General features: G+C 70.0%; 53 protein-coding genes and 1 pseudogene (1 of these 54 cut by a window edge). 4 read left to right on the top strand and 50 right to left on the bottom strand.

Annotated elements, in window-relative coordinates; genetic code table 11:
• The 20 genes from tsf to ASD84_RS20090 all read right to left on the bottom strand — a co-directional run.
• Window positions 1-141, bottom strand: the beginning of a protein-coding gene (tsf, locus tag ASD84_RS20180; protein ID WP_056714381.1) for a translation elongation factor Ts. Its footprint begins 669 nt before the window's first position; only the first 141 of its 810 coding nucleotides appear in the window; the start codon lies at window positions 139-141; the stop codon falls past the left edge of the window.
• Between the two features lie 97 nt (window positions 142-238).
• Window positions 239-1,159, bottom strand: coding sequence for a 30S ribosomal protein S2 (gene rpsB / locus ASD84_RS20175; RefSeq protein WP_056714379.1), 921 nt, complete (start codon window positions 1,157-1,159; stop codon window positions 239-241).
• A gap of 241 nt (window positions 1,160-1,400) precedes the next feature.
• Entirely contained in the window at window positions 1,401-2,702 is a 1,302-nt protein-coding gene (locus ASD84_RS20170) for a zinc ribbon domain-containing protein (RefSeq protein ID WP_156392230.1), read from the bottom strand.
• On the bottom strand, window positions 2,699-3,277 hold the full coding sequence (locus ASD84_RS20165) for a phage tail protein I (protein WP_200954678.1): 579 nt from the start codon (window positions 3,275-3,277) through the stop codon (window positions 2,699-2,701). The genes ASD84_RS20170 and ASD84_RS20165 overlap by 4 nt, the downstream gene beginning before the upstream one ends.
• Window positions 3,270-5,222, bottom strand: a complete 1,953-nt coding sequence (locus ASD84_RS20160; RefSeq protein ID WP_056714370.1) for a putative baseplate assembly protein — start codon at window positions 5,220-5,222, stop codon at window positions 3,270-3,272. Before ASD84_RS20160 ends, ASD84_RS20165 begins: the two co-directional genes overlap by 8 nt.
• Entirely contained in the window at window positions 5,219-5,626 is a 408-nt protein-coding gene (locus ASD84_RS20155) for a GPW/gp25 family protein (RefSeq protein WP_056714367.1), read from the bottom strand. The genes ASD84_RS20160 and ASD84_RS20155 overlap by 4 nt, the downstream gene beginning before the upstream one ends.
• A gap of 2 nt (window positions 5,627-5,628) precedes the next feature.
• Entirely contained in the window at window positions 5,629-5,916 is a 288-nt protein-coding gene (locus tag ASD84_RS20150; RefSeq protein ID WP_056714364.1) for a PAAR domain-containing protein, read from the bottom strand.
• Window positions 5,916-7,706 carry a VgrG-related protein gene (locus tag ASD84_RS20145; protein ID WP_056714361.1) on the bottom strand — a complete coding sequence of 597 codons (1,791 nt, stop codon included), beginning with the start codon at window positions 7,704-7,706 and terminating at the stop codon, window positions 5,916-5,918. The genes ASD84_RS20150 and ASD84_RS20145 overlap by 1 nt, the downstream gene beginning before the upstream one ends.
• Window positions 7,693-8,478 carry a LysM peptidoglycan-binding domain-containing protein gene (locus ASD84_RS20140; RefSeq protein ID WP_056714358.1) on the bottom strand — a complete coding sequence of 262 codons (786 nt, stop codon included), beginning with the start codon at window positions 8,476-8,478 and terminating at the stop codon, window positions 7,693-7,695. The genes ASD84_RS20145 and ASD84_RS20140 overlap by 14 nt, the downstream gene beginning before the upstream one ends.
• Before the next feature lie 10 nt (window positions 8,479-8,488).
• Window positions 8,489-8,926, bottom strand: coding sequence for a phage tail protein (locus tag ASD84_RS20135; RefSeq protein WP_082574053.1), 438 nt, complete (start codon window positions 8,924-8,926; stop codon window positions 8,489-8,491).
• Between the two features lie 69 nt (window positions 8,927-8,995).
• Complete coding sequence (locus tag ASD84_RS20130; protein WP_156392232.1) at window positions 8,996-11,431, bottom strand: hypothetical protein; 2,436 nt, start codon at window positions 11,429-11,431, stop codon at window positions 8,996-8,998.
• Window positions 11,432-11,434: 3 nt separating this feature from the next.
• Window positions 11,435-11,593, bottom strand: a complete 159-nt coding sequence (locus ASD84_RS25590; RefSeq protein ID WP_182377104.1) for a DUF6760 family protein — start codon at window positions 11,591-11,593, stop codon at window positions 11,435-11,437.
• Window positions 11,590-12,036 (bottom strand): hypothetical protein, encoded by a 447-nt coding sequence (locus ASD84_RS20125; RefSeq protein WP_056714352.1) that lies wholly within the window; start codon window positions 12,034-12,036, stop codon window positions 11,590-11,592. Before ASD84_RS20125 ends, ASD84_RS25590 begins: the two co-directional genes overlap by 4 nt.
• On the bottom strand, window positions 12,036-12,482 hold the full coding sequence (locus ASD84_RS20120) for a phage tail protein (RefSeq protein WP_056714350.1): 447 nt from the start codon (window positions 12,480-12,482) through the stop codon (window positions 12,036-12,038). Before ASD84_RS20120 ends, ASD84_RS20125 begins: the two co-directional genes overlap by 1 nt.
• A 13-nt stretch (window positions 12,483-12,495) precedes the next feature.
• On the bottom strand, window positions 12,496-14,052 hold the full coding sequence (locus ASD84_RS20115) for a phage tail sheath family protein (protein WP_056714348.1): 1,557 nt from the start codon (window positions 14,050-14,052) through the stop codon (window positions 12,496-12,498).
• A gap of 125 nt (window positions 14,053-14,177) precedes the next feature.
• A complete protein-coding gene (locus ASD84_RS20110; RefSeq protein ID WP_056714344.1) occupies window positions 14,178-14,927 on the bottom strand; it encodes a DUF4157 domain-containing protein in 750 nt (249 codons plus the stop codon).
• A gap of 110 nt (window positions 14,928-15,037) precedes the next feature.
• The gene (locus ASD84_RS20105) at window positions 15,038-17,086 is read right to left on the bottom strand and encodes an ATP-binding protein (protein WP_056714342.1); all 2,049 of its coding nucleotides are present in this window, start codon (window positions 17,084-17,086) and stop codon (window positions 15,038-15,040) included.
• Window positions 17,086-18,003, bottom strand: coding sequence for a DUF4255 domain-containing protein (locus tag ASD84_RS25585; protein WP_200954679.1), 918 nt, complete (start codon window positions 18,001-18,003; stop codon window positions 17,086-17,088). The genes ASD84_RS20105 and ASD84_RS25585 overlap by 1 nt, the downstream gene beginning before the upstream one ends.
• A 3-nt stretch (window positions 18,004-18,006) precedes the next feature.
• Complete coding sequence (locus ASD84_RS20095; RefSeq protein WP_056714339.1) at window positions 18,007-21,378, bottom strand: DUF11 domain-containing protein; 3,372 nt, start codon at window positions 21,376-21,378, stop codon at window positions 18,007-18,009.
• Between the two features lie 105 nt (window positions 21,379-21,483).
• Window positions 21,484-22,113, bottom strand: coding sequence for a helix-turn-helix transcriptional regulator (locus ASD84_RS20090; RefSeq protein WP_056714336.1), 630 nt, complete (start codon window positions 22,111-22,113; stop codon window positions 21,484-21,486).
• 174 nt (window positions 22,114-22,287) lie between these two features.
• Between ASD84_RS20090 and ASD84_RS20085 the strand changes: the two genes are divergently transcribed.
• Window positions 22,288-23,550 (top strand): hypothetical protein, encoded by a 1,263-nt coding sequence (locus ASD84_RS20085; protein WP_082574075.1) that lies wholly within the window; start codon window positions 22,288-22,290, stop codon window positions 23,548-23,550.
• A 42-nt stretch (window positions 23,551-23,592) separates the two neighbouring features.
• On the opposite strand, the gene ASD84_RS20080 is transcribed toward ASD84_RS20085, so the two are convergent.
• Window positions 23,593-26,517: a BTAD domain-containing putative transcriptional regulator gene (locus ASD84_RS20080; protein ID WP_156392234.1), complete on the bottom strand. Its 2,925-nt coding sequence runs from the start codon at window positions 26,515-26,517 to the stop codon at window positions 23,593-23,595.
• Between the two features lie 247 nt (window positions 26,518-26,764).
• Between ASD84_RS20080 and ASD84_RS24870 the strand changes: the two genes are divergently transcribed.
• Window positions 26,765-27,340, top strand: a complete 576-nt coding sequence (locus ASD84_RS24870) for a M23 family metallopeptidase (RefSeq protein ID WP_082574077.1) — start codon at window positions 26,765-26,767, stop codon at window positions 27,338-27,340.
• On the opposite strand, the gene ASD84_RS20070 is transcribed toward ASD84_RS24870, so the two are convergent.
• The 11 genes from ASD84_RS20070 to rplS form a co-directional block, all read right to left on the bottom strand.
• Complete coding sequence (locus tag ASD84_RS20070) at window positions 27,288-28,229, bottom strand: tyrosine recombinase XerC (protein WP_235531216.1); 942 nt, start codon at window positions 28,227-28,229, stop codon at window positions 27,288-27,290. The two genes, ASD84_RS24870 and ASD84_RS20070, sit on opposite strands and share 53 nt — an antisense overlap.
• A gap of 48 nt (window positions 28,230-28,277) precedes the next feature.
• Complete coding sequence (gene dprA, locus ASD84_RS20065; RefSeq protein ID WP_056714324.1) at window positions 28,278-29,411, bottom strand: DNA-processing protein DprA; 1,134 nt, start codon at window positions 29,409-29,411, stop codon at window positions 28,278-28,280.
• A complete protein-coding gene (locus ASD84_RS20060) occupies window positions 29,408-31,036 on the bottom strand; it encodes a YifB family Mg chelatase-like AAA ATPase (protein WP_056714321.1) in 1,629 nt (542 codons plus the stop codon). The genes dprA and ASD84_RS20060 overlap by 4 nt, the downstream gene beginning before the upstream one ends.
• Window positions 31,036-31,404: a YraN family protein gene (locus tag ASD84_RS20055; protein ID WP_056714318.1), complete on the bottom strand. Its 369-nt coding sequence runs from the start codon at window positions 31,402-31,404 to the stop codon at window positions 31,036-31,038. The genes ASD84_RS20060 and ASD84_RS20055 overlap by 1 nt, the downstream gene beginning before the upstream one ends.
• Window positions 31,405-31,532: 128 nt before the next feature.
• Entirely contained in the window at window positions 31,533-33,311 is a 1,779-nt protein-coding gene (locus ASD84_RS20050) for a hypothetical protein (protein WP_056714315.1), read from the bottom strand.
• Between the two features lies 1 nt (window position 33,312).
• The gene (locus ASD84_RS20045) at window positions 33,313-33,735 is read right to left on the bottom strand and encodes a TadE/TadG family type IV pilus assembly protein (RefSeq protein ID WP_162251565.1); all 423 of its coding nucleotides are present in this window, start codon (window positions 33,733-33,735) and stop codon (window positions 33,313-33,315) included.
• 167 nt (window positions 33,736-33,902) lie between these two features.
• Complete coding sequence (locus ASD84_RS20040) at window positions 33,903-35,663, bottom strand: pilus assembly protein TadG-related protein (RefSeq protein ID WP_056714310.1); 1,761 nt, start codon at window positions 35,661-35,663, stop codon at window positions 33,903-33,905.
• A gap of 115 nt (window positions 35,664-35,778) precedes the next feature.
• Entirely contained in the window at window positions 35,779-36,096 is a 318-nt protein-coding gene (locus tag ASD84_RS20035; protein ID WP_056714307.1) for a DUF2469 domain-containing protein, read from the bottom strand.
• 10 nt (window positions 36,097-36,106) lie between these two features.
• Window positions 36,107-36,805, bottom strand: a complete 699-nt coding sequence (locus tag ASD84_RS20030) for a ribonuclease HII (RefSeq protein WP_056714304.1) — start codon at window positions 36,803-36,805, stop codon at window positions 36,107-36,109.
• Between the two features lie 12 nt (window positions 36,806-36,817).
• Complete coding sequence (gene lepB, locus ASD84_RS20025) at window positions 36,818-37,702, bottom strand: signal peptidase I (protein ID WP_082574081.1); 885 nt, start codon at window positions 37,700-37,702, stop codon at window positions 36,818-36,820.
• Between the two features lie 97 nt (window positions 37,703-37,799).
• The gene (rplS, locus tag ASD84_RS20020) at window positions 37,800-38,162 is read right to left on the bottom strand and encodes a 50S ribosomal protein L19 (RefSeq protein ID WP_056714301.1); all 363 of its coding nucleotides are present in this window, start codon (window positions 38,160-38,162) and stop codon (window positions 37,800-37,802) included.
• 171 nt (window positions 38,163-38,333) lie between these two features.
• On the opposite strand from rplS, the gene ASD84_RS20015 reads away from it, so the two are divergent.
• Window positions 38,334-39,563: a Fic family protein gene (locus ASD84_RS20015; protein WP_056714298.1), complete on the top strand. Its 1,230-nt coding sequence runs from the start codon at window positions 38,334-38,336 to the stop codon at window positions 39,561-39,563.
• 75 nt (window positions 39,564-39,638) lie between these two features.
• Here the strand turns inward: ASD84_RS20015 and ASD84_RS20010 are convergent, their stop codons facing one another.
• The 13 genes and pseudogenes from ASD84_RS20010 to ffh form a co-directional block, all read right to left on the bottom strand.
• Complete coding sequence (locus tag ASD84_RS20010) at window positions 39,639-40,910, bottom strand: ammonium transporter (protein WP_056714293.1); 1,272 nt, start codon at window positions 40,908-40,910, stop codon at window positions 39,639-39,641.
• A gap of 174 nt (window positions 40,911-41,084) precedes the next feature.
• Complete coding sequence (locus ASD84_RS25870; RefSeq protein ID WP_414858606.1) at window positions 41,085-41,447, bottom strand: GNAT family N-acetyltransferase; 363 nt, start codon at window positions 41,445-41,447, stop codon at window positions 41,085-41,087.
• 135 nt (window positions 41,448-41,582) lie between these two features.
• Window positions 41,583-42,257 (bottom strand): annotated as a pseudogene (gene trmD, locus ASD84_RS25865) (tRNA (guanosine(37)-N1)-methyltransferase TrmD); the annotation flags it as partial.
• Window positions 42,254-42,829, bottom strand: a complete 576-nt coding sequence (gene rimM, locus ASD84_RS20000) for a ribosome maturation factor RimM (protein ID WP_200954680.1) — start codon at window positions 42,827-42,829, stop codon at window positions 42,254-42,256. The gene rimM and the pseudogene trmD, both read right to left, overlap by 4 nt.
• 182 nt (window positions 42,830-43,011) lie before the next feature.
• The gene (locus ASD84_RS19995) at window positions 43,012-43,251 is read right to left on the bottom strand and encodes an RNA-binding protein (protein WP_056714287.1); all 240 of its coding nucleotides are present in this window, start codon (window positions 43,249-43,251) and stop codon (window positions 43,012-43,014) included.
• Between the two features lie 4 nt (window positions 43,252-43,255).
• Window positions 43,256-43,777, bottom strand: coding sequence for a 30S ribosomal protein S16 (gene rpsP, locus ASD84_RS19990; protein ID WP_056714284.1), 522 nt, complete (start codon window positions 43,775-43,777; stop codon window positions 43,256-43,258).
• Between the two features lie 156 nt (window positions 43,778-43,933).
• Complete coding sequence (locus tag ASD84_RS19985) at window positions 43,934-44,806, bottom strand: ATP-grasp domain-containing protein (protein WP_056714280.1); 873 nt, start codon at window positions 44,804-44,806, stop codon at window positions 43,934-43,936.
• Window positions 44,803-45,522: a hypothetical protein gene (locus ASD84_RS19980; protein ID WP_056714279.1), complete on the bottom strand. Its 720-nt coding sequence runs from the start codon at window positions 45,520-45,522 to the stop codon at window positions 44,803-44,805. The genes ASD84_RS19985 and ASD84_RS19980 overlap by 4 nt, the downstream gene beginning before the upstream one ends.
• The gene (locus ASD84_RS19975; RefSeq protein WP_056714273.1) at window positions 45,519-47,417 is read right to left on the bottom strand and encodes a S8 family serine peptidase; all 1,899 of its coding nucleotides are present in this window, start codon (window positions 47,415-47,417) and stop codon (window positions 45,519-45,521) included. Before ASD84_RS19975 ends, ASD84_RS19980 begins: the two co-directional genes overlap by 4 nt.
• 100 nt (window positions 47,418-47,517) lie before the next feature.
• Window positions 47,518-48,591 (bottom strand): amidohydrolase family protein, encoded by a 1,074-nt coding sequence (locus ASD84_RS19970; protein WP_056714270.1) that lies wholly within the window; start codon window positions 48,589-48,591, stop codon window positions 47,518-47,520.
• 25 nt (window positions 48,592-48,616) lie between these two features.
• Entirely contained in the window at window positions 48,617-48,997 is a 381-nt protein-coding gene (locus ASD84_RS19965; RefSeq protein WP_056714266.1) for an NYN domain-containing protein, read from the bottom strand.
• Window positions 48,994-49,728 carry a hypothetical protein gene (locus ASD84_RS19960; protein ID WP_056714263.1) on the bottom strand — a complete coding sequence of 245 codons (735 nt, stop codon included), beginning with the start codon at window positions 49,726-49,728 and terminating at the stop codon, window positions 48,994-48,996. The genes ASD84_RS19965 and ASD84_RS19960 overlap by 4 nt, the downstream gene beginning before the upstream one ends.
• 13 nt (window positions 49,729-49,741) lie before the next feature.
• Window positions 49,742-51,304 (bottom strand): signal recognition particle protein, encoded by a 1,563-nt coding sequence (gene ffh / locus ASD84_RS19955; RefSeq protein WP_056714260.1) that lies wholly within the window; start codon window positions 51,302-51,304, stop codon window positions 49,742-49,744.
• Between the two features lie 100 nt (window positions 51,305-51,404).
• Between ffh and ASD84_RS19950 the strand changes: the two genes are divergently transcribed.
• A complete protein-coding gene (locus ASD84_RS19950) occupies window positions 51,405-51,680 on the top strand; it encodes a hypothetical protein (RefSeq protein WP_056714256.1) in 276 nt (91 codons plus the stop codon).
• Here the strand turns inward: ASD84_RS19950 and ASD84_RS19945 are convergent.
• From ASD84_RS19945 to ASD84_RS19925, 5 genes are all read right to left on the bottom strand, one after another.
• The gene (locus tag ASD84_RS19945; protein ID WP_056714254.1) at window positions 51,667-53,895 is read right to left on the bottom strand and encodes a [protein-PII] uridylyltransferase; all 2,229 of its coding nucleotides are present in this window, start codon (window positions 53,893-53,895) and stop codon (window positions 51,667-51,669) included. The genes ASD84_RS19950 and ASD84_RS19945 overlap by 14 nt on opposite strands.
• A gap of 19 nt (window positions 53,896-53,914) precedes the next feature.
• Window positions 53,915-54,253 (bottom strand): P-II family nitrogen regulator, encoded by a 339-nt coding sequence (locus tag ASD84_RS19940; RefSeq protein ID WP_056714252.1) that lies wholly within the window; start codon window positions 54,251-54,253, stop codon window positions 53,915-53,917.
• Entirely contained in the window at window positions 54,250-55,599 is a 1,350-nt protein-coding gene (locus ASD84_RS19935) for an ammonium transporter (protein WP_082574083.1), read from the bottom strand. The genes ASD84_RS19940 and ASD84_RS19935 overlap by 4 nt, the downstream gene beginning before the upstream one ends.
• A gap of 117 nt (window positions 55,600-55,716) precedes the next feature.
• On the bottom strand, window positions 55,717-56,055 hold the full coding sequence (locus tag ASD84_RS19930) for a P-II family nitrogen regulator (protein ID WP_056714250.1): 339 nt from the start codon (window positions 56,053-56,055) through the stop codon (window positions 55,717-55,719).
• Window positions 56,052-57,389, bottom strand: a complete 1,338-nt coding sequence (locus ASD84_RS19925; RefSeq protein ID WP_056714248.1) for an ammonium transporter — start codon at window positions 57,387-57,389, stop codon at window positions 56,052-56,054. Before ASD84_RS19925 ends, ASD84_RS19930 begins: the two co-directional genes overlap by 4 nt.
• Between the last annotated feature and the right edge of the window lie 43 nt (window positions 57,390-57,432).

The following is a 57,432-nucleotide window of genomic DNA, read 5'->3' as shown; positions in this document are numbered from 1 at the left end:
CTTGGCGGCACCCTTCACGCGGAGCAGCTCGACGGCCTTGTCGAAGTCGCCGTCGGTCTCGTCGAGCGCCTTCTTGCAGTCCATCATCCCGGCGCTGGTGAGCTCACGGAGCTTCTTGACGTCAGCAGCAGTGAAAGCCATGGGGATCCTCCCTCGGATCAGATCGTGGGTGAGGGGAAGCGCGACGCCAGATCATTGCGCAGCGTCACGCTTCCCCTCGATGTCGAGTTGGTGAGGCTCAGGCCTCGGCCGGGGCGTCGGCAGCAGGAGCTTCGGCGGCCTCGGCGGCGGGCGCCTCGACAACCTCGGCCTCGGCGGCGGGCGCCTCGACAACCTCGGCCTCGGCGGCGGGCGCCTCGGCAGCCGGCGCGTCAGCGGCCGGGGTCTCGGCAGCGTCACCCTCGAGGAGCTCGCGCTCCCACTCGGCCAGGGGCTCCTGGGCGGTCGGGGCCGCAGCAGAACCGGCACCCGAGCGGGAGATGAGGCCCTCGGCGACGGCGTCGGCGATCACGCGGGTCAGCAGGCCGACCGCGCGGATGGCGTCGTCGTTGCCCGGGATCGGGAAGTCGACCAGGTCGGGGTCGCAGTTGGAGTCGAGGATCGCGATGATCGGGATCCGCAGCTTGCGGGCTTCCTCGACCGCGAGGTGCTCCTTGTTGGTGTCGACGATCCAGACCGCGGACGGGGTCCGGGTCATCTCGCGGATGCCACCCAGGGTGCGCTCGAGCTTGACGTGCTCGCGGCGCATCTGAAGGAGCTCCTTCTTGGTGCGACCCGAACCGGCGACGGTGTCGAAGTCGACGTCGTCGAGCTCCTTGAGCCGGTTGATCCGCTGGCTCATGGTCTGGAAGTTGGTGAGCATGCCACCGAGCCAGCGCTGGTTGACGTACGGCATGCCGACGCGGGTCGCCTGCTCGGCGATCGACTCCTGCGCCTGCTTCTTGGTGCCGATGAACATGATCGTCCCGCCCTTGGCCACGGTCTCCTTGATGAAGGCGTAGCTGCGGTCGATGTAGGCCAGCGACTGCTGCAGGTCGATGATGTAGATGCCGTTGCGGTCCGTGAGGATGAATCGCTTCATCTTCGGGTTCCAACGACGGGTCTGGTGTCCGAAGTGGACGCCGCTCTCAAGGAGCTGGCGCATGGTCACGACAGCCATAATTGATCTCCTGTGTGGTTTTCAGTTGGTCCTGACGCCTGCGCGCTCACCTGACCTGGTTTCCCAGGACTGAAGGCAAGTCACCCACGGGCGGTCGGGGCCATGAGTTGCGATGGCCCCGTCGTGGTCTGCGGACGTGCGAATTCCGGTCCAGGACGGACCGGTAGAGGTCAGCCTACGACCTCCGCCGCCCCGCGAGCCAATCGCGAGACGGCCCCCAGCTGCGGCACCACCCGCACCCTCACTTGCGGGCCTGGAACTCCACTTCCGCGATCGCGGTGTGACTGCCCGCCGCAGTGCCCTGGTAGGCGGAGCGAATCTCGAAGGTGATGTCGACGACGTCGCTCACGCCCACGCTGAACTTGGCCGGACCGAGCTTGTCCTCGAACCTGAATTCCTTGATCTCGGTCGTGCCGTCGCTGCGCTTCACGACCGCGTTGATCTCCTTCGGGCGGCCCTGGGTGAGGAACAGCTCCTCGTCCACGGCGGTGATCCCCGGCGTGATGATGACGTAGACCAGCCGGATCGGGTCCTCGAACTCGAGGTTGAGCTTCTCGCCCCGGCCGTCACCGGCCTTGGCAGGCGCCCAGTACTCGTTGGACACCCCGTCGCGGGCTTCTTCGGGGCCGTGGCCTCGCTGGCTGCTCGACGCCTCGATCGCCGTGGGGTTGACCTCCTCGGTCCCGGCGATCCGGTCGCGAGCCGTGCCGTAGATGCCGCCGAGGACGTCGCGGAAGGCGTAGCCACCAATGCTCAACGCACCCAGGATCAACAGCATCGTGAGCAGCCTCGTCGGGAAGCGCAGCTGGAAGCGACCCGTGCGCGCGGCGCGCGGACGGGCGCCCGCGTGCTTGACCTTGCGGAGGCGCCGCTTGTTGCGCCAACGCCGCCACCACGACAGCTTGGCGACCACGGCCTCGGCGAGCGTGGTGCCGCAGCGGCGGCAGAACTTCCGGGTCGGTTTGTTGCCGATCCCGCAGTTGCCGCAGACCAGGTCGCCCTGCTGGATCGGGTCGTCGACCGGCGGCCGCGGCCGCTTGGGCTTGGCGAGCGGCGTGCCGGGCTTCTGGGGCGCGGGCTGTTGTGCGCCGGGCTGGCGTCCGGCCTGTTTCTCCGTGACGGGGACGACCATCGCCTGGAGGGCGTCGCGCGGCGGCGGGGGCTTCCACTCCGCGCCGGGCTTGGAGGGCGGCGGCGGAGGCGGTACGACGGCAGCGGCTGCCGGTGCTTCGTCGGGCCGCTCGGCCGTCGACACCTTCGGCACCACGACCGGAGCCACGGGACGCGACGGCGGCCCGGACGTCGGGGGCGGTCCCGACGGCGGCGGGCCGGTCGGCAGACCAGTCGGCGGGCCGGACGGGGGCGGAGTCGACGGCACCCGACCGCGGTCCGGGACCGGGGCCGGCACGGGATCGGGCTCGACGGCAACAGGGGCGTGCTCCTCGTGGGCGTTGTCGGACCAGTCGACGTACGCGCCACATTCACCGCAGAACCGCTCGCCCTCGTCGAGACCAGCGGTGCACACCGGACATGCCTGGCTCATTTCTTCGCTCCTCCTGCAGCAACGACCTTGTACTGCCGGGTCACGTGTGCGGGACACACGTCCTCGAGCAGCGCCTCGACCCGTCGTACGTCGACGGCGGCCGGATCGGGGACGGTCACCGTGACCGTGACTGCGGGGGGACCGGAGCCGCCGGGATCGGCGCCGGGCTTCTGCGACCAGTCGCACGCACCGGTGTCGCTGACGCTCACGTCGGCACCGAGGGCCTGCTCGAGCGCGGCCTGGATGCCGGCGACGGTCCCCCGCTGCCGGTGCAGCCGCGCCGCGTCGGTGATGATCCGGCGCCGGTCGGCCGTCGACCACGCGTCGTCGAGCTCGACACCGACCCACATGGCCAGCCAGCCGAGGAAGTCCGCCGGTGACAGCTGCGGGTCGAAGTACGCGGCCAACGAGTCGAGCGTCGCGTGGATCGGTGCGTACGCGTCGTCGAAGGCACCCACGAAACGCACCAGGAAGTCGTCGTCCTGGAGCACCCCGGGCAGCCGCTGGGCCAGCGGCGCCGGGGAGATCAGACCGGGCACCATGCCCCGGTGACTCGTCGCGGTCGGCTCAGCCACCCCGGATCACCCGGACCCGGTGGTCGTAGGAGAAGACCAGCGCAAAGCGGTCGAGGTCGATGCGCTGCACCGGCTCGCCGCGCTTGCCCGTGATCGGGTCCGCGGCGAACAGCAGCACCTCTTCGACCAGCTCGGTGCCGGAGACCTGCTGGAGCACGGCGTAGACCTCGCCCGCCTGGACCGGCCGACCGAACGGCCATCCCTTCCCGTCGATGCCTCCGGTCAGCGGGTCGAAGTACCGGTTGAGCGCGATCCGCGACGACTTCTCCAGCTCCGCAGAGGCAGTCCGGGCCCGCGCGACGAGCGTCGCGACGACGGTGACGCCCTGGTAGAACGGCGGCTCGACCACGACGCGGGCGCCCACGGTGCGACGCGGGTCGATGAACGACGTGACGGTCTGGAGGGTCGCCGCCGTCGGCACGAGGTCTTCGAAGCGCAGGCTCCCCTCGGCGTCGGCCGAGGCGGCCGGCACCAGCAGCACCCGGACACCGCTCTCCTCGCCGCCCGGCCCCGCAGGCACCGCCTTCACGCGGGCGACCTGCGGTGCGGCCGCCTTCGCGAGCTGCTCGTAGTCCTCGCAGGTGACAGCGCGATCGCGGGTGCGCAGGGCGAGCGGGCCGCGGAGCTTCGCCTCGTCGACGGTCTCGGCCGCGACACCACCGACCGCAGCGCGACGGTTCTCGACACGGTCGATGCCGGGCACCGTGGACCGCAGGATCTTGATTGCGCCGGCCGCAAGGTTGCCGGACGGACCACCCCCGATCCGGTACGACGGCACGCGCATCGGCGCGCCCTTCGGGGGAACGCCGCCGTACTGACGCATGGTTCCGGCCGCTTCGCGAACGGCGGGACCGAACTGCACCTCTCCGGTCGCGCGGTCCACCCTCACCACGGCGTCGTCGGGACCCGAGTCGGCGAAGGAGGCGACCTCCTCCCACTGGTCCCAGCCCGCCCCGGACGCGACCTCGACCACGAACGGGTCGCCGTCGGCGACGAGCGGTCCGCGCACCAGCTTGAACACCTGCCCCGGCACCCCCTCGGACAGTCCGAGGATCTCGTCGGTGAACGTCTCGGAGTGAGTGGCCGCGACGGTCCCGCCGATGGTGTACGCCGACATCTCCGTGATCGTGGGCGAGGCGCTGTAGAACGGGTAGCCCTCCCCCGGCGCCACGACGCGGCACCGCAACCAGCCGGCGCGCACCTGCGACACCACCGACGCGACGTGGGAGTCGGGGACGTGCAGGATCACGTCGCCCGGCCGGTTCAGACCACCCGTCGTGTCGCGGTCGACGTCGCAGGCCGTCCAGGCCTTGCCGTCCCAGGCCTCCCACACCAGCGGCGGCCGCGTGGGATCGACGCCCACGCCCTGGAGGTGGCAGGTCATCCGGACGCCGATGGCACAGGACGGTGCCGCGTCGTCGAGGCCGACGTAGAGGACGTCCTCGTACGCAGGTTGCTCGGTGAAGCAGCGGAACTCGGTCCCCAGGCTGAGCTCGTCGTCACGGCGTTCGGGTTCGCCGCCGGCGTTGTGGGTCATCACGTGCGCGAGCGAGCGCGGCGGCATCGTGAGCGTCTGCGACGTCGCGAAGACGACCGCTTCCTGCTGGGGCGTGCGGAGCGTCGCGACCTCCGAGCCGGTCGGGAGCACCGTGGTCTCCTCCGCGGCTGCCGCGAGCCAGGCCGTGACCTCGACCCGGGCCGGGGTCGGCGGGTGCAGGGTGACGCCGAGGAGGTCGAGGAAGGTGATGTAGAGCCTGTCCGGGACGCGGTTGAGCCGGTAGAGCAGCTCGTCGGTCATGAACGCGAAGGTCTCGATCAGCGTCACTCCGGGGTCCGACACGTTGTGGTCGGTCCATTCCGGGCAGCGCTGCTGGACCATGCGCTTGGCGTCGTCGACGAGGTCCTGGAACCGGCGGTCGTCGAGATTCGGGACCGGAAGGGTCATGCGTCCTCCTCGTGGGGCGGAATGACGTAGAAGGGGAAGACCAGGTTGCGCGGATCGTTCTCGCCGCGCAGCGAGTAGGAGATGTCGATGTACAGGACGCCCTGGTCGACGGCGTCGAAGCGCACGGCGACGTCCTCGACGTCCACCCGCGGCTCCCAGCGGTTGAGCGAGACCCGCACGGCGTAGGCGATGTCGCCGGCCGTCGCGGCGTCGGCCGGGGCGAACACGTAGTCGTGGACGGCGCACCCGAACTCGGGTCGCATCGGGCGCTCGCCCGGAGCGGTCATCAGGATGAGCCGGATGCTCTCCTCGATCTCCCGGCGCCCGCTGACGAGGGCGACCCGGCCAGTGGGATCGGTCCGCAACGGGAAGGACCAGCCGGAACCGACGAACTCCGAACCCATCGTCAGCCCCCGATCAGCACGGTCGGACAACCCGGCGGCAGGATCGGCGCTCCGCACCCGGTGAGGTCGCCCACCCGAGCCGCTGGCTTGCCACCGATCAGGACCGTCGCGGACCCCTTGACGATGGGCGACGGCGGATGCGGTCCCGCCGGAGGCGGAAAGGAACAGGTGTGCAGGTCGCCCACCGTGGCTGCCGGCAGGTTTCCGATCAGCACCGTGGCAACGCCCGGCCCCGTGATCACACCCGGGTGGGGAGTCAGGTCGCCCACGCGTGCGGCCGGCGTCGGCATCAGTTGATCTTCACGATCGCACCGGCGAGCGTCAACGGGCCCGAGGCGTCGACGCTCGCCATGGCACCCTTGACCTTGACCGGCCCGTCGGCCTCGATGTCGACCGTCGCGCCCTTGATCTTCACGCCGGCCTTGCCGGTGATCTCGATCTTCATGCCCTCGACCTTGACGTCTGCATTCGACTTCACGGTGACGGCGCCCTTGGCCGTGAGGTCGGTGGGGCCGTCCGTGATGATCTTGATGCCCTGTGTGGTCTGCTCGAGAAGCACTTTCTGCTTGCCGTTGTTCGTGCTGATCTCCAGGCTCTCCGCGCCGGCCTTCTCGAGGAAGAGGATCTGCATGCCGGTCCGCGAGACCCACGCTCGGTTGACGATCGCACCGTTGCCGGCATCGACGTGGTCGGACCAGGGCTGCTTCGGCAGGTCCTTGCCGTTGAAGACCCCGCCGAGGACGTACGGATGCCCCAGGTCCCCGTGGGCGAACGAGATCAGCACCTCGTCGTTGACCTCGGGCAGCACGACAAGTCCGCGCTTGGGACCGGCGCCCGCGTGGACCGTCCGGCACCAACCTGACTCGTAGTCGTCGGAGAGCCAGGGAATCTTCACCTTGACCCGACCCTGCTTGTCCGGGTCCTGAGCGTTCGTCACGATGGCGGGTACGACGCCCACGATGCGCGGATCGCTCGCCGGTGAGTCCTGCACGCTGCCGTAGAGGGAACGCTCCGACGTGTTGCTCGCGGTGAAGTGCGTCCGGTACCCGGTCGCGGGGCGGAAGTCGTGGCGCGTCGAGGTCAGCACGTAGCGGCCGACGAAGGGGTCGCCGACGCCAGCCAGCTTGACCGCCGATCCCGCTCGGAGCGCGGGGTTTCCCTTCGCGATCCCCTCGACCTCGGCGAAGCCGCCGGCGACGTGGTCGGCGAGGGAGGTGGCCGACGACGCGGCCACCAGGTTGTCGGAAACGCGTACGTCGCCGACGACGTACGACGGGCTGGCGAAGGTCGACGCGATCTTGACCGGGGTCATGCCGCCTTCGGGCTGGGCGCTCTGCGTCACGCACGGCTTGTTGGAGATCACGGCCACCTTGGCCTTCGGGTCCCAGCCCCGCACCTGCACCTCCTTGACCTGGCCCGACGCCGTGATGGTGGCGCGCAGCTCGACGAGGTTGACGCCCTGCTGCAGCACGAGCGCCTCGGAGCGGGCGTCGGTCCCGGACGGGGCCTCTCCTGCCACCGGACGCTTGATGAAGAGGAGCTTCCCGGCGCTCACCGTGAGCAGCCGGTCGTGCTCGGTGGCGAGGCGGGCCAGGAAGTCCCAGTCGCACTCACCAGCCTGCGTGACGTGATCGAGCGCCGCGCTCGTGGCCTCGACCTTCACCTGCACGCCCGCACGCCCAGCCACCTTCTTCACGATGTCGGAGGCCGTCATGTTGACGTACGCCGCCACGCGGGTCCCTCGGTAGAGCCGATGGGCGACATCGAGGCCCCGCACCACCGTGTGCAGGCCGCCCTCGCCGATCTCCACCTCGAGTGCGGTGACCTCACCCACGTGCAACGGCTCCGGGCCGCCGGGCGCGGTGTTCTGCAGGGTCAGCTCGACCTTCGCGCCGATGGCGAACTTTCCCTTGGCCAGCACCGTGCCGTCCGGGTCGCGGAAGCGCAGCACGAACAGGTCGGGGACCCGGGTGCTCTCGTCGATGAATCCCGCGACCATCGCGACTGCGATGTCGGCAGGCAGTGGGGTGCCGTCCACCTTCACCAGCAGGGTGTTGCTGAACTCTTCACCGTGCGCCATGCCCCAAGGCCTTCCTGCGAGGTCGGGACTCGCTCTCGATCTCCTCCAGGGCAGGGAGCAACAGCTCGGTGCCCGGACGGATCCGGGCCGGGTCGTCGATCCGGTTGAGCTCGGCGATCGGCCGCCACAACGACGGCTTGCCGTACTCGGCATACGCGATCGCCGGCAGCGAGTCACCCTCGACCACCTGGTGCACCCGGTGCGGCACGAGCCCGCCCGACGTGGGGTTCTGTTTCGGCGGCCCGCCGGAGAGCTCCTCCAGGGTGACCGTGCAGGTCGCCCGGATCGGCACGCCGCCGCTGGTGAACAGTGTGTACTTCGCCTGGACCTGGCTGACGTAGCCGAGGAAGCCGGTCAGCGAACCCCAGCGGAAGACCACCCACGGCGGTGAGGGCTTCTTGGAGGTGAGGGTCTTCTCGAGCGGCACCGTGAGCATGAAGAGCTTCTCCACGGTCTGCACCACGGTCGTGTCGTGCTCCCCCTTGCAGTCCAGGAACAGCTCGAGGGTCAGCTTCGAGGGCTGGGCCCCCTTGAACTCGGGCGGCGAGGCGGACTTGTTGCCCTTGGCCTCCTCCCGCTTCCAGTTGGCCGTCTTCTGCAACGACAGCTCCTTCGGGTTGAACTGGAACTTGATCGGTTCCAGCTTCGGCCCGGGGGCAGCGAGCGACCCGTCCTTCGAGGGCTCGTAGACCTGGAGGTAGGCCTGCTCCAGCTTGGCTCCGCCGCCGCCTCCGGCACCGGCAGCCTGGAATCCGACCGGACTACTGCTCATCGTGCGCTCCTCAGCCGCTCGGAAGGAAGCCGTGGTGGGCGATCTCGAGGGTCTCGGTCAACACCTTGGGCTGGTCGGGCGTCATCTGCGGCCCGGTCCAGCGGACCGGGATCACTTCATTGAGCGACCACTTCGCCACGACCGTGCCGTTCGCCGTCTGCGCCTCGATCGTTGCGGTGTAGCGCTTGTAGCCGGACACCAGCTCCCCGATCCAGTTCGTGATCTGCTCGGTCTGCTTGCCAAGCGGGCGCGAGAGCTTCACGTTCGAGTACTTCAACCGGGACGGGAACTGCCAGACGAAACCGTTGTTGCCACCCTCTTCGCGGCTCTCCAGGACGACCTCGACGCCCAGGCCCTCGCAGCTGGTGAAGTCGCCGAGCTCCCGGCCGTCGATCTTCACCTTGTAGCTGACGCTGACAGCGGTGTCGACGTCCTGCAGCTGGCTCATCGCTCCCCGCTCCCTTCGTCCGGTCGACCGCGCTCAAGGACACGGTCCGTCTGTTCACTCAGCAGGCACTCACCACCGGTCGGTACGGACCCCCCGCCGTTCCCTGTCGACGATCAGCTCGCCGCGCAGCATCCGCAACAGCGACGGGAACAGCTGACGGGCCATGGCCTCGGCCTGCTCGGGCGACTGCTGCCCCCCGGCAGCCGGCGGGGCAGCAGCGGGCGGAGCTGCGGCCGGCGACCCGGCATCCGCCGCCTCGGCGGGAGGCGGTGCGGGCTCGGGCTCCGGCACCTCCGGGGCCTCTGCTCGCTGGATCGTCGCGGACTCCACCGCCTCGACCTCCGCCGCGCTCGCTCGTTGCGGGAGGACCAGGGGCGGAGCGCTCGGAACGCCTGTCGCCCGGAGCGCCGGAGCGCTGGCCACGCCGGCTGACGATCGCTGGACGAACGAGGCCGGACCGGCCCCGTTCGACCCGCCGTACCCGGTGGTACCGGAACCCAGGTCGTTCGACACGGCGACGCCGGAGCCGAGGTCACTCGAGACGGGAGTACTGGAGCCGAGCTCGATGAAACCGGCCGGGCTCGAACCGGCGGTGCTGGGCCCGGTCCAACCTGATCCGGCCCGGCTCATTCCTGACCCGGACTCGAGCGGGACGGCGGAGTACTCGACGGCCACCGCAGCGGCGCCTGCGTCGAGCAGACCCTCGTGGCCGACCGGCTCCACGACGGGCAAGGACGAGGCCGGCGCACCGGGCGTCGTACTCCGCTGGAGGGCGGGGATCGACGTCGTGACTCCCATCGGCGTCGGTGTCGACGTCGGCGTCGGGGACGTGGCGGCGTGGGTGGCGCCCATCGGGGTGGGCGGCGGAGTCGCGGTTCCGACAGCAGCCGACGGCCCCGGGGACTGAGCGGAGAAGGGCGTCGAGGTCGGCGAGGTGGAGGGCCCGGCGGAGGACGCCTGGGACGACATCGAGGACGGTACGCGCTGCACCCGGACCACGCGGGAGGAAGGTGCGGCCGGGAGTCCTGCCGGGCGCACCGACAGCTTCTGCACCGGCAGGCCCAGGCCCGGCAGCACGCTCGAGCGCTGGATGGACGTGCTGAGGCCACCGACGTTCAGGGGCGCGACCTCGCCGCGCATCATGGGCGAGACCGGAGGTTCAGGCACCACCGTTTGCAGCGTCGGTACGACGTCCGGTGGCCCTGCGATCGCGGCTGCTGGCAGCGCGGCGGCCGGATGGCCGTGGCCGGGGTCGGCGCAGTCGTCCGGATGGACGGCCTCGTCCGCTGCTGCAGGGGACGACTCGTCCTGAACCGCCGGCGCCGCCATTGGCGACGCGTCCGGGCTGCTCGCCCGTTGGAGCGGCATGCCCGGTGCCGGTGGCTGCTTCGGCGCCGCGACGGCGACGCCCGGCAACGTGACCTCGGTGAATCCGTCCGCGGCCGCGCGCTGTGCCTGCAGCGCGGGCCCCGGCACGTCGGGTGGGGGCGAACTCTGGGCGGTCGAGGGAACCTGCTCCAGCGGCGGACCGAACCCGAGCCTCGGGCGCTCCCCCGCAACGGCACGACCGGCGGCAGGCGCAGCAGCGGAGGAGGACATCCGCTGCACCGGCAACCCGGCCGGCGCACCCGGCACGGGCGAGGGCGCGACGGCGGCCCCCAGCGGCTCAGGGGCCGGCGATCCCGGCGCGAGGGCAGCGGTGTCCGGAAGGATCGGACCCGTCTCGGTCACTTCAGGCGGCCGTGCGGACACCGGGGAGTCCGCAGCGGGGCGGTCCGGGGCCACCGGGGTCAACGACGCGGGAGGCGTGGCGGATGACCCGCTGGCCGACTCACTGGATGACCCGCTGGATGGCCCGGGAGTCGACGCGGGCACCGCGACGGCGGACCTCTGCACGAAGGGCAGACCGGCCGGGCTGGCGCGCACGAGGGACCGGGGCGGCTCGGGAACCGCCACGGGGAGTCGGCTCTCGGCTGCGCGGGAGATCGTCAGCGGCGTCTCGGTACCACCGTCACCGCCGGCTCCCCCCTCGTCCGGTCCGTCGCCCGTCGCGGATTCGCCGGTCGACCGGGCCTCCGGCTCGCGCGTCTCGGAGCTCGCGTCGTCGTGCTCCGCGAGCTCCTCGTCGGTGGCCCGCTGGATCGAGCGCTGGACCCGCGGGCGGGGCGGTGGGAGCAGCGTGAGCTCGGGTCCTGCGGCAGTGCGCTGGACGGGGAGTCCCAGTCCTCGGCCGTCACCGTCGATCAGTCCGTGCGGAGCGCCATCCGCCACCGCGTGGGTCATGGAGCCCGTGAACATCGGCGAGGCCCAGGCACCCGGCTCGAACCCGCGGCTCAGCGGCCGGATCGGCTCGGCGAGCTGGCGCTGGATGGGCGGCAGGAAGGCCCATCCCATCGGGGAGGGGGCGGGCGCGGCCGCGGGGGCAGGGGTCGCTGGCGGCTGCGCCACCGAGGCGGCCGACTCCGGAGGAGCCTTGTCCCGGCTCCAGGGCCATGACCAGGCCATCGCTCAGCGTTCCTCGTTGAGCCGGTTGTTGATCGCGGCGATCTCCTGCACGTACCGCAACCGCTGGGCGTGCTCCATGTCGAGGATCGCGTCCGGCGGCCAGTGGAAGTGGTAGGCGACGTACGAGACTTCCGCGTAGATACGGTCGGCCCCGTACGTCACGATTCCCCCAGGCGCCCGCCCGACAGGTCGATCGCGAACCGGTGGCTGCACTCGGGGCAGGTGACCGCAGCGCGGGTGTGGCCCTCGGCGTTGATCCGCCGGTAGAAGTCCTGGAGGAACGCCACGTCGCTGGCGAACATGTTCTCGACGACGTTGGCGTCGACGACGGGAAGGCCACCGAGCCGGGTGATCACGCGGCCGAGCAGGACCACCGTGGTGAACGCGGCGTTCTCCTGGACCCGCTCGTCGTAGAGCGGCAGCAGCTCGTCGCGTGCCGTGGCGAGCCGCATCGTCCCCTGACGATGGGTGACCCCGTTGCCGTCGACGAAACCACGGGGCAGCTCGAAGTCGAACGACGTGCGCAACGGTGCCTCCTGGGCCGCGGGGCGCACGTCCGTCGACATCTCCGGGGAGGCGTCGGCGAGCGCGGGACCCCGCTGCATCAGGTCACCGTCACTTCGTCGAAGCAGACCGTGAACTTCTCCGTCGCCTGCTCGGCGGCACCTGCCTTGAGCTCGTTCACCTCGACGGTGCGCACCCAGCAGTTCGTGAAGCTGTACGTCTTGATCGGCGCACCCATGTAGTCGAGCAGCACCACCGATGCGGTCTTCCGGGATCCGGCGACGTCACCCTGGCTGACCGACTTGAGCCAGTCCGTGACCGTCTTCGAGTCGGTGAGACCACGAGTGACCGTGAACTCGCCGGGCTTGGGCCGACCGATCAGCTGACGGACGACGTACTTGCCGTCGCTCGTCTGCTGCTTGAGCTCGATCTTGTCGACCTCCTGCTTGAGCCCGCTGACCTGGTTGACCTTCGGGACCTGGATCCCGTCGATCGTGACCTTGAACGAGTGTGCTGGCGCGGAGTCAAGGGCATCTGCAAGTGCCATTACTGGTTCCTACCTACTCTGCTACGAGGCTGGTGCCGCCGGAGAACTGCGACAGCTGGAAGATGACGAACTCGGCCGGCTTCACAGGAGCGATGCCGATCTGGCAGACGACCTGACCGGCGTCGATGCCCTCGGACGGATTGGTCTCGTCGTCGCACTTGACGAAGAACGCCTCGTCAGGGGTGGTGCCGAACAAGGCACCCTTGCGCCACTCGTTGACCAGGAACGAGGAGATGGTCCGTCGGATCCGTGCCCACAGGTCGGGGTCGTTCGGTTCGAAGACGACCCACTGGGTGCCGATCAGGATCGACTCCTCCAGGTAGTTGAAGAGCCGGCGGACGTTCAGGTACCGCCATTCCGCCTCGCTGGACAGTGTCCGCGCTCCCCACACCCGGACACCGCGGCCCGGGAACGTGCGGACGCAGTTGATGCCGACCGGGTTGAGCAGGTCGTGCTCGGCCTTGGTGATCGCGGTCTGGAGCCGAAGGGCTCCGCGGACGACCTCGTTGGCCGGCGCCTTGTGCACGCCCCGGGTGTTGTCGCTGCGCGCCCAGATGCCGGCCATGTGACCCGACGGCGGTACGAACGTGTTGGCCCCGGCAGCAGGGTCGAAGACCTCGACCCACGGCCAGTACATGGTCGCGAACTTCGAGTCGTAGCCTGCGTCGTGCATGCGCCACTGGTGCACCTGCTGGGCGTTGAGCCCGGGCGGGGTGTCGAGGATCGCGATCCGGTCACCCATCAGCTCGCAGTGGGCGATCATGCCCAGCTGCACGGCCTTGAAGGTGTCGAGGTCGATGGCACCCTGTTCGAGGGCAGCGGACAGGTCCGGCGCCGCGATCATGGTGACCTCGTCGATGGCCTCGAGACCACCGAACCCGGTGCGCTGGGCCACGTCGCCGACGTAGTCGCCGGCGCCGAGGTTCTCGGTCGTCGGTGGCACCGGTGCGGTCTGGGGCTCGACCAGCTCGACACTCCCCTGGTTGATCGGGCGCAACCCGCTGCCCTGGGAAGCCTCCTCGAAGTTGATGACCTTCGACGACAGGTTGACCTTCGTGGCCACGTTGTTGTCCGACGCCATGTGGGTCACGTTGTCGTAGGTCTCGGTGGGCTTTCCGTCCACCTTCACGACGAGCTTGAACTCACCCTCGGCAGTCTTGTCGCCACTCGCCGGCTCGACCGACAGCTCGATCGACTTGTCGGCCTGCCCGCCCTTGGCGATGGAGGTGACGTTGTAGCCGCCGAGGGCGGCCTGCTTGGGGGCCGCAATGGCCTTCGGTGTGCTGGGTCCGCCCTTGCGACCGCTGTTCGGCGCGATCCGTACGACGAAGCAGTTGCCTCCGCCGTTGAGGAACCAGCCGTACACGGAATGGGCGAGGTAGGAGTTCTCGACGAAATCTCCGAAGTTCTCCGAGAACTGCGACCAATTGGACACCAGGGTCGGTTCATTGACCGGTCCCTTGGCAGCCAGACCGACGAATGCGGCGACCGAGGTCCCCACACCTTCGATCGGCCGTGTCCCCGCCGGCATCTCCTCGACGTAGACGCCGGGCGAGAGGTAGTTCGGCATGGTGCCTCCTGAGCTATCGACTGCCCTCAGCGTGGCCCTGATTGACCAGCACCGGCAGGTCCCCTAGGTCGCCCTGTCAGGAAGCGTCTCGTGCCCGATGAGGCAGGTGCGGGGGTAGGCGCGGCTCAAGAGGTCATTTCCTCTTCTTCGCCCTCTTCTTCGCGCTGCACGACCGACCCGAGGCTGGAATCGTGGGAGCCCTGGACGGACTCCTCCTCCTCGCCCTCCTCTTCGCGCTGCACCACGGGGCCGAGGCTTGAATCGTGGGCGGTCTGCACGTCCTCGTCCTCGGCATGGCGCTGGACGGGCTGGGCCATCACCGCTTCTGCGTTGGAGGACGCTTCCCGCTCGAACCTGTCCGACGGGTCGCTGACCGAGACACCGCCGCCGACGGGGGTTCCGTCGACCGGTCCGTTGCGCTGCTGCACCACGTGCGTGAGCTCGTGGGCAAGCATGGTCTTTCCGGCGGAGGACTCCGGGTCGTAGGCCCCGCGCTGGAAGACGATGTTCGAGCCGACGGTGTAGGCATGCGCACTCACCGACTTCGCGGACGCGTCGGCGCTGTCGCCCGTGTGGACGCGGACATCACTGAAGTCGTGCCCCATCCGGGACTCCATGTCCTTGCGGACGCCGGTGTCGAGCTCGTTGCCACTGCCGGACACGACGTCGTGCACGGAGGGGCCCTCGTCCTCCATCAGCTGCGCGGTCGCGGCGTTGCCGGCGGCACGCTGCAGACCGATCACGCCGCTGCGGCCCATGACGTCCTGGCGACCGGCCATGGCGGCCTTCATGGTCAGGGTGTCGGGACCCTCGACCTTGGCGCGTGCGGCCTCGGCCGCCTGATCCTCAGCGTGTTCGTGGTCGTGCAGGTGCATGGCTGCCTCCAGGTCGGACTGGTACCCACGTTGCTCCCGCTGAGACCCTCTCGCCAAGTACCTGACCGCGATCCCCCGGGGCAGACGCTGCTGCCCGTTCGGGCACCACGTCAGGCGTTGTCGCGGAGGACCTGCCAGTAGACGCCGAATTCCGACTCGAGACAGAGCCGGCCGAGCTTGCGGTACTCGCGGTGGACGGCCGTCACCAGGTGCTTCATCCCGATCACGCCGGTGTCTGCAGCAGCGAGGTAGGCCGCGGTGACGGCAGAGGAACGGATCGACCCGCCGGCGAGCTCGAAGGACTTGGCCAGGAAGCCGATGTCGACGTCCGGCTCCCGACGGATGGTGCGGCCCAGGCAGCTGTCCCACAGGGATCGCCGGCCGCCCTCGTCGGGCACCGGGAACTCGACGACCACGTCCAGACGTCGGGTGAACGCGTCATCGATGTTCGCGCGCAGGTTGGTCGCCAGGATGATCAGGCCGTCGAAGGACTCCATCCGCTGCAGCAGGTAGGCGCTCTCCACGTTGGCGTAGCGGTCGTGGGACGACTGGACCTCGGACCGCTTGCCGAAGACGGCGTCGGCCTCGTCGAAGAGGAGCACGGCGTTCACGCCGGCCGCGGCCGTGAAGATGCGTTCGAGGTTCTTCTCGGTCTCACCGATGTACTTGTCCACGACGGTGGCCAGGTCGACGACATAGAGCTCGAGGCCCAGGTCGTGTGCGATCACCTCGGCGGACATCGTCTTGCCGGTGCCGGAGTCGCCCGCGAACAGGGCAGCGACACCGATGCCACGCCCTCCCCCGGGCCGCATCCGCCACTCCACCAGGACCTTCTCCCGGTGCCTCGAGCGAAGCGCCACCTCCTGGAGGGCCGTCAGCACGGTCGGGGGTACGACGAGATCCGCCCACGAGACAGCAGGCTCCACCCGCCGGGCCAGCCGGTCCAGGGCCGATCCGTTCTCCGCCCGGGCACCCAGCACGATGTGATGGGGTCCGATCGCTCCCCCCGCGACCGACGCCTGCAGCTGGGCGGACTTCGCGGCACGCAGGACGTCCTCGGGACGGAGCCGGAACTGGTCGGCGGCCGCGAGGACGTCGGCACCGGCGCCCGCACCGGCCAGCGCGAAGCGCCACAGCTCGCGGCGCTCGGACGTCGTACTGTCCGGAACGGCCAGCTGGAGCACCGACTGCACCGACCACTCGGGGTCCCACACCCGCGCGCCGACCATGATCAACGGGCGCGGTTCGGCGAGCAGGTGGGTCGCGAGGACCGGACGCTCCTCGAGCACCGTCACCGGACCCGCGACGATCCCCGCGCCGGACAGGCGGGCTTCTCGCGCCGCGATCCTGGCAAGGCGATCAGGATCGGGCTGGCGCAGAAGCCGGGTGAGGTCCAGGTGGATCGCGCGGTGTCCCGTGAGCCGCAGCGCTTCCGCGGCGAGCACTCGACCCGAGCCGGTCTCGGGTTCCCGCAGGTAGATGAGGGGCACAGCCTTCTCGATCGCCCGGGCGAGTGGGGACGGGTCGCCCCACGGAACGTCGGGCACCTCGATCACCACCGGCGCGAGCGCCACGTCGATCGCGTCGCCGCCCAGCAGGTGGGACACCACACGATCGGGCACTCCGACCGACCTCCCGCCGAACGGACGACCCGGTTCGTCGAGCTCGACCAGGCCGCCGGTGACGAGGGGGCCGTGCAGCAGGTGGGCGTAGCCCTCCGGCGTGCCGAGCGGTACGCCGGCCAGCTCGAGCGCGACAGCGACCGACGGGCGGCGCCGACTGACGTCGTCGTTCAGGTAGCCGAAGAGCCCCTCGAAACGCGGGTCGACGTCCGCCGCGATGCCGATCAGCAGGAGGTCGACGTCAACGGTGTCGAGGGCGAAGTTCGCAGCCAGGTCCCGCAGACGCAGCGGTACGCCGGCATCCTCGGCCTCGTCGGCAGCGGACTCCACCTCCGTGACGCTCGACAGCACCGACCAGTCCGCCAGCAGGCGCGGGCCGGCGAGCAAACGGTCGACAGCGGCGTCGTCGAGGTAGAGCCCGCGGAACGGGTCATCGGGATTCGGGTCGACGCCTCGACGGGCCTCGACGAGCGCCCGGATCCGCTCTTCGATCACGGCGAGACGGCCCAGCACGTGGGCGAGGCTGCTGCGTGCCATCAGTCTTTGCTCCGCTTGCGCGCGCGGGGATTGCCGAGGTTCATCAGACCGCGCTCCTCCTCACCCTCCCCACCTTGACCGCTCGCGCTGCCGGTACCACTCGCGCCCCCTGCGCCACCGGCACCGCCGCCTCCTCCGCCGGCTCCGCCGCCACCACCGCCGCCGGACCGGGTGTGGGCGACGAGGGATCCCTTGCCCGCCTTCCGGTACGCCGCCGACCGTCCCTCGAACGCGATGCCACCGACGACCTTGCCGTCCTCGTCCAGCTCGAGTCCGAGCCGGGCCGCGGCCTCCTTCGACGGTGTGGGTGGCTCGTGAGCCTGACGCCTGCCCTGGCCACCGTTGACGAGATCGGTGGTGTCGATGGTGATGCCGCCCTCGACCGGTGGTCCTGCCTCGAAGGTCCTGCCGGTCCACATCGGGGCCACGACCACGAGGTCGAGCGAGGGCTTCAGCTCGCCGCCGAGGGCCGACCACACGTCGGCGAAGGCCCGGTCCTCCGGCGGGGGCAGGCCGATGGTGACCTTCACCGGCTCGCGCGGTTCGGCGAGCGGTCCCACCACGAGGTGCTTCGGCAGTGCGTCGTACTTCAGGAACGCGCGGAGCAACGAGTCCAGCACGCGGTGCTCGTCCTCGGGACGCTGGGTCCATGCCGTGAGGAGGTAGCTGAGCTTGTAGAAACGGGGGGCCGGAACGCGGCCGACGACCTGACCCGACTCCGGATCGATCGTGTCCAGGAAGCCCGCCGCCCGGTGCTTCATGTCCTCGCGGATGTCGTAGAGGTAGAGATTCACCGTCGGCGCGTTCCGGCGCGCCGCCCAGTCCTTGGTCGGGGCGTCGAACACCACGTCGATGTCCGCGTCGACCGCATCGGCGCGAACGATCTCGCGCAGCGCCTCATCGACCTGCGAGATCACGGCCTAACCCCGTCCGACCAGATCCGGAGGGGACAGGGAGCGGAGCACGACCAGGATGTCGCCCGTGACCGGCGTGAACTCCTCGGTCGTGCTGGTCGCGGTGATCGTGCGCCCGCCCAGCTGTTCGCGGCGCAGGATCAGCAGCGACCGGCGGATGGTGCCGTCGTCCAGGACCGTCAGCGGGCCGGGATCGATCGGCACGCCCTCCCCCTCGTCCCAGCTGAGGACGACCTCCGTGCCGGGCGGCATGTTCTCGCCGTACGCAAGGACGACCTGACCGGGCCGGGCCACGGCCGGCACCAGCCGGATGGCTGGCTGCAGGACGGGGAGCTCGATCGTGTCCTGGTTGTTCGGGAGCGCCGGATCGATCGTCGTGGCGCTCACCTTGGCAGCGAGCGTGAAGTCGCCCTCGGTCGCAGTGGTCAGCGCCACCGCGAACAGCACGTCCGTGCCCGGAGGGATGTTGCCGAGGTTGCACACCAGTCCCCCGGGCAGGCAGGCCGGAGTCACCTGGAGCGGCGGGAGGGGCGGGTCCAGGGCAGGCGGCTGGATCGCGGCGACCACGCCATCGGGCCAGGTGGCCGTGAGCTGCACAGCCTGGGCGGCCTGCGGACCGAGGTTGCGGACGCGGACCCGGACAATTCGGTGCCCTCCGACGTACCCCGTCGGACTGTCCAGACCGAGGAAGACGGCCAGGTCGGCCTTCGGGGGCGCGACCAGCATCACCTGGTACGTCGCCGTCGCCGTGTTGTTGCCCTCGGCCGGATCGACGGTCGACGTCGTCACGATGGCCGTGGCCGTACCCGCAGCCACCGGCACCGGATGGCTGAACGTCACCACGTACGTGACCGGCTCACCCATGGGCAGCGACGGGATCGTGCACCCCGTGCCGTCCGCCGCACAGGTGACCGGCGGACCGCTGGTCGTGGTCGCGGAGATGATCGTGGCGCCAGCCGTCAGGGTGGTCGTCAGCACCACGCCGAGGGCGGTCTGGGGTCCCAGGTTCGTCACCGTGTAGGTGGCAGTGAGAGGACCCCCGACGCTGGCCGGCGATCCGGTCACCACTGCCGTCACCGCGACGTCGGCGCGGGGCGTCGGTTGGTACGTCGGTTCGGTCTCGGGACCCCTCTCGTCGGTGATCACGGCCAGGCCGGTCGCGTCCGGCAGGATCCGGTAGATCCCGCGTTGGTCGGGTTGACCCATCGGTTGTCCGCTGAAGGAGATCTCGCTGCTGTCCGGGGCCCAGGCGGGTTCGTCGGCCCAGGCCAGGGTCGCCTGGCTCTCGGTGGTGTTGCCGTCCCAGAAGGGACGAGTGATGCCCTCGGTCTCGACGAGGAAGTCGTCGTCGCTGTTCTCCTGGATCGTGCCCAGGACGAGGGCGCCTGAGTTGACGAAGACGATCGCGGAACCGTCCGGAGCCCAGGCGGGGTGGCGTCCGATGATGTAGTCGCAGAACTCCGGGCAGGTCCTCACCCGGACGCCGATGGCGGCTGTCTCGACCGGTACGACCCACAGGCTGTCGTCGTTGATCGGGAGGGTCTCGCCACGTGCTGGCAGCCGGTCTGCGCCCTGGGTCCAGCCGGGCGCCGGGCGGTTGAGGAACGGACCGGGATCAGGGTTGCAGCACGACTGGGTCGTCCGCCGGAGGATCAACTGGGTGCCGTCGGGCGACCAGTCGGGGTCCGAGTCCTCCCAGGTGCGGTGGTCCAGCTCGGGGTCCTCCGCGTCGAAGTCCAGTGGCGGAGTCACCATGATCGTGGTCTGGGCGGCGAGGTCGACGACGTAGACGGTGGACGTGGCCGTGGACGCCGTGGACGCCGCCCGCCTCTCCCGCACGAACGCGATCCGGGTTCCGTCCGGCGACCAGACAGGATCACGATCCCGGTCCAGCGCGGTGTGCCCGGTGCTCGTGGCCAGGGACTCGGCGTTGGCGCCGTCCGTGTCAGCAGTCCAGATCTCCCGCTCCAGCGGCGTGATCGAATCGCTCACCCCGACCTGGCGGCTGAAGGCAATCCTGCCGCCGTCGGGTGAGTAGTCCGGGCCTGCCTCGTCCACCCGGATCTCGTCGTCGATGATCTCGTCGACCACACGCGTGCGTTCAGTGCCATCGACCCGGACATCGGAGATGTCGGCATCCAGCACCCGACTGTCCGTGGGGTCGATGTTCGTGTGCAGGGCACGCGCGGTGTAAGCGATCTCGCCGGAGGTGTCGCTCGTGGATCCGCCGGTGAAGCCATCGAGCCAGACGGGGTGGGTCTCGGCGACGCCGGGCGTGGTGAAGACCGGGTTGTTGCGGAAGAAGTGGGGTTCGGGGTTCCCGCTGTCGGCCGGGTCGTACCGGGCGGTGGCGATGTCGCCGTAGGGATCCTCCTCGCGGCGCGTGTACGCGAGGTAGGGGTAGATCTCCCCGAAGTTCTCGACCCAGGCCGCCTCACTGGACGCCGGAGGCTCCTCCTCGTCAGTCCAGGGGTCCCAGTTGGCGGAGGGGTTGAACACCTCGAGCAGGCGAATTGATCCTTCGGGCGTGTCCTCGTTCGAGGTGTAGGCCACAGTGAGCCCTGCGTCCGGGAGGTCAGGGGCCACGGCCGGCTGGGTCTCGGCGTAACCGGGGGTGGGGGTGAGCTGGACGGGCGCGTCGAAGGCCCCGGGGTCCCCGTCCCACTGAGGATCGCTGGCGGTGAACTGGAAGCTGATCAGCGCCAGGTCGGGGAGGCGCCCCTCCTCCGCGGTGCTGTAGACGATCCCGAACGTGCCGCCGCCGTCGAAGTCCTCCGTGACGAACGGGCTCGGCCAGAGGTCGTCGCCAGGGGAATCCGGGGTCAGGTTCGTGATGGTCCAGTTGCAGTCGCCGTCATCGGACCGGATGGCCGCATAGATGTCCCAGTCACCGTCGGCGTCGGAGGCGAAGAAGACCTGGCTGTCCCCGTCCGTGCCCGGCACGGGATGGGTCTCCAGGTCGTCGTTGTCGCAGGTGACGCGCGTGATGCCGCCGTCGGAGTCCTCGTGGTAGACCTCGCCCTCGGGCGTGTCCTTCGTGCTCACCCAGGCAAGGCCGGACTCGCCGGGTGTCTTCGACAGCTCGCCCTCGTGAACCGGACGGTCGACGTACCCCAGCTCCGGTTCGTCCACGAGTCCCAGGGACTCCACGGTGCCGGTGTCGCCGCTCACGGAGCCGGTGAAGGTGCTGAGCGTGACGTCCCGCGAATAGACCTGGTCGCGCTCGTCGGTGAAGGCGACCCGTGATTCCGGCGGCAGTGCCGCTGCGGCAGCGTGCGCCGCGGGCGACGGGAGCGCGCCGGAGACGAGCGCAGGCAGCACGACGACCGGTGACACCGCACATACGAGTGCCACCGCCGTGAGGCGCTTGCTCTTCACCAGTCGTCTCCTCATCGCGATGCATCGATCGTCGTACGCCCGAAGGACGCGTGGGTGCGCGCCGGGGCAGCAGGAGGGGCGACCCCTCCGGCTGTTCGGGCAATCTCAGATGAGTCCCTGGCGCAGCGCATAGGCCACCGCATGCGAACGGTTGCGCAGCTGGAGCCGCGAGGTGATGTCGTGCAGCACGTTCTTCACAGTGCGCTCGGAGTAGGCGAGCTGGCACGCGATCTCACCGGTGTCGCAGCCGTCCGCGACCAGGCGCAGCACCTCGATCTCACGAGCCGCGAGCCCGTTGAAGGCGATCCCCTTCGGCCCGAGCACCCCGCGCTGCAGCGCACCGACCTGGTCGAGGAGTCGACCCAGCAGGTCGGGCGGCACCGTGCCCTCGTTGCGCGCCGCCGCGAGGATCGCGTTCACCAGGCGGTCAGCGCTGGCGTCGGGTCGGCGCAGGACCCCGACCACTCCGGCCTCGACGACGTTGACCAGGTCGGTGTCGTCGAGCCCACCGACCACCAGCACGGTGCTCGGGCCGGAGCTGTCCCGGCGCAGCTTGCGCAGCAGGTGCAACGACTCCTCGTCGACGCGGTCCGCGACGACCACGGCGACCGCGGCCTGCCCGGCTTCCTCCTCGGTGACGATGCGCACCTCGGGACGGGGGCGCAGATGGCTGACGACGCCCGCCTTGAGGATGGGGTCGATGGCGTGGACGTGGACTCTGACGTGACGATCCATGTGGATGCACTCCTGTCGGGCTTGAACCTGACCGCTGGGAGGAACGGTCCTGGCGAGCACACCAGAGGGCACTCTCTGTGCACTCAACAGTGGCTCAACGGGCACATCCGCTTGCCCGGAAGTCCACCCCTACGACGGGTGAGCGGACCACCGACAGGTCCTAGCGTTGCCAGCGTGACCACTACTGCAAGCCTTGAATCCCCGACGGTCCAGCTGGACCCCGGGTCGGAGGCAGTGATCCCGCTCCAGATCAAGAACAACGGCACCGTCGTCGAGGGCTACGACATCACCGTTGTCGGTGGACCTGCGAGCTGGGCGACTGTCGAGCCCGCACAGGTGTCCCTCTACCCCGGTACGGCGACGACCGCGACGGTGACCTTCCGGCCGCCCCGTTCGGCGACCACGGCAGTGGGCTCGCAGCGCTTCGGTGTGGTCATCACGCCGCGCGACAACCCGAACAACGCCGTCGTGCCCGAAGGCGTCGTGGAGATCCTTCCGTTCCTCGACACCACCGCCGAACTGGTGCCCAGGACGTCCCAGGGCCGGCGGGGCAAGCACCAGGTCGCGATCGACAACCGGGGCAACGTCCCGGTGAACGTGTTGGTCACCGCCGGCTCGGAGGGCAACCGCGCGCTCCTGAGCGTCGACCCGGTCGGCCTGGTCATCCCGCCCGGCGAGGCCCGCTTCACCAAGGTGCGAGCCAAGGGTCGTCGTGCGATCTGGCGCGGCCAACCCGTCACGCACAACTTCGTCGTCGAGGTCACCCCGGAGAACAGCACCCCGGTCGATCTCGACGGCAGCTACGTACAGACGCCGGTCATCCCCAAGTGGCTGATCTGGGCCCTCATCGGACTGATCCTGCTGGCGGCGGCCCTGGCCGCACTGTGGTTCACCCTCCTGAAGCCGACCATCGAGTCCCAGGCGAAGGAGGCCGCCGAGGAGGCTGCCGCCGATGCCGAGAAGGCTGCCGGCGAGGCGAAGAAGAACGCCGAGGCTGCCAACGGTGCCGCCACGAACGCCCAGAAGTCGGCCGACAAGGCCGACCAGGTCGCCGGTGTGAAGCCGGCCCCCAAGGTGATCCTGACCGACGTGTCCCGGCGGCTCCACGTCGACCCGTTGGGCGGCGGCGGAACCGACGCCCAGAACTACGACATCGTCGACGAAGGCGTCTACCGCCTGACCGACGTCGTGCTCAGCAACCCGCAGGGCGACTTCGGGCGTGCGGTTCTCCTCGTCGACGGCGAGGTGCAGATGGACGTGGCCCTGGAGAACTTCCGCGACCTCGACTTCCACTTCGTCTCGCCGATCGTCGCGAGCGAGCGGATTCGTCTGCTCGTGACCTGCCGTACGCCGGGAACGCCTCCCGACGCCCCGCCCGCGACGAGGTGCGACACGTCGGCCCTGCTCGGCGGCACGCTGTCCGTCCCCTCCAGCTGAGCGCAGCGACCGCTCACCGGCACTGGCCGCCCACCGGGCCGGTCAGGAGGTTCGGCCGCCCCGCAGCAGGTCAGCGGTCGATTCGACCACACCCAGCGAAGCGAGCACCGAGGCATAGGAACGTCGGGCACGCTCGGCCGCCGCGACATCCTGCGCGGCGTCGTACGCCTTGACCAGGAGACGCCAGGACGCGTCGCGACAGGGCTCGATCTCGATGCTCCGCTGGGCGGCAACCGCGGCTTCGGCCGGACGGCCCTCAGCGAGCCGGAGCTCACCGAGGAGTGCGGCAGCCTGGGCGGCACGAACCCGGTAGCGGTCGCGGACGCCCACCGCCCACTCCGACGGTCCGTCCTCGGGCAGCACGTCTCCGGCGTAGATCTGCAGGGCGAGGTCCAGGGCCGTCGCCGCCTGCTCCACGTCACCCCGGGCACGCCACTCGTCGGCCTCCCGGGTGCGGAGGTCGAACTCGCGCAGGTCAGCGACCGATCCCGGCGGCAGGGCCAGGGAGTAGCGATCGCCGTCACGGACGACGAGGTGGCTCGCCCCGCGAGCGACCCCGGGCTCCAGGGCCGCACGCAGGCTGGAGACACAGACGTGGAGATTGTGGGTTCCGGCGCTGCTGTCGAGCTGCGGCCACATCGCGTCGACCAGCATCTCGCGGTGGACCGAGGTCCCCGCGTGGAGCGCGAGGACGCGCAGCAGGGCACGCGCGCGTGGCCGGACGCCGTCGAAGGTGGGCTGCGCCCCGTTGACGAGGATCCCGAACCCGCCGAAACAGCGGACCGAGACCGGCGCGAGGCGCTCGGTCACGACCACCTCGGGTCGTCGGTCGGTGCTCTTGAGCATCCACTCCCACGGCCTGCAGTCGAGGCCGATCCGATCGGCCTCGGCCCCCGCGTCCGTCAGCAGGTTGCTGTCCTGACGAATCGTGCCGAGCACGCCCCAGGCAAGTGCGAGCGCTCCCGGCACCTGGGCGGTGTGGGCGAACCCCACTGCGAGCTCGGCCTCGCGGGAAGCGTCGGGCGAACCCGTCCATGCTCCGGCGAGAGCCAGGCCCCCGCGCGCCCATGCCTCGAGGGCGGGCGCGCCGAGGAGTCGGCAGCGGCGTACGAGGTCGTCGAACTCGGCGACCGACGGATTCCCGGCACGGGCGCTGAGCACGGCATGCAGACCCGCGAGCACCAGCGCACCCCACCGGTCCCCCATGGCGTCGGCGTCGTCGCGGCGGCGCGGCAGGCCGGCCGGGTCAGCGATGCCGCCCGCAAGCCTGCTGACCCACGGCACCCCACCTCGCTCGGCCTCGTCGACCAGGCGCTCGACGCCACCCGGTCCGGACAGCAGTGCCGTCAGTGCGCACAGGGCCAGTGCCACCGGGTGCTCCGAAGGCGCAACCTCCGCCAGGCGACGAGCCGAGACCAGGTCCCCGGCCACGGCACAGTCCACGGCGTGGAGCAACCGGTGCTCCAGGTCCTGGTGCCCGTCGGCTCCCCCCGAGTAGCGCAGCGGGTCGGGGCGATGGACGGTGGAGCGCAACCGCTCGAACCAGGGGCGGCCCGGGGTGAGGTCACCCTCGATCCACATCCGCAAGGCCCGCCGCATCCATTCGTCCGCCCCCGACAGGGCAGGCGACGCGTTCGACACCCATGGACCGAGCTCGGCCTGGGCCGCCTCGAGTCGTCCGGTTCGCAGCTCACGCACGGCGCGGGTGACCTTCCGCCACGGACCCTTCACGCACGCGGCGTCGACCCAGTCCACGTCGGGATCGGAGAGCACCTCCAGCGTGTTCGCTTCGAGTACGGCGGCCGCGGCGTCCCACTCGCCCGCCGCGACGTAGGTGCGAACGGCCGATGCGAACTCACCATCGGCGACCATCCTCTCCGCGCAGGCACGCACCCGCGCGCCGAAGTCGTCGGCACCGATCTCGTCACAGAGCTCGCCGAGGAGCTGTCGGCGCACGACCCGAGCCAGCGCATAACCGCCGGGCAGGCCGCGCACCAGGCCTTGGCGCACCAGCCGCTGCAGCCAGGCAGCGCAGTCGGCGCCCACGAGGTCGCTGCACCGCTCCACGGTCAGCAGCTCCAGCGGGGACGTCTGCCGCAGCAGACGCACGTCTGCGGCGTCGAGGCCGGAAAGGATCTCGCGGGCGACGTACCCCATCGCGAAGGTCGCGCCGCCGGAGAGATCCTGCAGTGCGTGACGGCGCGCATGGTCGCCGGATCCGCGGGTGGCCTGGTGGAACATGTGCATCGCGGCCGCGAGTCCGTCGGTCTGTCGGGTCAGCAACCAACCGTCGTCGTTGGTCAGCGGCTCCCCGTGCACCGACCGGAACAGGTCGTCGGTCTCGGGCTGCCGGAAACGAAGCGCGTCGATGCCGACGACGGCACTGGGGAACTCGGAGCGTGCGAGGTTGAGGGACGGCTCGGAGCGCGACACCACCACGAACCGCACGGCGGTCGCCTGGAGCATGTCCTCGATGAGGTCACAGACCTCGGGGTCATCGACGTGGTGGAAGTCGTCGATCACGATGACCGGGGTGCCGTCGTACTCGGCCATGCGATCGATGAGGGAGTCCCGGCAGGTCGCGCGGGGGCGGCTCGGCGCGAGGAAGTGGATGGCGCCCGCGAGGCCACGGATGGACTGCGCCATCCGGTCGCAGTCGCGCGAGGTGGCCCGCCACCACGCGATGTCGGCCGGAGAGGTGCGTGCCCAATGGGCCAGCGCGGTGGTCTTGCCGACGCCCGCGGGGGCAATCACGGCACCGATGCGCGCCTGCAGGAACCTGTCGAAGTGACGGTTCAGGCGCGCCCGGACGAGCCCCGGTGCCTCCGGGACTCCGGTGAGCTCGGGCCGCGTCGCACGCTGGGTCGTCCTGCCGGGGAGGCTGATCCGGTCATCGGCGGTCAGCACCACGCCCCCGGGCGTCGCGGGCGTCGTGGGAGTGGTCCCAGCCCTGAGTACCGGCCCCATCACCCTCCCCTTCGTCGTCCCGTCGACAGCGGGACATTTGCCACGCCGCCAACCGGCGGTGTTCTCGCTGTCCCACGAGAAGTATTGAGAAGAGGGTGTCTGCCCCGATACAGGGAAAACCCTCGAGTCCCTGCATATCGGAAATTTGTCCCTCTGTCAGACACAACGACAAAAAGGGCAGCAGATTGTTCACAGGCTCGTGGCCCCAAAGTGCCCCCTGCCGGGTTCCGGGGGCAGCCTGAGCCGCATGCCCAGCCCTTCCCTGCGCTTCTCAGTCCGCGTCCAGGTGCTCGTCCTGGCGACCCTCGTTGCCCTCATGGGCAGTCCCGGGTCCGCCCGGGCGGACGACGATCCGGTCGGGGTGTGGCCGCTGGACCCCACCCCGGAGGTGGTGGCGCGCTTCGATCCACCGGCTGATCCATGGGGTTCCGGGCACCGGGGCGTCGACCTCGGCGGCCGGGTCGGGCAACCAGTCCGCGCGGCGCTCGCCGGACGGGTCTCGTTCGCCGGGCGGATCGCGGGCCGCGGGGTGGTCGTCGTCAGCCACGGCGACACCCGGACGACGTACGAACCGGTGACGGCGGCGGTCTCGATCGGCGACGTGGTCGCCGCCGGCGGCGTCCTCGGCCACCTGGAGGCCGTCGGGTCGCACTGCTTCCCGCGGGCCTGCCTGCACTGGGGCTGGCTCCGGGGTGAGACCTATCTCGATCCGCTTCGCCTCGTGGGCGGCGGTCCGGTTCGCCTGCTGCCCCTGTGGCGCGACCTCCCGTTCAGGCCCGTGGGTGGGCTTGTTGATAGGCCCTTCTCAGTCGGTCGGTGGTGACGTGGGTGTAGCGCTGCGTGGTCGCGAGCGACGCGTGCCCGAGGACCTCCTGGACCGAGCGGAGATCCGCACCTCCCTCGAGCAGGTGGGTGGCAGCCGTGTGGCGCAGGCCGTGGGGCCCGAGGTCGGGGGCTCCCGGGACTTCGGCGAGGCGTCGATGGACCAGCGTCCTGACGGCGCGCTGGTCGATCCTCCCTCCGCGGGCGCCCAGGAACAGGGCCGCACCGGACCCCGGTCGGGCGAGAGCGGGTCGCGCGCTCGCGATCCACCGGTCGATGGCGGCAGCTGCCGGATGGCCGAACGGAACGGTCCGCTCCTTGCGCCCCTTGCCGAAGACCCGAACGACGTTCCGGTCGCGGTCGACGTCGTCGACGTCGAGACCGCACAGCTCCCCCACCCGCATGCCCGTGGCATACAGCAGCTCGAGCATCGCGACGTCCCGCACACCCACCGGGCTGCCGTCGTCGGCCAGCGCAGCGGCGGCAGCTATGAGCTCACTCGCCTCGTCGACGCGCAGCACCGAGGGCAGGGTGCGGTGGGGCTTGGGCGAGCCGAGTGCCGAGCCCGCATCGGTGGGCGCGCGGCCTGTCCGCGCGAGCCAGCCGGTGAAGACCCGGGCTGCGGTGGCGCGGCGGGCGAGCGTCGTACGGGACAGGCCCATGGTCTGCTGCTTGGCGAGCCAGCTGCGCAGGGTCCGCAGGTCGAGGTCGGCGACGTCGGCCAGACCGAGCCGGGACGCGTGGTCCAGCAGTCCCACGAGGTCGCCGAGGTACGCCGTCACCGTGTGCGCAGCGAGGTCCCGTTCGGACACGAGATGGCGTTCGTAGTCACCGAGGACCCGCGCGAAGCCCTCGGGCAGTGCGTCGCGGCTGTCGGCGGTCACGGTCACCGATCGATCGTAGGTCGCCGCTGTCCCCCTCCGGATGCGCCACGCGCGTCAGCAGTGGGCACGCTCGGCCAGGCGCCAACCGACGGGGAGCTGTTCGACGTACCCCTCGTTGGCCAGGTCGTCGAGCATCTCGCGGACGCTGGTCACACCGAGGCCGGCCACCAGTGCGATCGACTCCGCCGGTGCGGGCGTCACCACCGGCACGGCGTCGAGGACCTGCTGCGCCCGGATCGCGAGCCGGTCCCGCTCTCGCTCCGGACCGCGTGGCTCCACGACGAGGTCTTCACCGGCTGCGCCGAGCAGCTCGAGGACCTCCTCGCCACCCGACACCAGGGTCGCTGCTCCGCTGCGGATCAGCTGGTGCACACCTTCGGACGCCACGCTCGTCAGCGGTCCGGGTGTGCCCATGACCACCCGGTTGAGCCGCTCGGCCCAGTTGGTCGTGTTGAGCGCACCACTGCGTACGGCGGCCTCGACCACGACCGTGCCGCGCGAGAGCGCCGCGATGAGCCGGTTGCGGGCCAGGAACCGGATCCGGAACGGCGAGGCGCCGGGTGGGGACTCCGAGACCACGGCATGGTGCTGGGCCAGGTGCGCCAGCAGCTCGCGGTGGGCGGCGGGATAGGCACGGTCGGGCCCGCAGGCGAGGACGGCCACCGTCGGCGCACCGGCGCTGAGGGCACCGCGGTGGGCGGCATAGTCGATACCGAAGGCCGCCCCGGACACCACCGGTCGGCCGGCACCCCCGACGACAGCGGCCATGTCGCTGGCGACCTGGTCGCCGTAGGTGGTCGACGCCCGCGCCCCCACGACTGCGACCGACCGATCGAGCTGATCGAGGCGAAGCGGACCCTTGACCCACAGACCCACGGGCACCTCACCCCGTTCGTTCAGCGGAGCGAGGTGGGCGAGATCGTCCAACTGGACCGGCCACTCCGCGTCGCCGGGAATGACGAAACGGACGCCGAGCCGCTCCGCACGCTCCAGCTCGCGCTCGGGGCGTACGTCGGCCAGTCGGGCAGCCACGGCGGCGAGCACGGGACCGAGGTCGGGATGTTCCTGCAACGCCTGCAGGAACTGCACGCCTCCGAGCTCGCGGGTCAGGCCCAGGCAGCGGAGGTCACCCGGCTCGGCGACCAGGCTGATCGTGGCGCGGGCGAGACGTTCGGGGTCTGTGTTCATCCGGCCTGCTCCGACAGGTCGAAGTGGTCGTGGCCGCCTTGAACCGCACGCAGGTCCAGGGCCTCGCCCCGGCGCAGTCGCAGGGCCGTCTCGACCTCGAGGATGCCGGGAACGACGTCGCGCCCCGTGCGCACCGAGGTGAGGTCGGCGACCGTCCACGCCACGCGCAGCACACGGACAGCTCCTCGCGCGCTGAGCCGGCCGCGGTAGGTCTCCTGGTCGAGCATCTGTTGTGCCTTCTCGGCCACCGGCCACGTGTCCTTCAACCGCGGACTCGGAATCTGGCTGTTCAACCGCCAGCTGGAGTCCGCGAAACGCCGCTGTTGGCGCTGGCGGGCAGCGGTCACCCTGACCCTCACGTCGGCCGAGGTCTCGACCGGGATGAACGGGTCATGGCTCGATGCGGTGGCCTGCTGCACCTGGCGGACGATGTCGATCCGGTCGGCGATGGGCCCGGAGAGGCGGGTCTCATAGGTCCGCCGAACCGGTGGCGCACAGGTGCACCGGTTCACCCGCGCCTTGGCTGCCCAGTTGCCACAGGGGCACGGATTGCTGGCGAGGACGAGCATCCCGCCGGCCGGAAGCGTGACGGACTCGTCGCGGCGGGCGATCGTGATGTCACCGCTCTCCAGCGGCTGGCGCAGGGCGTCGATCACGTCGGACCTGAACAACGGGAACTCGTCGAGGAACAGGACGCCGCAATGAGCCCGGCTGATCTCGCCCGGGTGCACTCTGCCGAGACCGCCCCCGATGACGCTCGCCTTGCTCGCGTCGTGGTGCGGCGCCGCGAACGGCGGCCGCACCACCATGCCCTGCCCCGGCTCCAGGACTCCTGCCAGCGAGTGGAGGGCGGTCAGCTCCAACGACTCCTCAGGGGTCAGGTCCGGAAGGATCGTCGGGATCCGTTCGGCGATGCTGGTCTTCCCGCACCCCTTGGCGCCGGACAGCAGGAGCGCGTGTCCACCGGCAGCGGCCACCTCGGCGGCGTACTTCTCGTCCCGCATCCCGCGCAGGTCGGCGAGATCGAGCTCGTCGAGCCGTTCGTCACCACGCCAGGTGAGCAGCCGTGAGCCGGACGCCTCGGCGACGGGCGGCGCATCCGGGACCAGCTCGCCGCGCACCGACGCGACCACCTGGGCCAGCGAGCGCACGCCGAACACCTCGATGTCGGGAACCATCGACGCCTCCTCGCACTGGGGCTCCGGGACGTAGACCCGCCGCACGCCCCGGGCCGCCGCAGCGAGCGTCATCGGCAGCACGCCGATGGCCGGGCGCAACCCGCCGGCCAGGGTCAGCTCGCCGATGAACGCCGTGCCGGCGATGTCGCGGTGCTCGACCTGGCCGTCCGCTGCCAGCACGGTGAGCGCCATCGCCAGGTCGAACTGGGTGCCGGACTTCGGGAGGTCTGCCGGCGAGAGCAGGATGGTGGTGCGTTTGGAGGCCGGCCACTCCAGGTCGCTGTTGACGATGGCCATCCGCACGCGGTCCAGGCCCTCGCGGAGCGCCGCTCCGGCGCGACCGACGACCATGACATTGGCCTGGCCCGGCGAGACGTCGGCCTGGACGTCGATCAGGTGGCCGAGCGCGCCGTTGAGGGCGACGCAGTGCGCTGTCGCGAACGGCATCAGCACAGTCCTGCGACGTGCTCGACCTGCGCCGGCCCGCGCCGCGGGCGCATGACCGCGACGAGGTCGACCCGAATGCCGGCAGGACGGATGCCCCGCTCCTCGGCCCAGCGCTCCCCCAGCCGCTTCAGGCGAGCCAGCTTGGCGTCCGTGATCGCCTCGTGAGGCGTGCCGGCGACCAGGCTGGTGCGGGTCTTCACCTCGCACACCACCAGCGTCGCGCCGTCGCGGAGCACGATGTCGACCTCGCCCTCGCTGCAGCGCCAGTTGCGCTCGAGGACCGCCATGCCGAGGCCGCCCAGATGACGCGCGGCCACCCCCTCGCCGTACGCGCCGAGCGCCTGCTTCGCCTGTGCCGTGGTTGTCATGCAGGACAGCGTCGACGCACACCCCGACTACGCGGCAGTACGACGACACAACCCTGTGGATGACCGGAGTCATCCACAGGGTCGTCGTCAGCTCGTGGCCAGTTCAGTGACCGGAGAGGCTGCTGGGATCAACCGACCAGCTTGGGGCCGCTGCAGGTCGGGGTCGGCACAGCGAACACGTCGGCACCGCCCAGCTGCAGTCCGAGCAGCTTGGCCAGTGGATTGATCAGGCTTGACTGCAACGAGTTCACAATCGTGCTGAGAGAACTGCTGGCTGCCGAGAGCACGGGGTTGAGGATGGTGCTGAACAACGCGGCGCCCGGGTCCACCGTGATCGTGGTCGGGTTGCCCAGCAGCCCGAACGTCGTCAGCGTCAGCTTGGTCGTGCCCGAGGTGTTCGCGTTCAGCGGTCCGAGGATGGGCCCGGTCCCGCCCCCCACGGGAGTCGTGTAACCGCCCGGCAGCGGTACCGTGACGGTCTTGTCGTAGGTCGACGACGAGGGCGACGACGCCACGACGGTGACGCCCGTGTCGAGCGTGAGCTTCGGCGGATTGAGCAGGCTGCCCAACCCGAGGAGGCTGAGGACCTGACCCAGCAGGCCTCCGCTGCCGAGCAACGGAACCGTGATCACAGCGTGCGCACCGAGCGTCGACGTCACGTTCACGCCGCCGACGACCGAGGACGAGAGGTCGACCCGGATCGAGTCGGGCCCGTTCACGTTGCACGTCACGGCCATCAGCTTGGCGATGGCCTTTCCGACATCGAGGTTGAGGGTCACCGTCACCGGGTCGAGGACAACGCTCACGTCCGCAATGCCGAGGATCGGGATGTGCACCGTCCGCCCCGGCACCGTCGCAGTGACCGCAAGGGTGATCTGCGAGGTCTCGTTCGTGGTGCCGACGCCACCGCACTTCTCGCGAGGCGACTCGATGATGTGGAGCTTTGTCGTCGTGATGACGGCACCGGGAATGGTGACACCGAGGTTCGGGATCTCGACGAAGTGGTCGTCGTTCGCCAAGAGCGCAGCACCCGTGATCAGGTCCAGCACGTTGATGGTCGCACCCAGCGCAGCGGTGCTGCCAGGGGCCGCCGTGACCAGGTCTCCAATGGCGATGTTCGGGGTGTTTGGGTGGACGACGATCGCCCTGAGAATGTTTGCCTGGGCGAGCTTGCCCTGATCGTCCAGAACGCTCGCAGCCGCAATGAACAGGTCGGCGACCTCGACGTTGTCGAGCGCCAACAGCTCATCGACGGTACCCACACCCAGTCCACCGAGCTCGACGAGATCGAGGAGCGACACGTTCGCAGCGGCCAGACCCTGGTACGCCACGGCATTGAGGTTGAGGTTGCTGCCCAGGAGGCCGTTGAGGAGCGGGTTGAGCAGCGCACTCTGCGACGAGTCCAGTGAGGCGACGAAACTTCCAATCCTGAAGCAGGCGGACTCCTCGGACTGCGCCACGGCGGTCCGGGTCGAACCGCCCCGGGCGACACCGGTGACGCCGCCGAACGCGAACGAGGTGTCGGAGGTGGCCGACACCTTGACCGCTGCAGGGACCACATCCGCCGTCTTGGGGATGACCACCCAGTTGCTGCCCACGAGCTTGACGAAGTCCCAGGTCACGTCGCCACTCGACAACGCGCCCCCGAGCGCGTCGTTGTTGCGGGCAACGCTGTTGTTCTTGGCCGTGTCGAAGGCGGACTTGTCGTAGGCCGAGGCCTTGCTGCCGTTCAACAGACGCACGAGGTCGAGCGCGACGACGTCGGCGACGGCCTGCATGTCACGTCGCACGACCCGCTGCTGGCCGAGGTCGACAGCGAACGCGGCGGACACGACGAGTACGGCGCTCACCAGGAACGCCATGAGGACTGCAGTGACTCCGCGCTGGTCGAGCCGGCGGGCCTTCACCTCAGCTCACCCTTGCGACGGCGGTGTAGGACAGGTCATCCGGAAGGACGAGGCCGAATCCGGCGATGATCGCGTCGTAGTCGATCTCGACGACGACGGTCACACAGTTCTTGGTGAGCTCACCCACGCACGGGGCGATGGTGACCGTGCAGCCCGTGGCGCTGCACTTCTGCTTCTGGGCAGCGAGCGCGGCGTCGACGGCCTTGCGAGCAGCAGTCATCTTGGCGGCATTGTCGCCGGGATTCACCGCAGCGGCACGAGCACCTTCCGAGGCCGCCTGGCTCACCGACTGCCGCACGCTCAGCATGTCGCCGTAGTTGATGATCCCGAACACGAGGATCATCAGGACCGGGAGGATCAGGGCGAACTCGACCGCTGCTGCCCCCCGCACGTCACGGCGCGCACGGGCGCACCCCCTGAGCACACAACGCCTCATCGGCCGGCCTCCCCGCCATCGCTCCCATGACGCCCCCCGAGTGGCGTTGGGCACACACTAATCGTCTTCTGTACAACGACGGAACCGATCCCGGGTCATTCTGCCCGGTCGAAGCAGGTGGCGTAGTTCGTTCTGACTAGCCGTCTTCGGAACGCTCAGCCGACCAGTTTCGGCCGCCCGCACGTGGCACCGACTGCGAAGACGTCGGCCCCGCCGAGCCGCAGCCCGATCATCCGGGCGACCGGTCCGATGAACATGGTGTTGATGTTGCTGACCAGCGGGGTCAGGGTCTTCTCGACGAAGCCGTGCCCGACCGTCACCAGCTCGTTCGCGATCAGGTTCGTCACCGCGGTGACCGAAGCCAGGTTGGCCGCCTTGCCGCCGATCTTCACTGACGTGACCGTGGGCGTCAGGGTCGCCATGCTCAGGCTCATCGAGCTGCCCGTGGTCACGGGTGTGACGTCGTTGGGCGGTATCGACAGCCCGACGGTCGACGTCGACGCGGAGAGCTGCATGCCGACGCTGAGGGTCACGTCGACCTCCAGCGAGAGCTTGCTCCCGAGCAGCAGGATGTTGCCGAGCAGGTTGGTGATCACCGACGTGAGCCCGAGACTGACGAGGTTCGTCAGCTGGACGTCGGCCTTGACAGTGACGTTGGCGTTCAGCTTGTACGACGCCAGGGCGCTCGCCACGCGGACGGCGAACGTCGACGGGTCGCCGGCCGTGTTGACGCCACAGTGCACGGGCGGGGGCGCGATCAGCGCGCCGGTGCCGCTGCCGGCCTCGAGCTCGAGGAAGCCGGCCCCCTTGGGGGTCTGCAAGGTGCCCAGACCGGGCGGGCTGATGCTGGGCAGGTTGGTGAACTCGATGCCGACCGTCCCGTCGAGCTGGGCGGTGTCCGCTGTCGCAGCGAGCGAGTTCGGCGCACCGCAGGCGAGCTCGGCAGCGGACACGAGGTAGATCGCACCGGTGTACTGCCAACCGACGCCGGGGACGCCGCCCTGGATGTTGGGGACACCGAGGAAGTACTGCCCGTCCGACAGCCGGGCCGAGCCGACGAGGTCGAGCACACTCAGGCCGACCTCGAGGGCGGCCTTGTCGGTCGGCGCCACGTGGAGGACGTTCGCAAGGCTGATCGCACCCACGGTCGTGGTGGTCTGGGACTTGATCAGCTTGTCGAGGGCCTCGATGGCCACGGTGTTGGTCCCGTTGCCCTCCTTTGCCAACGCGTCGGCCATGACCCTGAGCAGGTCGCCGTACTGGATCGAGCCCTGCAGGAGCGCCTCAGGACTACCGATGGTCGGGTTCGCCGTCAGCTGGGACAGGCGGAGGTCGGCATCGGCCAGGCCGCGGTAGCTGACGAGGTCGAGGTTCACGCCCAGCAGCTCGTTGAGCGGGTCGAGGACGGTCGAGTCGCCCGACCGGATCGCGGCGACGAACGTCCCCAGCCGGAAGCAGGCGGTGGATGAGCTCTCGGCGGCTGCCGATCGTGTCGAGCTGCCGCTGTTCCGGCCGGTGATGCCTGCGAAGGCGAACGGCACCTCGGCACGGGTGATGACCCGGACTGCGGTGGGCACGCCCGCGGCCATGGGCACGAAGCCGTCGGAACCCATGGTTCCGAGCTGGTAGTCGAGCTCGGGCGCTTCGGGACCGATGACGCCCGCATTGCGGGCCAGGCTCGCCGTGCTCGCCGCGTCGAACACCGGCGTGAGCTGCGCGACGGTACGGCCGTCCAGCTGGCGGGCGAGGTCCAGGGCGACGATGTCGGCGACGGCCTGCGCGTCCGCGCGAGCGACACGCTGCATGCCGAGGTCCACGACGAAGGCACCGCTCGTCATCAGGACCGCGAGGAACAGGGTGGCGAACAGGAGCGTGGAGCCACGCTGGTCGCGTCGGCGACCACGCCACAGTCCCATGGTGCCTCCCCCGCAACCTGGTGCAACGAGGGCAGCGTCATACCACCCTCACAAGGAGGTTCGGCCGCTTCCGGCCCTGATTCCAGTGCCGGAGCCGAAGTCAGGACAAAGGTCCCTACGGCTTCGGGATCTTCGGGAGCTCGATGTCGGAGGTGGCCAGCTCTTCCACGTTGACGTCCTTGAAGGTGAGCACCTTGACGTTCTTGGCGAAACGCGCCGGGCGGTACATGTCCCACACCCAGGCGTCGGCGATGGTCACCTCGAAGAAGACGTCGCCCCCTTCGGACCGCGCCTTCACGTCGACCGTGTTGCACAGGTAGAACCTGCGATCGGTCTCGACGACGTACTTGAAGATGCCGACGACGTCCCGGTACTCCCGGTAGAGGTTCAGCTCCTGCTCGGTTTCGTACTTCTCGAGCTCCTCGGCACTCACGGGAGCAACCCTAGCCGTCGGATGGTTCAAGATCCGGCAGTGACTCGGGGAAGGGCTCGAGTCCCGCCGCGCGCCGTACGTTCACGAACCGCATCCGGTGCACCGGTGAGGGACCGTGTTCCTCGAGCGCAGCAGTGTGCGTCGCGGTGATGTAGCCCTTGTGGGTCCGGAAGTCGTACGACGGCCACTGCTCGTCGAGCTCGACCATCAGCCGGTCGCGGGTGACCTTCGCCAGCACGGACGCGGCCGCCACGCACGCCGCCACCCGATCGCCCTTCCACACCGCGAGGCCGGGCGCACCGAGCCCGTCGACGGGGAACCCGTCGGTCAGGACGTACGACGGCGGCAGGGCCAGCTTCGCCACCGCCCTGCGCAACGCCTCGACGTTGGCCACGTGCATGCCCAGCCGGTCGCACTCGTCGTGGGAGATGACCACGACCGACCAGGCCAGGGCGCGCTTCACGACCTCGTCGTAGCAACGCTCCCGCGCTGCTGCGGTCAACAACTTGGAGTCCGCCAGCCCGGGGATCACCCCGGCCTTGCCCGCAGGCAGGATCGCGGCCCCAGCGACGAGCGGACCCGCGCAGGCTCCGCGGCCCGCTTCGTCGACTCCGGCGATGGGCTCGAGCCCGTGGCGTCGAAGAGCCCGCTCGTAGCCGTAGAGACCCGCGTCGCGTCGTACCGTCGCCCCGGTGGGAAGCCTCGACATCTGCGGCCTCGCTCAGGGGCTGGCGAGCTCTTCGGCTCGCTCGCGGACGTCGGCCGGCGGGTCGTCGGGAACGTCCTTGAAGACCTCGGGACGGCTGATCCAGGTCCACCTGTCCCGCGGCCAGATCAGGGTGAAGACCTTGCCGACGACCAGGTCGGTGTCCACCCAGGGACTCTGCGTGCACGGGTCCTCGTCGGGCCCGCACAGGTGGGCCCGCGAGTCCGCGGAGTGGCCGCGGTTGTCGCCGAGCACCAGCAGCTTCCCGTCCGGGATCGGACCGATGGTCCACCCGCACGGGCTGCCGAGGGCGGTCTTCGACTTGGTGATCCATTCGTCGACGACGGCATTGCAGGCGCCCGGGTCAGGGCCCAGGTAGCTGGACTCGTCGAGGACCTGCCCGTTGACCGAGATCCGGCCCTGCTCGTCGCAGCACACCACGACGTCGCCGGCCGTGCCGATGACACGCTTCACCAGGTGACCGCCGGTGGGGTACAGGCCGATCTTGGACAGCGCGTTGGCCATTCCGGTCGGGCCGACGTTGTCGGTGGGGCCGAGCCACTCGCCCGGGTCCTCGAAGACCACGACGTCGCCGCGCTGGGGGTGCCTGCCGAACCAGTAGGAGACCTTCTGGACCAGGATCCGGTCGTTCTTGACCAGGCCCGGCTCCATCGACTCCGAGGGGATGTAGAACGCCTGCACGAACAGCGCCTTGATCAGCACGGCGAGGCCGAGGGCCACCGCCAGCAGCAGGATGCTCTCCTGCCACACCGGGAGGTGCTTGCGGTCGTCCTTCTTGGCCTTTGCCTTACCGGTTGCCTTGCGCCGTGGGGACTCGTCGGCGGCCGTGGCGCCTGCATCAGGCGCGTCGGCGATGTCGTCCGGCTGGTCGGTGGTCACGATGGTCGAGTCTAGGCACGCCCTGCACGTGAAATGCACGAAGGCCCGACCTTGTGCGGTCGAGCCCTCGTGGAAAGCGGTGGAACTGAGCGCGAACTCAGATTTCCCGGCGCTCCTTGATCTTGGCGGCCTTGCCCTTGAGGTTGCGCAGGTAGTAGAGCTTCGCGCGACGCACGTCACCGCGGGTCACGATCTCGATGGTCTCGAAGATCGGCGAGTGGAGCGGGAACGTCCGCTCGACACCGACGCCGAAGGAGACCTTGCGGACCGTGAAGGTCTCGCCGATGCCGCCACCGTGGATACGGATGACGACGCCCTGGAAGATCTGGACACGCGAGCGGCTGCCCTCGATGACCTTCACGTGGACCTTGACGGTGTCACCGGCGCGGAAGGCGGGGATGTCGTCACGCTTGAGGGCGTTGCCCAGGTCGGTGACGAGGGCGGGGCTGGGGTTGGTCATGATTCTCCTCGCGAATGCACACAGGTCAGCCGCGGAACATTGGAATGGGACATCGAGCTGGTGCGCGAGCGGCGATTCCCCTGTGGCAGAAGCGCTCGTTGCACCGACCCACGATCCTCCCACAGCGGGGCGTGAGCGTCTAAATCCGCACGAGCCGCAAGAATGACGCCCATGACCGACGCTCCGTCCCGCCGCGACTGGGCACCCCACACGGAGGAGACCCGTCCCTGGCGGCAGAGCGTCCCTCGAGGGCCGCGCGCCGAGCGCAAGCTGCGAGAGGTGACGGTCTCCCTGCCGCCGTACATCGCCGACCTGGACTACGCGATGGAGCGTCCCCTCACGGCGATGGTGATGGCCAGCGCCGGCGACCTCGGCCACCTCGACCTCGTCCACGGCCGCACCCTCAAGGCGCTGAACCACCTCCAGCTGCGCACCGAAGCCGTCGACTCCTCGAAGATCGAGAACGTCGACGCGAGCCTGGCCGACTACGGGCGGGCGTTGCTGGGGGTCGGCGCCAACGCCTCGGCGGTGTCGATGGCGTCGGCCACCGCGGCACTCTCCCGGATGATCCACGACGCCGACACGACGCGGAGGATCCGGCCCGAGGCGATCCTCAAGGCGCACCACGACCTGTTCCGTCGCCATCCCGACGAGGCCGAGCGGGCGGGGAAGTTCCGCACCCGCCAGAACTGGGTGGGTGGCAGCGACTACTCCCCCACAGGCGCGCTGCACGTGCCGCCGCCGCCGGAGACGGTGTCCGGCCACCTCGAGGACCTGTTCGCGTTCGCGGACCGGGACGACGTACCGCCCCTCGTGCAGGCCGCGATCGTGCACGCCCAGTTCGAATCGATCCATCCCTTCGTGGACGGCAACGGCCGCATCGGCCGGGCACTGATCCACGCCGTGCTGCGGCGCCGGCGAGCGACCCGGCACCTGACCGTGCCGATCGCCTCGGCCCTGGTCTCGCACCGCGAGCGGTACTTCGGCGCCCTCAACGACTACCGCGACGGCTACGCGCAGACCCTGGTCGCCATGCTCGCCACCGCGGTCCGGATCGCGACCGCGGAGTCGTGGACGACCGCGAAGAACGTCCAGTCGGTCCGCGGCGAGTGGCACGAGGCACTGGCACGGCCGAAGCCGGGCACACCGGTCCACCGCCTGCTCGACCTGCTCACCGAGGAGCCGATCGTCAACGTGCCGCTCGTGTCCGAGCGCATCGACGCGTCGGAGGAGACCGCTCGTACGACGATCGACACCCTCGTGGACGCGCAGGTGCTGACGCGGACGGCGCGCTCACGCCAGGCGCCGGTGTGGCTCGCCAAGGGAGTGCTGGACGAGGTCAACGACCTGAGCGTCCGGATCCAGGCGTCGAGCCGCCGGATGCGCGACGCCCCAGCCTGACCGGGAACGACCACAGGCCCGCCCCGGACGAACCGGGACGGGCCTGCGCCGTGGAGCAGGTTGATCAGGTGCCCATCAGTTGATGGCGTAGCCCTCGCCGTGCAGGGCCAGGTCGATACCGGCGACCTCGTCCTCTTCCTTCGCACGGAACCCGATCGTCTTCTCGATCAGGGTGCCGATGACGAAGGCCATCGTGAACGAGTAGGCCGCGATGGCGAACGCCGGGATCGCCTGGACGACGAGCTGCTCGATGTTGCCACCGACGAACAGGCCGGTGTCGATGGCGAAGAAGCCCAGGTACAGGGTGCCGATGAAGCCGGCGACGAGGTGGATGCCCACGACGTCCAGGCTGTCGTCGACGCCGATCTTGTACTTGAGCTCGATGGCGAAGGCGCAGACGGCACCGGCGACGAGACCGAGCACGATGGCCCAGATCGGGGTCAGGTTGGCGCAGGACGGGGTGATCGCGACCAGACCGGCCACGATGCCCGAGGCGGCGCCCACAGCGGTCGCCTTGCCCTCCTTGAAGTGCTCCACGACGATCCAGCCGACCAGCGCGGCGGCGGGGGCAACCAGCGTGTTGACGAAGATCAGGCCGACCTGACCGTCCGAGGTGGCCGCGCCACCGTTGAAGCCGAACCAGCCGAACCACAGGATCGCGGTACCGATGAGGACCAGCGGCACGTTGTGCGGCTGTGCCTCTTCCTTGGAGAAGCCGACCTTGCGCTTGCCGAGGACGAGCGCGAGGGCCAGGGCAGCAGCACCAGCGTTGATGTGAACGGCCGTACCACCCGCGAAGTCGATCGTGCTGGTGTCGTAGCCGAGGTGCGTTCCGAGCTGACCCACCCAGCCGGTGAAGGTCGCGACGCCGTCGGCGTCAACCGTGAAGGCGAAGACCCACGAGGCGACGGGGAAGTAGACCAGCGTGGCGAAGAGGCCGACGAAGAGCATCCAGGGCCAGAAGCGGGCGCGGTCGGCGATGGAGCCGGAGATCAGCGCGACGGTGATGATCGCGAACGTGGCGCCGAAGATCGCGCCGGCGAGGATGGCGCCCGAGCCGGCGTCCCCACCGAAGGCGGCCGTCGAGGCGTCCTGCAGACCGAAGTCGGAGAACGGGTTACCGAGGATCTCGGGGATCCAGTCGGCACTCGAGCCGTCGACGAAGGCCTGGTTGAAGCCGAACAGGATCCACAGCACGGCCACGAGGCCGATGGAACCGAAGCTCAGCATCATCATCGAGATGACGCTCTTCGACTTCACCAGGCCGCCGTAGAAGAACGCCAGGCCCGGCGTCATGAAGAGGACGAGGGCTGCTGTGATCAGCAGCCACAGGACAGGAAGGCTCATGGAACAAACTCCTCGGGAGAGATACGGGCCAGCATTGCGACCCACTGAGGCCACCCTCGTTGGTGGGCCGCGTCTGAGGCCGATCCTGACGAGCAGTCGTTTCGCAGAGACCCGGCTCGCGTTTCCGGTTTGTTACAGGTTCGTCAGGCGTGTGTCATTGCCGTGAACGCAGGCTCACGCACGCCGTTTGGTGAGGACGACGGCACCGGGAGGTGCGTCGAGGTCCGGGCGCAGCCGGAAGCCCGCCTTCTTGTACATCCGCTGGTTGCGCGTGCTGCCCGCCCCCGTGAAGAGGACGTACGACGTCACGCGCGCTGGCGCGACGGCCTGGATGTGGTCCAGCAGCACCCGCCCGAGGCCACTGCCCTGCTGGTCGGGGGCGACCATGATCCGGCCGATGTCCCAGGCCATGCCCTTCGGGCCGTCAGGTCCCTCCAGGCGCCCGCGGACAGCCCCCACGAGTCGCCCGGCCCGACGCACCACCCAGGTGTCCCACTCGCCCAGCCACGCCCGCACGTCGTCGTACGACTCGTGCAGGGCCGGGATGTCGAGGGAGTCGTTGGCGAGTGCCTCCTGGACCCAGCAGGCGCGCTGCAGGGTGAGCAGCTCGGCCGCGTCCCCGGGCGTCGCCCGGACGATCGGCGTGCCGTCGTCGAGGACCGCGGGGTGGAGCAGGTCGGGACGGCGCTCCGCGGTCCGGCGTACGGACTGCTCGTGGCGCCAGGCCGCGACCTTGCCGTGGTCGCCTGAGCGAAGGATCGCCGGGACCTCACGGCCACGCCACGCGGGCGGTTTGGTGTAGACGGGGTACTCCAGGAGGCCGCCCTCGGCGTGGGACTCCTCGACCAGGGACTGGGCGTTGCCCATGAACCCGGGCAGCAACCGTACGACGGCCTCGGTGATCGCGAGCGCCGCGACCTCTCCTCCGTTGAGGACGTAGTCACCGAGGCTGATCTCGCGGACCTCGGCGCGTTCGCGGGCGTGGTCGATGACCCGCTGGTCGATGCCTTCGTAGCGGCCGCAGGCGAACACGATGCGCGGGCGGCTGGCGAGCTCCTCGGCGAGGCGCTGGTCGAAGCGCTCCCCCGAGGGCGTGGTGAAGACGATGCAGGTGTCGTCCTGGATCTCCAGGGCGTCGAACGCCTCGCCCCACGGCTCCGGCTTCATCACCATGCCGGCGCCACCGCCGTACGGGGTGTCGTCGACCCGGTGGTGCTTGTCATGGGTGTGGCTGCGGAGGTCGTGGACGTGGAACTCGACGAGCCCCTTGTCGGCCGCCTTGCCGGGCAGGGAGAGGTCGAGCGGGGCGAAGAAGTCCGGGAAGATCGTGAGGTAGTCGAGCCTCACGACTGCTTCTCCGCTTCCTCCGGGTCGTCGACGTCGTCGGGGAACGGAGTGACCAGGCCGGGGCGGTCCGCGATCACGACACGGCCGGCAGCGAGGTCCACCTCCGGCACCAGCGCCGACACGAACGGCACGAGCGTGTTGCGGCCGTCGGGTGTGCGGATCTGGAGCAGGTCCTGGGCGCCGTGGACGACCGACGACACCGTCCCGATCTCGTCGCCTTCGAGATTGACCGCGACGAGTCCGATCAGCTGGCGGTCGTAGAACTCCTCGGGGTCCTCCGGGACCTCGTCGGCCGACACGCTCGCCCGGAGCACCGATCCGCGGGCGGCTTCGGCTGCGTTGCGGTCCGCGAGCTCGGCGAAGGTCACCAGCAGCACGCCCTGGTGCCAGCGCGTGCGCGACACCGTGAGCCGGCGGGCAGCGAAGGCCGAGCCCTTGGGTGCCTCGACGTCGAGGACCGCGCCGTCGACGTACCGCCGCTCCGGCTCGTCGGTCCGTACGTCGACCGTCACCTCACCACGGATGCCGTGGGGTTTGCCGATCCGGCCGACGACGACGTCAATGCTGTCCACGGGTGCAGGCTACGGGCCACCGACCCGGCACGTGGAAATCAGGCCGGCAGCGGGGCGGGAGGCACTCGATGGCAGCTTGCTGCCCGCTCCAAGTGCCGAAGACCCGCTCGGCCCATTCAACAGAACGCCGAACGGGCGCCTCCCGTGAGGGAGACGCCCGTTCGAGCGATGTGGTGCGAGCGTCAGCGGCGGTCGGTGTCGACGAAGTCGACCCGGGTGCCGCTGTTGCCGGAGATCGCGGAGATGACCGTGCGGAAGGCGGTGGCGGTGCGACCGCTCCGACCGATCACCTTGCCGAGGTCGTCGGGGTGGACCCGGACCTCGAGCACCGAACCCCGGCGCAGCTGCTTGTCGCGCACGACGACGTCATCGGGGTGTTCGACCACTCCGCGGACGAGGTGCTCCAGCGCGTCGGCGAGCATCTGCTCAGGCCTCGTCGGTCTTGGCCTCGGCCTCGGCGGCCGGAGCCTCCTCGGCAGGGGTCTCGGCGGGCGCCTCGGCGGCGGCCTCCTCGACCTTCTCCTCGACCTTCGCCTCGGCAGCCGGAGCGTCGTCCTTCTTCGCGGCCTTCTTCTTGGCGGTCGTGGCAGCGGCCTTGGGCTCGCTGGCGACCTCCTTCAGGGCCTCGTTGAAGATGTCGAGCTTGGCGCGCTTGGGCTCCTTGACCTTGAGGGTGCCCTCAACGCCGTCGATGCCCTTGAACTTCTGCCAGTCACCGGTGATCTTGAGCAGGACCTCGACGGCCTCGGTCGGCTGCGCGCCGACACCCAGCCAGTACTGCGCCCGGTCGGAGACGACGTCGATGTACGACGGGTCCTCCTTGGGGTGGTACTTGCCGATCTCCTCGATCACGGCGCCGTCGCGCTTCTTGCGCGAGTCGACGATGACGATGCGGTACTGCGGAACCCGGACCTTGCCCAGGCGCTTCAAACGAATCTTGACGGCCACGTTTGTGGTGTCTCCTTGACGATGTGTGGTGGGTGAGGCGCGGGCTACCAGGTGGGGACACCGGGGCCCGGACTCGGATGGGTTCCGCGCCACCGGTTGAGAGGGACCGGACGATGCAGAACTCAGCCACCAAGTCTGCCAGATGACCGGCGGCCTTCACGAATCGGCTGCCAGGTGGTCCGCCAGCGCGGACGCGATCTCGTGGTCGGGGCCGTCGAAGCTGGTGTACGCCGGTGACGTGTTCGCCTCCCAGCAGTACCAGCGGCCGTCGCTCCCGAAGCGCAGGTCGATGCCGGCGAGGGCCAGGCCGAGGGCGGCCGCGAGGGCCCGACACCGCTGGGCGACCGGCTCCGGCAGCTCCGTGGGGTCGAGAGTGAATCCGCCGTAGCGGTAGTCGACCGCGTGCGACCGGACCCGGTGGACGAACAGGCGCTCACCGACGACGTGGACGCGGTACTCCACGCCCGGTATGAACCGCTGGAACTGCGTGGGGCACCAGCGCACGGCTCCGAGGTCGTCATCGGGTCCGACGACCCGGACGATGCTGCGGGTGCCACTGATCGACTTCACGATGACCTTGCCGTGCTCCGCGACGAAGGCCGCGGCGGCCTCGGGATCCGTGGTGAGCAGGGCCTCGGGCACGGCGAAGCCCGCCTGCTCGATCACGGTCGCCTGGCGCGGCTTCGAGTGGTTGCTGAGTCCGGCAGAGGGCCGGTTGACGACCCGGACCCGTGCGGGCAGCGCCTCCGCCCACTCGCGCAGACCGAAGGTCAGCCGGCTGAGGCGGGCGTGCTCGGCGGCGTCGACCGCGTCGGCGAGGTCGTAGGGACGCAGGTAGACGCCGCGCAGGTTGGCGACGGGAACCTCGAGGTCGCCCACGACGAGGGCGAGCCGGTCGCCGAGGGGTTCGACCGCGATCCGTTCGCACGAGGTCTGGTCCAGGAACAGGTACGGGACGCCGCGATCGGCGAGCACCTGGCGGACGTTCTCGAGGGGTGCGTCGGAGTGCAGCCCGTGCAGCACGATCACGACGCCACCTCCTCGAGGAGCACGTCCTCGACCAGGCCCCGCACGGCCGACCGCACCTCGGCGGTGCGCACCACGGGAGCCGGGAGGACGGCCTGCAGCCGCGGCAGCGACGTACCGGCGCCGCGGACGACGACGGCCGAGAGCAGGGGGACGTCGTACGACGCGGCCATGGCGCACAGCCGTCGGGCCAGCGCGTCATCGATCTCGCAGGAGTCCGATCCGCCGACCCTGAAGACCCGGTCGGCGACCACGGTCATCAGCGCGCGCGGGGTGCCGACGTCGCGGTCGACGTCGCGGTCGGTGGCCAGCGGGAGTCCCGCGGCGGCGGCCCAGGTCGCGGTGGGTGGGCACGGTCCCGCCAGGCTCGCGTACGACGGCGCGACCAGGCACCTCGACCCGAGGGTCGTGAGCCAGTGGCCCAGGAAGGCCGTCATCTCCGAGGCGACGTACTCCCGGTGCTCCTCGGTGATCCACCCGAGCTGGGCTGCATCCACTCCCCCGAGCAGGCTGACCAGGAGCTGCACCTGGTCGGTCGCGAACGGCGCCCCGTCGGCCACGCCGCGCGCGGCCACCGCGCCCGTCCCGGAGGACGGGCCGGCAGCCAGCGCCCAGCCCGGCAGCGACAGGTCCGCCGGGGTGAGCAGGCGTGCGCCTGCCCACCCCGCGACCAGCGCTGCCGCGCCGGGGTCCTGCTGGGAGGCAAGGACCAGGATCACGACGGTCCGTTGCCGTTGGCGGACCCGGCGACTGCTGCCTCGACCACCTCGGTGGACACGTCAGGCCGGTCCTCGGCGTTGACGAACGGGCTGCCGATGCTGCCCATCCGCTCCTCGATCCGGTCGAGGCGCTTGATGACCTCCTTGATGCCGTCGACCTCCTCGAGGACCCCGGGGTTCACGACCAGCTCGCCCGGGTCGAAGATGTCGTCGATCTCGCGGCCGGCGATCTTCACGTCGTCGATCTCGTGGATCTCCTTGACCCGCTTCTCCAGGATGTTGTCGCGCAGGTGCTTGACGACGTCGTTCTCGAAGTAGCGCCGCTTGACCACCTTGCGGGCGGCCAGCAGGGCGGCGTGCACGTCGATCCGGCCGTAGCCCATCTGGTTGTTCCAGGTGCCGTTCGGGTGACCCGAGACGTTGGCGTACGCCACCGTGCCCACCTTGGCCGCGGTCTTCTCGATGATGTTGCGGACCGCCACGTTGCTCAGCGACGAGTTCCGCGAGCGGATCAGCGCAGCCAGCGCAGCGACGTGCGGGGTCGCCGCGGAGGTGCCGTTGAAGGTGCCGGTGTAGGCGGTGCCGGTGTAGCCGTTGCTGCCGAGGCGGTCGGTGCTCGGGATCCGGACCCCGGGTGCGACCACGGACATCTGCGGGCCGTAGTTGGATCCCCAGCCCTCACCGTCGGGGCTGCTCGGGGACTTCCGGTTGTCGGCCTGATCGCTGGCACCGACCGCGATGACCAGCGGGTTGGTCGCCGGGTAGGTGATCCCGTTCAGGGTGTTCTGGTTGTGCGTCGCGACGCACATGATCATCCCGGCGTTGTGCGCCTCCTGGATGGCCGGATCGATCACCGCGTGGCTCCAGGCGTTCCACCCGAAGCTCATCGACACGACCTGGGCGCCCTGGAGCCGGGCGTAGCGGAGGCCGGCCGCGACCTCGGTGTCGGTCCAGCGGTCGAAGGCGATCGGCAGGAGCCGGCAGCCACCGGCGAGACCGGCCACGCCGATCCCGTTGCCGGTCCGCGCGGCGACGATGCCCGCGCAGGGCGTGCCGTGGTTGCCCGTCGGGGCGCCGGTGCCCGACATGGTGCCGAGGTTGATCCCGTTGTGCAGGAAGGCGCCGGCCAGGTCGGGGTGCCCGAGCTCGACACCCTCGTCGAGGATGGCGACCGTGACCGAGGCCGAGCCCATGGTCAGGTCCCAGCCCGTGGTCCCCGGGCCACCGGCCCCGATCTGGCGCAGGCCCCACTGGTCGACGTACATCGGGTCGTTGGGGGTGTGGGCGACCGGGACGCGCAGCGGCACCCACTCGAGCCGGACCTCCACCTCACGGCCGAGCGCGGCATTGATCTGCTCCGGCAGGTCGTAGGCCGGCGTCGCCGCCGGGTCGACGACGGTGAAGTAGTCGAGCTCGCCGAGGAGGGAGGACCGGACCTCGTCGCGCTGGAGCCCGAGGGCCTCGACGGCGGCCAGGTCCTCAGGGCTCGCCACGTCGGCGTCCAGGAGGACGACGGCGTCGGCGGCCGGCGAGAGCTCCTCGGCGCCGGCCCCGAAGTCGGCGGTGTAGACCGGCGAGGACCAGGCGACCGAACCACCGCTGGTCGCGGCGTCGAGGGCGTCGGTGTCGACGGCCGAACCGTCCGCGGTGCGGGCGAACACGAAGTCCTGACCCGCGTTCACCGGCTGCTTGTCCGCCTCACGGCCGGATGCGGCATCCGCCACCGGACCGTCGTCCGTGCGCTGGGCGCCTTCGGGCACGAGCCCGAGCGAGGCGAGTACGTCGCCCCGGGCTCCGGCCACGGGCGTGGACCGCGGAGCGAGCAGCACGCGGTCGGGGTTCAGCTCGAGATGCACACCGGACGGGTGCGCGAGGTTGTCGGGAAAGCTGGGCATGGTGATCTCCTCCGAGGGTGAGGGTGACTTGTGTCACTCACCTCTCGGAGCACCTACCTGCCGCCCTGATACATCCCGATCGGATCACTGCCCGAAGGGGTCACCTGACGACGCGACCGCGCAGCACCACGTACGACGGCTCCGCCAGCACCGACAGGTCCTCGACCGGGTTGCGCGGGTAGACCACGAAGTCGGCAGGGTCGCCCTCGTCGAGTCCGGGGTTCCAGCCGAGCCAGGCACGACCGCGCCACGACGCGGCGCCGAGCACGTACTCGTTCGGGAGGCCCATCTCGGCCATCGCCCGGATCTCCTCGTGGAGGACTCCGTGACGGGTCGACCCACCACCGTCGCTGCCGACGTAGAGGGCCACCCCGGCGTCGTACGCCTTCATGAGGACGTCGCGCCGCGCGGCGTGGAGTCGCTCCATGGTGTCGGCGTACGCCGGGAACTTGCTGCGGCCGGCGTCGGCGAAGCCGGGGAACTTGTCGGTCTGCAGCACCGTCGGCACCAGGGCGACACCGCCCGTGACCATCCGGGCGATGTGTTCCTCGGTGAGGCCGGTCCCGTGCTCGATGCAGTCGATGCCGGCGTCGAGGAGCGGCGACACCACCTCCTCGCCGAAGCAGTGGGCCGTCACCTTCGCCCCGTGGGCGTGCGCGACGCCGATGGCGGCGGCGACGGCGTCGTCGGGGAACGACGGCACCAGGTCGCCGGCGTCACGCGAGATCCAGTCACCGACCAGCTTCACCCAGCCGTCGCCGGCCTGCGCCTGCTCACCCAGCGCGGCGGGAAGGCCGTCGGGCTCGACCTCCTGGCCGTAGTTCTGGATGTAGCGGCGGGTGCGCGCGACGTGGCGCCCGCAGCGGATCAGCCGCGGCAGGTCCTCCCGCTCGTGCACCCAGCGCGTGTCCGCCGGGGAACCACAGTCGCGGAGCAGGAGGACGCCGTTGGCCCGGTCGGCCAGGGCCTGCTCCTCGATGGCCTCGTCGGAGACCGCCCCGCCGTCCTCGAGCCCGAGGTGGTTGTGGGCGTCGACCAGTCCGGGCACGATCCAGCCCTCGCCGACCGTGTCCGCCCCCGCCGGCCGCTCGTAGGTGATCAGGCCGTCGACGACGTAGACCTCCCGCGCGTCGCCGTCGGGCAGGACCGGTCCGGAGAACCTCAGTGCGCTCACGCAACCGACGCTACCAACGTGACAGTCAGAGGTGGGAGAGGAGCCAGGTGGGCGAGAGCGTGGTCGCGCCAGCACCGTGGACGCGGGCGTCGAGAGCACGGTCGGCGGTCACCACCACGACCCGGCCACCCTTCACGGCGGCCTTCTCGACTGCCTTGCGGGCTTCCTCGACGATCGTGGTGTCGCCGTCCTTGGGGGCGTGGACGGTCCGGACGTGGGCGTCACGGCCCGCACGCACGCCGCCCTTGGCCTGCCCTTCGAGCACGAGTACGACGACGTCGTACTCGATGTCGGCGACGAGCAGCTGGTCGTGCAGCCGCAGGGCCGCGCCGGCGCGGTCCTTCCACCAACCGTCGGGGCGGGCGCCCACGACGTTGGCGCCGTCGACGATCAGGGTGGAGGTCACTGGGGACCCCCGTCTCCCCCACCGGCCACGCGAGGAGCGAGGACGCCGAGCTCCCAGAGCGCGAGCTGCAGCGCGACGAACTCGGCCGCGTCGAGCGTGATGTCGAGGCGCTTGCGCTTCCTGCCCTGCTGCCAGCCGGTCCAGGTCGTGCGCACCACGCCCGCGTTGCGGCAGTGGACCGTGATCCGGCGCCGGCCGGCACACAGCTGGAGGTACGCACCGACCCGGACGTCGACACTCTCGTAGCTGTCGTCGTTCCCGGAGATGCCGGACGGGCGGCCCTCCCAGGCGCTGCCCAGGACGACCTCCTCCACGGAGCGGAGCCGACGACGGCCGAGTCCGTAGGAGTGCCGGAGCACGGCGCCACGCCCGTCGACGCGCAGCTGGCCCGGGAACAGGCGAGCCCCCCAACCCACCGCGCCCCAGGCGATCATGGCCACTGCCAGCAGGCCGATCGACCCGAGGATGACCCGGTCGTCCCGCTTTCCCGAGGTCGCGGTGAACCCGGCGGCGCCTGCCGCGACGACCACGGCCAGGCCCAGCAACCAGCGCGAACCGACGCGCTCCGGCCCTCGCCATCGGGCCTCGTCGGCGCAGCGGCTGTCGCCGTGCACCTTGGCGAGGTGCCGTTCGAGGTTCGCGCCCTTGACCCCGGCGACACAGATCGGACAGGGCACCGGACTCCCGGGGTTCTGGCCCGCCAGGCGAAGCGCCCGTTCCGCGGTCGTCATGGCGTGGTGCCGGCTACTTCAGGAACTTCGAGAAGTCCTTCGGCAGCTCGAGCTGGGCAGCCGCGGCTTCGTAGTCGATGTCCTCGCCGATGCCGAACGGGTTCGGCTTGGCCTCAGCGGCCTTCGCCTTCGCCGCAGCGGCTTCCTGCGCGGCCTTGGCCGGGTTGCCGGACTTGCGCTGCCCGCCCTTCGCCTTGGCCTTCTGCTTCTGCTTCTGGGTGACCCGCTTGGGGCCACCACCCATGCCGGGCATGCCCGGCATTCCGGGCATCCCGCCGCCGCGAGCCATCTGCATCATCATCTTGCGCGCTTCGAAGAAGCGGTCGACGAGACCGTTGACGTCGGTGACCGTGCGCCCCGACCCCTTGGCGATCCGGGCTCGACGCGAACCGTCGATGAGCTTGGGGTTGGCGCGCTCGGCCGGCGTCATCGAGCGGATGATCGCCTCGACGCGGTCGATCTCACGCTCGTCGAAGTTGTCGAGCTGCTCGCGAATCTGTCCCATGCCCGGGAGCATCTTCAAGATGCTGGTCATCGAGCCGAGCTTCTTGAGCTGCTGCATCTGCGACAGGAAGTCGTCGAGGGTGAAGTCGCCGTCGCTGAGCTTCTGTGCAGCCTTGAGCGCCTCCTCCTGGTCGAAGGCCTTCTCCGCCTGCTCGATCAGGGTGAGCACGTCACCCATGTCGAGGATGCGCGAGGCCATCCGGTCGGGGTGGAAGACGTCGAAGTCGGTGAGCTTCTCGCCCGTGGAGGCGAACATGACCGGACGACCGGTCACGTGGCGGATGGAGAGCGCCGCACCACCGCGGGCGTCACCGTCGAGCTTGGTGAGTACGACGCCGTCGTACCCGACACCGTCGAGGAACGCCTGCGCGGTGGTCAGGGCGTCCTGACCGATCATCGCGTCGACGACGAACAGGGTCTCGTCGGGCTGGACCGCGTCGCGGATGCCGATGGCCTGGGCCATCATCTCGGCGTCGACGCCGAGACGACCGGCAGTGTCGACGATGACCACGTCGTGCAGCTTGCGCTTGGCCTCCTCGATGGAGGCGCGGGCGACGGACACGGGGTCACCGACGCCGTTCCCCGCCTCGGGAGCGAAGACGGGGACGCCGACCTTCTCGCCGTTCACCTGGAGCTGCTGGACGGCGTTCGGGCGCTGCAGGTCGCAGGCCACGAGCAGCGGCGTCTTGCCCTGCTCCTTGAGCCAGAGCGCGAGCTTCGCGGCCAGCGTGGTCTTGCCGGCGCCCTGGAGGCCGGCGAGCATGATCACCGTCGGGCCGGTCTTGGCGTAGCGCAGGCGGCGGGTCTCGCCGCCGAGGATCTGCACCAGTTCCTCGTTGACGATCTTGACGACCTGCTGCGCGGGGTTCAGCGCACCGCTGACCTCTTCACCGCGGGCGCGCTCCTTGATCGCCGCCACGAAGTCCTTGACCACGGGCAGAGCGACGTCGGCCTCGAGCAGCGCAATCCGGATCTCCCGGGCAGTCGCATCGATGTCGGCCTCGGAGAGCCGGCCCTTGCCGCGGAGGTTCTTGAAGGTCGCGGTGAGGCGGTCGGACAGTGTGGCGAACAAGAGCAGTCCTCGCGGAGACGGGAAACGAGCCGGATCAAAGTGCTGGAGCGGCCGTTGCAGGCCGTGCTCCACTCTAGTTCAGGCATCTAGACTCGATTGCATGACCATCGCCGTCTTCACGTTCGCCGGGCTCCTGGTCCTGGTGCTGGTGATCGCGGCGGGCCACCGGATCCTGCGATCGGACAACGGTGTGGGTGGTGGGGTCGCGGACGGTCTGGGCAGCTTCATCGACGTGTTCGACCCCGCCCGGGCCCGCGCCGACCGCGACCTGAAGTCACACAACAACCAGGGCGCCGTCATTCCCAACCCGGATGACGACGACCGTCCGATCGAGGTCGACCTCGTGAAGGGAACGGCGCGGATCAGACGCCGGTGATCGCGGCTCGCACCGCGTGGGCCGCCTCGGCGGACCGCGTCTCCGACAGTGCCCCGGCCGACGCCTCCTGCACGTAGAACACGTCGACGGCCTGCGGCCCCAGCGTCGAGACGTGCGCCGAGCGCACGGTCATGTCCATGGCGGCGAGGGCCGAGCTGACCTGGAACACCACGCCGAGCCGGTCGGCTGCGCGCACCTCGATCACCGTCGCGTGGTCACTCGCCTCAGGTCGTACGACGACCGTGGGCGCGAGCTCGCCCGGGGCAGGGAGTCGCGGGGCCAGTCGCGAGGCCACGTCGACGCGGCCCTCGGAGATCGCGTCGTACTGGTCGCGCAGGGCGCCGGGGTTGAGGTACTCGTCGGCGACGTCCCACACGGACACCCCGTACTCCCCCTGGGACCAGATGCGCGCGGCCCGGATCGGGACCCGGCGCAGGGCGAAGGTCGCGGCGACGCTGGCCAGCAGTCCGACCCGGTCGGGACCGACAGTGGTGACCCGGGAGCCGTCGGCCACGGGTTCGATGGTGATCGCGAGCTCTCCTCGCGTGGCGCCGGCCGGGATCTCGATCTCCTCGACCCGGAAGGCAGGCGGCACGCTCCCCCGCTCCAGCGACGCCCGGGCGCGACGGGACAGGTCCAGGACCAGACCGGCCCGCCACGACGACCATGCCTTCGTCGACGCAGCCTTCGCGTCGGCCTCGGTCAGCGCGGTGAGCAGGGCGAGCGCCTCGGGGGTCCGGATGTGCTCGGTGAGTGCGTCCAGGGTGGCCGGGTCGTCGGGGTCGCGAGTGGTCGCGATGTCGGCGAGCAGCAGGTGCCAGCGCACCAGCTGGCTGATCAGGTCCACCTCGTCGTCGTCGAAGCCCATCCGGGCCGCGATCTCCCGGGCGATCGGAGCGCCGGCGACGCTGTGCTCGGTCAGGTCGCCCTTCCCTATGTCGTGCAGCAGGGCTGCGACGACGAGCACGTCGGGGCGCGAGACGCCGCGGATCAGGGAGGCCGCCTCGATGCAGGTCTCGACGACGTGGCGGTCGACGGTGAAGCGGTGGATCACCGAGGCGTGCGGGAGCAACCGGATCCGCTCCCACTCGGGAAGGATCCGCTCGAGCGCGCCGGTCTCGTCGAGGGTCTCCCACACCGGGAGCAGGCCGGGCCCGGCAGCGAGCAGGCGCACCATCTGCTGGCGGGCCTCGTCGGGCCACGGCACCGGCATCGGCGGGCACTCCCGGACGAGACGAGCGGCCGTCGGGGGCGCCAGCACCACGTCACGGACGGCAGCCTCGGCCGCGGCCCGCAGCAGCAGCACGGGGTCGTTCGCGGGTCGTGCGCCCTTGTCGAGGACCACCTCGCCCTGCGACAGCGCCACTCCCGACGCGAGCCGGGTGAGCTCGGGGCGCCGCGGCTTCGCCGCAGGAGTACGACGAAGGGCATCGTCCGTGCGGCGCCAGGCGAGCCGCGACAGGTGGGTCACCCGCCGGCCGAGCTCGCGAACGTGCCGTTGTGCGGCGCGCTCGTCGGCCAGGTCCAGCCCTTCGGCCAGCGGACCCCAGTGCTCGGGCGCGATCCGGTCAGTGCCGCGACCGGCGGAGGTGTGCAGCACGTCGCGGACGTCCAGGAGCTGGCCGCGGCAGCGTTCGAGGTCGGCTGCGGGGACGTCGACCAACCACGTTGCGGTCAGGCTCTTGAGCACCGTCGCGTCGCGGAGTCCGCCTTCGGCCTCCTTGAGGTCCGGCATCGACAGGTGGGCGAGCTCGCCGATCAGGCGGTGCCGGTTGCGCACCATCTCGTGCAGCTCGGGCAGCCGCTGGCGTGCCTGTCGCCGCCACTGGGCGAGGACCGTGGTGCGCAGCCGCAGCGTGAGGCTGTAGTCACCCGCGATGTGCCGGATGTCGAGCAGGCCCGAGGCGACCCGGATGTCGTTCTGCGCCGCGGTGATCGTCTCCGACAACGTGCGGACCGAGTGGTCGAGCTTGTTGCCGGAGTCCCACAGCGGGTACCAGACCTGCGCGGCGAACTCCCCGAACCAGTCCTGGTTGACGTCGTCCTCGGCGACGAGCACCACGTCCAGGTCGGAGTGGGGCGCCATGTCGCCACGCCCGAACCCACCGACCGCGACCAGGGCGACGCCGCTGTCCGGGCCGCCCGCGTCGTCGTACGCCTTGCCGCACAGGGCATCGGCGGCCTCGGTGCGTACGACGCGGTCGGCTGCGGTCATCCGGCTGGTTCAGCTCCGCTCAGACCGCGGCAGATCCGGTGTCCCCGGTGCGCACGCGCACCACGGACTCGACGGGCGTCACCCAGATCTTGCCGTCGCCGACCTTGCCGGTCTGGGCAGCCTTGGTGATCGTCTCGACGATCTGCTCCACGTCGGCGTCATCGGCGACGATCTCGATCCGGACCTTCGGCACCATCGCGATGTCGTACTCCGCACCGCGATAGACCTCCGTGTGGCCCTTCTGGCGGCCGTAGCCGCTGACCTCACTGACGGTCATCCCGTTCACGCCGACGGCCTCGAGCGCCTGTCGGACGTCTTCCCACTTGTGCGGCTTGACGACCGCGCTGATGAGCTTCATGACTGCAGGGTGCCAGTCCCGTGACCGAAGTGGGGGCGAGCACCGCCGGTGATGTTCAGGTCGTACGCCGTTTCACCGTGGATGATCAGGTCGACGCCCGCCATTTCGTGTTCGGGATCGATCCGGAAACCGATCGTCTTGTCGAGCACGTACACCAGGATCGCGGTCATCGTGAACGAGAACGCGAGGGTCGCACCGGCCGCGACCAGCTGCTTGCCGAGCTGGTCCGCACCGCCGCCGTAGAACAGGCCGTCGACGCTGGTGACCGACGACGAGGCGAGGAAGCCGATCAGGATCGTGCCGACCAGGCCACCCACGAGGTGGACACCCACGACATCGAGCGAGTCGTCGTACTTGAAGGTGAACTTGAGCCCGACCGCCAGCGCGCAGATGGCACCGGCGGCAAGGCCGACGAGCATGGCGCCGATCGGGGTGACCGACCCGCAGGACGGGGTGATCGCGACCAGGCCGGCCACGACACCCGAGGCAGCGCCGAACGACGTGGCGTGGTCGTCGCGGAACCGCTCGACGGTGAGCCAGGCCAGCAGGCCGGTGCAGCCGGCGAGCAGGGTGTTCACGAAGACGATGGCGGCGGTGTTGTTGGCGCCGAGCGCGGAGCCGGCGTTGAAGCCGAACCAGCCGAACCAGAGCAGCCCGCAACCGACCATGACGAGCGTCAGGTTGTGCGGCTTCATCGGGTCACGGCCGAAGCCGACCCGGCGACCGAGCACCAGCGCGGCGGCCAGGCCGGCCGCACCGGAGTTGATCTCGACCGCCGTACCACCGGCGAAGTCGAGGGCGCCCAGCTCGTTGGCCATCCAGCCGCCCACGTGGTCACCGGCGCTGAAGTCGAAGATCCAGTGCGCGACGGGCGCGTAGACGAGCACGGTCCAGAGTCCGGCGAAGACAAGCCAGGTGCCGAACCGGGTGCGGTCGGCGATCGCACCGGCGATCAGGCCGACCGTGATCACTGCGAACAGGCCCTGGAAGGCCGCGAACAGGGTGATCGGGTACGGCGCCCCGGGGACCTCCTCGAGCATGTCCTTGAAGCCGGCGTACTGGAACGGGTCGCCGAGCAGGCCGCCGCCGATGTCGTCACCGAAGGCGATCGAGTAGCCGATCAGGACCCACACGACCATGACGACGGCGAGCGCACCGAAGACCATCATCATCATGTTCAGGACGCTCTTGGAGCGGACCATGCCGCCGTAGAAGAACGCCAGGCCGGGGGCCATCAGCAGGACAAGCGCGGCCGCGGCGAGCAGCCAGGCCGTGTCGCCGTCCGCTGTGGAGACGGTCTCGGGTGCGGTGGCAGTGGAGAGGGCCACCAGGAGCAGATCAGGCATCCGCCAACTCTGAGGTCGAAATGTTTCGCGGGCGTAACAGGACCCCCTCCACGTGTTACGCGAAGGTGAATGCCCCCTGGATCGCGCCAGCGACCGTCGGTCGAGCTCGTCGGGACCTCAGAGCGCCTCGGAGTCCTTGTCCCCCGTCCGAACCCGTACGACGGTCTCGACCGGGCTGACCCAGACCTTGCCGTCACCGATCCGGCCGGTGTGGGCGGTCTTCGTGATGATGCCGACCACGTCCTCGGTGTCGGGGTCGTCGACGACGATCTCGATCCGGATCTTCGGGACCAGGGCGATGTCGTACTCCGCGCCGCGGTAGACCTCGGTGTGGCCCTTCTGGCGGCCATAGCCGCTGACCTCGCTCACCGTCATTCCCGTGACGCCGAAGGCCTCGAGTGCCTCGCGGACGTCCTCCCACTTGTGCGGCTTGATGACTGCGGTGACCAGCTTCATGCGGTTCCCTCCGATGCGGTGGACGACGTGAGGACCGAGGTACGACGGGCGCCGCCGCCAGTACCGAGATCGTAGGCAGACTCGCCGTGCTCGACGAAGTCGATTCCCTCGACCTCGTCCTCGTCCACGAGTCGCAGGCCCAGGGTGTACTTGATGGCGAGCCCGACGACGAGCGTGGCGAGCGCCGACCAGACGATCGCGAAGAGCGCGACGGCGACCTGGACGACGAGCTGCTTGGCGCCACCACCGGTGAGGAGCCCGCCGCTGTTGGAGGCGAGGAACCCGACGCCGATCGTGCCGACGAGGCCGCCGACGAGGTGGACGCCCACGACATCGAGCGAGTCGTCGTACCCGAGCTTGTACTTGAGGCCGACCGCGAGGGCGCAGAGGCCACCGGCGAACAGGCCGAGCACCATCGCGCTCCACGGCACGAGGTTGCCGCAGGCCGGCGTGATCGCGACCAGACCTGCGACCACACCCGACGCGGCACCGAGCGAGGTGGACTTGCCGTCGCGAATCTTCTCGATCAGCAGCCAGCCCATCATCGCGGCACAGGTGGCGAGGGTCGTGTTGAGCCAGACCAGCGCCGTCTCGGTCGTGTAGGCGTCGAGGTTGACGATGGAGCCGACGTTGAAGCCGAACCAGCCGAACCACAGCAGGCCGGCGCCGATCATCGTGAGGGTCAGGTTGTGCGGCTTCATCGGCTCCTTGCCGAAGCCGATGCGCTTGCCGATGAGCAGCGCCAGGACCAGGCCCGCGACACCGGCGTTGATGTGCACGACCGTGCCGCCGGCGTAGTCGATCGGCGCCACCTCGGCGGCACCGTTGCCGGAGAAGATCCAGTCGGCCAGGCCGCCCTCCACGCCGCTGAGGAAGCCGCCGCCCCACACCATGTGGGCGAGCGGGAAGTACGACAGGGTGACCCAGATCGGCAGGAAGACCAGCCAGGCGGAGAACTTCATCCGGTCGGCGATCGCACCACTGATCAGGGCGGCGGTGATCACCGCAAAGGTCAGCTGGAACGCGACGAAGACGTAGTTGGACGGGTCGGTCGTCTCGAGGCCGAACTGCTTGAACGGGTTCGAGAAGAGCTTGCCGATCTCCTTGCCCGCCTCGCCGTCGGCGGTGAGGTACGTCGTGCTGTACGACATCGACCAGCCCCACAACGCGTAGACGATGCCGACGACGCCGAGGGCGCTGAACGACATCATCATCATGTTGAGGACCGACTTGGTCCGGCTCATGCCGCCGTAGAAGAGCGCGAGCCCGGGCGCGGTCATCAAGAGGACGAGCGAGGCCGACACCAGCATCCAGGTGTAGTAGCCGTTTTCCATGCCCCGAACACTGGCGGCCTTGGGTTTCCGGACGGGTGGGGTC

It is taken from the genome of Nocardioides sp. Root682, from assembly GCF_001427795.1.
In the GTDB taxonomy this organism is placed as follows: domain Bacteria; phylum Actinomycetota; class Actinomycetes; order Propionibacteriales; family Nocardioidaceae; genus Nocardioides.
This window is presented reverse-complemented; position numbering and strand designations above follow the sequence as displayed.

What these genes read in the sequence shown, in the direction of transcription:
- rpsB (WP_056714379.1), bottom strand. Translation starts at nt 1,159, where the DNA reads ATGGCTGTCGTGACCATGCGCCAGCTCCTTGAGAGCGGCGTCCACTTC.
- ASD84_RS20170 (WP_156392230.1), bottom strand. Translation starts at nt 2,702, where the DNA reads ATGAGCCAGGCATGTCCGGTGTGCACCGCTGGTCTCGACGAGGGCGAG.
- ASD84_RS20160 (WP_056714370.1), bottom strand. Translation starts at nt 5,222, where the DNA reads ATGACCCTTCCGGTCCCGAATCTCGACGACCGCCGGTTCCAGGACCTC.
- ASD84_RS20155 (WP_056714367.1), bottom strand. Translation starts at nt 5,626, where the DNA reads ATGGGTTCGGAGTTCGTCGGTTCCGGCTGGTCCTTCCCGTTGCGGACC.
- ASD84_RS20150 (WP_056714364.1), bottom strand. Translation starts at nt 5,916, where the DNA reads ATGCCGACGCCGGCCGCACGCGTGGGCGACCTGACTCCCCACCCGGGT.
- ASD84_RS20145 (WP_056714361.1), bottom strand. Translation starts at nt 7,706, where the DNA reads ATGGCGCACGGTGAAGAGTTCAGCAACACCCTGCTGGTGAAGGTGGAC.
- ASD84_RS20140 (WP_056714358.1), bottom strand. Translation starts at nt 8,478, where the DNA reads ATGAGCAGTAGTCCGGTCGGATTCCAGGCTGCCGGTGCCGGAGGCGGC.
- ASD84_RS20135 (WP_082574053.1), bottom strand. Translation starts at nt 8,926, where the DNA reads ATGAGCCAGCTGCAGGACGTCGACACCGCTGTCAGCGTCAGCTACAAG.
- ASD84_RS20130 (WP_156392232.1), bottom strand. Translation starts at nt 11,431, where the DNA reads ATGGCCTGGTCATGGCCCTGGAGCCGGGACAAGGCTCCTCCGGAGTCG.
- ASD84_RS20125 (WP_056714352.1), bottom strand. Translation starts at nt 12,036, where the DNA reads ATGCAGCGGGGTCCCGCGCTCGCCGACGCCTCCCCGGAGATGTCGACG.
- ASD84_RS20120 (WP_056714350.1), bottom strand. Translation starts at nt 12,482, where the DNA reads ATGGCACTTGCAGATGCCCTTGACTCCGCGCCAGCACACTCGTTCAAG.
- ASD84_RS20115 (WP_056714348.1), bottom strand. Translation starts at nt 14,052, where the DNA reads ATGCCGAACTACCTCTCGCCCGGCGTCTACGTCGAGGAGATGCCGGCG.
- ASD84_RS20110 (WP_056714344.1), bottom strand. Translation starts at nt 14,927, where the DNA reads ATGCACCTGCACGACCACGAACACGCTGAGGATCAGGCGGCCGAGGCC.
- ASD84_RS20105 (WP_056714342.1), bottom strand. Translation starts at nt 17,086, where the DNA reads ATGGCACGCAGCAGCCTCGCCCACGTGCTGGGCCGTCTCGCCGTGATC.
- ASD84_RS20090 (WP_056714336.1), bottom strand. Translation starts at nt 22,113, where the DNA reads ATGGATCGTCACGTCAGAGTCCACGTCCACGCCATCGACCCCATCCTC.
- ASD84_RS20080 (WP_156392234.1), bottom strand. Translation starts at nt 26,517, where the DNA reads ATGGGGCCGGTACTCAGGGCTGGGACCACTCCCACGACGCCCGCGACG.
- ASD84_RS24870 (WP_082574077.1), top strand. Translation starts at nt 26,765, where the DNA reads ATGCCCAGCCCTTCCCTGCGCTTCTCAGTCCGCGTCCAGGTGCTCGTC.
- dprA (WP_056714324.1), bottom strand. Translation starts at nt 29,411, where the DNA reads ATGAACACAGACCCCGAACGTCTCGCCCGCGCCACGATCAGCCTGGTC.
- ASD84_RS20060 (WP_056714321.1), bottom strand. Translation starts at nt 31,036, where the DNA reads ATGCCGTTCGCGACAGCGCACTGCGTCGCCCTCAACGGCGCGCTCGGC.
- ASD84_RS20055 (WP_056714318.1), bottom strand. Translation starts at nt 31,404, where the DNA reads ATGACAACCACGGCACAGGCGAAGCAGGCGCTCGGCGCGTACGGCGAG.
- ASD84_RS20040 (WP_056714310.1), bottom strand. Translation starts at nt 35,663, where the DNA reads ATGGGACTGTGGCGTGGTCGCCGACGCGACCAGCGTGGCTCCACGCTC.
- ASD84_RS20030 (WP_056714304.1), bottom strand. Translation starts at nt 36,805, where the DNA reads ATGTCGAGGCTTCCCACCGGGGCGACGGTACGACGCGACGCGGGTCTC.
- rplS (WP_056714301.1), bottom strand. Translation starts at nt 38,162, where the DNA reads ATGACCAACCCCAGCCCCGCCCTCGTCACCGACCTGGGCAACGCCCTC.
- ASD84_RS20015 (WP_056714298.1), top strand. Translation starts at nt 38,334, where the DNA reads ATGACCGACGCTCCGTCCCGCCGCGACTGGGCACCCCACACGGAGGAG.
- ASD84_RS20010 (WP_056714293.1), bottom strand. Translation starts at nt 40,910, where the DNA reads ATGAGCCTTCCTGTCCTGTGGCTGCTGATCACAGCAGCCCTCGTCCTC.
- ASD84_RS19995 (WP_056714287.1), bottom strand. Translation starts at nt 43,251, where the DNA reads ATGCTCGCCGACGCGCTGGAGCACCTCGTCCGCGGAGTGGTCGAACAC.
- ASD84_RS19975 (WP_056714273.1), bottom strand. Translation starts at nt 47,417, where the DNA reads ATGCCCAGCTTTCCCGACAACCTCGCGCACCCGTCCGGTGTGCATCTC.
- ASD84_RS19960 (WP_056714263.1), bottom strand. Translation starts at nt 49,728, where the DNA reads ATGACGACCGCGGAACGGGCGCTTCGCCTGGCGGGCCAGAACCCCGGG.
- ASD84_RS19950 (WP_056714256.1), top strand. Translation starts at nt 51,405, where the DNA reads ATGACCATCGCCGTCTTCACGTTCGCCGGGCTCCTGGTCCTGGTGCTG.
- ASD84_RS19945 (WP_056714254.1), bottom strand. Translation starts at nt 53,895, where the DNA reads ATGACCGCAGCCGACCGCGTCGTACGCACCGAGGCCGCCGATGCCCTG.
- ASD84_RS19940 (WP_056714252.1), bottom strand. Translation starts at nt 54,253, where the DNA reads ATGAAGCTCATCAGCGCGGTCGTCAAGCCGCACAAGTGGGAAGACGTC.
- ASD84_RS19935 (WP_082574083.1), bottom strand. Translation starts at nt 55,599, where the DNA reads ATGCCTGATCTGCTCCTGGTGGCCCTCTCCACTGCCACCGCACCCGAG.
- ASD84_RS19930 (WP_056714250.1), bottom strand. Translation starts at nt 56,055, where the DNA reads ATGAAGCTGGTCACCGCAGTCATCAAGCCGCACAAGTGGGAGGACGTC.
- ASD84_RS19925 (WP_056714248.1), bottom strand. Translation starts at nt 57,389, where the DNA reads ATGGAAAACGGCTACTACACCTGGATGCTGGTGTCGGCCTCGCTCGTC.